This is a genomic window from Syntrophorhabdales bacterium, assembly GCA_035541455.1.
Classification (GTDB): Bacteria; Desulfobacterota; Syntrophorhabdia; order Syntrophorhabdales; family WCHB1-27; genus JADGQN01.
Genome location: DATKNH010000129.1, coordinates 1 through 45,160, shown reverse-complemented (window position 1 = coordinate 45,160; position 45,160 = coordinate 1). Strand labels below are relative to the sequence as shown.

Below are 45,160 nucleotides of genomic sequence, written 5' to 3'. Positions count from 1 at the left end.
CGATACCGTAAGCGAGCTGCCCGAAGTACGAGTACGTCTTGACCTTGGGGTCAAAATCCCCGCTGATCGTGCTCGAGCTCCACCGGTCCTGGGAATAGAAATAACCGACCGATGCCGCCCACTTGCCCTGCTCCGCGTCCACAGGCCCGCCGAGGGGCTGGGCAGCGAAGGCCAATGTGGCGCAGAAGACAATACATAAAGCCAGACTCAACATAAGAGTTTTCTTCACAGCTACACCTCCTGTACAACATTTTTGTTTCGTACCAGTAACGAGACTTTGTCAGCGGTTCGTCCGTTTATGGAGCTTTGGTTCAGTAAGTCCCCCGTCCCGAGCTGGTACCCGTGCCTTTATAATGTTAAGCACATACAATGAAAGCGTCAAGAAGAAATTCTCTCTTCCGGAAACGCCACGGCTTTTGTTAAAGTGTCCCACTCTTCGCGGCGCAGGCAAAGAATGCATGCACTTGAAGGTAAGTTGGTCTACGCCGTACCTAGCTTCTTCTTTATGTCCTCCTTCAGCGCCTTCTTATCCGCCTTATTGAGATTCGTCAGCGGAATGCTGTCGATTATCTCCATGCGTTCCGGCATCTGGAGCACTGACGCGCCCACGCTCTTGAGATGCGTCTTCAACTCCTCAAACTCGATTTTTGCACCCGGCTTAAGTTGAACGTATGCGCATATTCTCTCACCCAGAGCCTTATCCGGCATGCCGATCACTGCGACATCGGCCACGGCAGCATGAGTCCGTATCAGCCGCTCAATGCCGCCTGCACTGATGGTCTCTCCGCCCCGCAGTATGGTGTCTTTGATCCTGCCCGTGATCCTTATGATGCCGGTTTCGTCTATCCTGGCCAAATCGCCGGTCTTGAAGAAACCGTCCTTGGTAAAATTCTTCTTATTCTCTTCGGCTGATTTCAGGTAACCGGTAAAAATTGTGGGGCCCTTGTAGACGATCTCTCCTTCTTTATTGGCGGGCAGCTCATTCTCGTACTGATCAATAACTTTCGCTTTGGTGTAGGGGCAATCCGGCCTGCCCACTGTGGTACAGATTGTGTCAATGTCATCACCAAGGCGTGTCATGGAGCTCATTCCCTCGGATGAACCAAAGGCATTCACGAATTTACAGTTGAGCTTTTCGTATACTGCCTTGACAAGTTCAGGAGTACTGGGCGCGCCTCCACAGTAAATCTTTTTGAGTGAACTCAGGTCGTACTGTTTCAAATTCTCCAGATTCACTATTCTCTGGGCAATTGCCGGCACTGTTGGAAAAGCAGTGACTTTCTCCCTCTGAATCACCGTGCAGATGTCAGCAGGATCGGTGGAATCGGCTAATACGTACTTCCCGTAGTTAAAAAAACTTCCCCCCAGCCCGACGTGCATCCCCTGGCTGTGGCTCACCGGCGCAACAGTCAGCAGCGTATCATTGCTGGTGACCTCCCATCTCTTCGCGTGATATTCAACATAGGTGATGTAGTCGTTGTGTGTCCGGGGCACCGCTTTAGGAAGCCCGGTCGTACCACCGGTGGGCAGGATCATGGAGACTTCCATAGGATCAGGCCGCCTCTCATCAAGGGCCTGCAGGTTTGATGGCGTCAATTGCGCCGATTCAATGAGGCTTTCAAGTGTCACAAACCGGCTTTTGTCTGCGGATCTTGCGGTTATCACGTGGCGCAGGCTCTTTGTTGCATCCGTTACCCCTTTAATGAGCGAGAGGAAGTCAATATTCTTGTAATTGTCAGGTACGATCCATGCAGTCGGGTTCGTGAGGCTGGCAAGGTAGTTGACCTCCGAAAGCCCGTGACGCGAAATGAGCAACACAGTGATAGCACCGATCTTCTGCAAAGCAAAAAATGAAATAACAAATTCGGTCCAGTTAGGGAGCTGCATCAGCACGAAGTCCTGAGACTTGATGCCCAACTGCATAAAGCCTATTGCAGCCCTGTCCGTTTTTTCCCGCAGCTCTTTGTAGGTAAAGCGAGTCGTGTCATCAACCAGCGCTTCTTTCCACGGGTAGATATCAGTTGCCTTGTCGAACATATCCCCCCAGGTGAGGCCTTGCCACCACCTCAGTCGATTGTATTTCTCGGCATCTTCTGCTTTATACGGTTCAAATCCTTCAACAGCCATGGTGTCCTCCTTATTCAATGTGCTTTTTTAGTGGAACGTGCGGGGCTCAGTAATGACGCAGTATGCATTCCACTCGTGTTATTTGCAGGGCATAATCCCTAAAGAAATTATTCTACGGGGTCTAGCCCTGTCAAGTTTTTTCTGTGACCGTACTATCTCCGCTACCAAATCTGTCGACAAGCAGTCTACCGGTGCTACAATTAAGGTAACTGATCATCGTAATGCTGGAATGCTCATCAACCGGCATAAGGAGTCACACATGATGAACATGGTCAAAAGGACAGTTTGCGCGTTCTTTCTTGTTCTGTTGGTGCTTTCCTCAACCGGTGCTGCAGACGAGACAAAGACGGGTATCGTTCTCCTGCACGGAAAGGACGGTATCCCGAGCCTGCTTTCGGGACTGGCAGATGCTCTTAAGAAAAACGGTTTCATTGTCACGGTGCCGGAGATGCCCTACTCCAGGTACCGCGGCTTCGATAAAGCATACGAGGACACGGTTTCCGAAATCGACAGAGCCATCGCAGAAATCAGGAGCAAAGGGGCCAAGCGTATCTTTATCGCAGGACATAGTCTGGGCGCTAACGTGGCGCTCTACTATGGCACAAAAGTGCAAGTCGATGGGATAGTGGCAGTCGCACCCGGCCACGCGCCGGAAGCGAAGAGATACGCATCAAGTGTGGGTGGGAGCGTGGAAACCGCGCGTAAGATGGTGAGCGAAGGCAATGGTGATAAGATCGGGATCTTTGATGATTACAACCAGGGGAAGAGGGAGACCAGAAAAGTCACTGCAAAAATTTATCTCAGCTACACTGACCCGCAGGGGCCCGCCGTAATGCCTACCAATGCGGCAGCCCTTAAGCCGGGGACCGCCCTTCTGTGGGTGGTCGGCACGCAGGACCCTATGTACCAGTCGGGCCCATCGTATGCCTTTGAAAAAGCGCCCCCCAACCAGAACAACAAATACGTCGTTGTCGACAGCAACCATATGAATACCCCTAATGTCGCAGCAGAGGAAATCGTCGCATGGCTTAAAGCCTTTAAAGGTTCAACCGAATAAAAAACTCTTGCATCAGGACCTTGAAAGACTTATGTTCAACTGGTAATGGGCAAACGGGGATTAGGCAAACACAGAATATTGGTCGTGGATGACGACGAGATGGTCGCCGAAATGGTCAGGCACATGCTGCGCCGTATCGGCTGTCTTTCGGTTGTTTGTACTCACCCTGTGAAGGCACTCAATCTTTTTTCCCGGGCTCCGGAAAGATTCGACGCGGTGATTGTGGATCAGATGATGCCCGATTTGCTTGGAACTCAGCTTGCAGCTCAAATGCTCCGCGTGAAAGATGATATAGCCGTTATTCTGATGACCGGGCAGGGGCACCTGATCACACTTGAAGAGGTCCGCGCAAGTGGAGTAAGGGCCACGCTCATCAAACCGGTTCTGAGGGACCGGCTTCAAGTTACTCTGAACCAAGTGCTGCGCTAAAAATTCACGCCAGAGATGTGAGCGCTTGCTCCAGGACCCCTTTAGCCGCGTCAACCTTGTAGCCATTCTTGCTCATAGGCTGTGCACCGTCCACACAGACGGCGCACGCGGCGGAAACGGCGCCTTTCAATTCCTTGCCTTTCAGGGCGGCTTCAGCTTTTGCACTTCTGAGCGGGAATGGTGCAACGCCTCCGAAGGCTATGCGGGCATCAGATAGTATCGTGCCTTTCGACGCGAGCGACACGGCAACGCTGACGATTGCAAAATCAAAGGCCTGCCTTTCCTTTAGCTTAAGAAAAACTCCTTTTCTTCCCTGCGACGATGCAGGGATTTCAACAGCGACCAGCATCTCTTGAGGAGCAAGCACATTCTCTCGGACTATCACTTTTTCCGGGGACACGTAGAATTTTTCCAACGGAACAGTACGTGAGCCCTTCGGACCGGCTATTTCGGCTTTCGCATCCAGCGCGATCAATGCAGGGGCCATATCCGAGGGGTAAACCATGGCGCAGATATCGCCTCCAATGATAGCGTGGTACTGGTTCTCTCCGTCGTGGGCATAGCAGTTTCCGCCCCCCTTGCGCAGGCATTCTGTGAAAAGCTTCCCGCGGAAGTACCAGCAGCGGGGACGCTGGCAGAGGTTACCTCCCAGAGTTCCAACATTCCTGATTTGCGGCACGGCCACCTGTTTTGCTGCCTGCACGAGAAGCGGGTACTTTGCCGCGACTACCTCGGACGAAATGATACTGGTGATCGTAACAGCAGCACCAATCCTCAAGCTCGTCTTCTGCTCTCTGATAATGGCCAGGTCTTTGATCCCTTTGATGTCGACCACGTGCTGAGGCAGCTTCATCTTCGGGCCTTCTATACGGTCTTTCATTAGGCCAAGGAGATCGCTTCCCCCCGCCAGAATAGCGGCCTTGTCCTGATATTTTGCAAGGAGATCCACAGCCTGTTGGACCGTGGTGGCCTTATAATAGTCGAATGGTTTCATCGTTCTCTCCTCCTCTAGCTCTTCGCTTTTTTAAGGCTCGCAAGCACCACACCCTTAGTAAGAGGGATCTCTGAAAAACGCACACCTATCGCGTTGTAGATCGCGTTCGTTATGGCAGGTGCCGGCACACTGTAAGGCGGTTCACCAACTCCCCTGGCCCCGAAGGGGCCAAAGGGGTCGACCGATTCAACGATCACGGGGGTTATCTCCGGGAAATCCTTGATGGTAAGTACCTTGTAATCAAGGTAGCTGGGGTTGATGCAGATTCCTGTGGCCCTGTCAGTAATCTGTTCCTCGGCCAGCGCAAAGCCCATGCCCTGGATTGCACCTCCCTCGATCTGGTTTTCTGTGGCCATCGCGTTAATCGCTCTCCCCAGATCATGCACTGCCACGAGTTTCAGCACTTTCACCGCGCCCGTCCTTGTGTCGACCTCCACCTCGGCAAAGTGCGCTGCAAACGAGTGAAAAATCATGTTCGTGGGAGCTATACCGACGCCTCTTCCCATTATTGGTCCAGGTGCCTTGGCTGCAATCTGATCCAGCGGGACACCTTTTTCGGAACCGCGCGCATAAACCGTGCCTTCGCTTATAACCAGATTCTTCTTGTCCGTCTTAAGCTCGGCCGCTGCAATATCGAGCAGCTGATTTTTCGCATCGGCCGCAGCCAGCCTTGTGCCGGTTCCGCCTGTGATCGTCTGGCGGCTCCCGGTAGTGCCGAACGTGTCTGTGGTCACATCAGTATCTGTCGCAGTGACGAAGACATTTTTCAGCGGCACGCCTAACTCCTCTGCCGCAATCATGGCCATTGTTCCCTTTTGTCCGCCGCCTATGTCTGATGTACCCGTAAATACGTTGATGGTCCCGTCGCTGTTGACGCGGACCATACCGGAACTCGGCCAGCCGGGGGCGATTGCCCCGTGGCGGCAGGCATGGATAGCCATGCCGATACCACTCTTTACAGGGCCTGCGCTCGACACGGGTTTCTTCCAACGCTCATTCCACTTGAATGTCTCGGCGCCCCGCTTGATGCACTCTTCCATGCCATTACTGCTGAAAGGAATTTTTCTGAACTGGTCACCGTCCTCCAGGCGCGCGTAGTTTTTCAACCTTAACTCAACCGGGTCCATTCCCAGTTTCTCTGCAATGATATCCATGTGGATCTCTTGAGGGAACGTGCCCTGCGGATGGCCCACGCACCGCATAAAGCCGCCTTCAGGCTTGTTGGTCGTCACAGAATAGCTCTCGCCCTTCATATTGGGGCACCGGTAGGTGGACATGATAACTTCCATCGTGCCTCCTGCCCCCTGAAAGTGAGCATACGCTCCCATGTCGGCAATGGCTTTCGCCTGCAAGGCAGTAAGAGTGCCGTCCCTCTTCACACCATATTTCAAGGAGAGAATCACCGGATAACGGTGGTGGCCTGCCGTAAAATTTTCCTCCCTGTCGAATTCTATTCTTGCAGGACGGCCTGTCTTCCGGGCAACCAGTGCCGCGAGCACGTTGTAACGCTCCGGCCCTGATCTGTCGCCGAAGCCGCCTCCCATAAAATCGCAGACCACACGGACTTTGCTCATAGGCATATTCAGGGCCTTTGCTACACCCCGCTGTACATCAAAAGAGTACTGCGTAGAATCCCAGAGTGTAAGCTTGCCGGCTTCCCATACTGCGACGCAGACGCGCGGTTCCCTGGTTGCATGCTGCAACATGTTGGTCCGGTAGGTGGCTTCGTAAACGAGATCAGCCTCGGTAAAACCCTTTTCGACATCCCCCCTGCTCACTACCGCAGGTTTTCCTCCTATCAAGTTCCCATCAGGGTAAAGTTTGGGCGCGTTCGGCTTCAGCGCCTCTTCAGGGTCGAGTACAAAGGGAAGCTTCTGGTATTCCACCTTGATGAGATCAAGCGCCTCGGTGGCCGTCTCCTCATCCTTTGCGGCCACTACCGCTATATCGTCACCCACGAATCGCGCCACATCTGTGAGGAGTGGCATTCCGATGTGCCACACGTACTCCGGCATCTCCTTGTGTGTGAGCACCAATGCCACACCCGGCAAGGCAGATGCCTTGGAGGTATCTATGCTCACGATGCGTGCATGAGGATATGGACTTCGGAGTACTTTACAATAAAGCATGCGAGGTAGGTAAAAATCTGAAGCATATTTTGCCCGGGCGGTTACCCGCTCGAATGCGTCTATCTTCGGTTGGCGTGTTCCGATGATCTTGAATTGCGAGCTCATGTGCCCCCCTCATGCCTTCTGTGAAACCGACATTACGGCCTTCACTATCTTGGGATAAGCGGCGCATCTGCAAATCGTCCCTGAAAGTGCTTCTTTCACTTCTGCCTCACTTGGCCGCGGGTTCTTGTCGAGCAGCGCCTTGGTGGAAATGATCATACCAGGAGTACAGAAGCCGCACTGAAGCGCATCCTCCTGTATGAATACGCTCTGAATGGGATGGAGCTTTTCGCCGTCAGATAATCCCTCTATCGTGGTAATCTTTCGTTTGTCAGCTTCAACCGCAAGGAGCGCGCAGGCATACACAGCCATGCCGTCCATGATGACAGTGCACGCCCCGCAACTACCACGGTTGCAGGAATTCTTCGTCCCTGTTAAACCAAGCTCCCTTCTCAGAACATCCAGCAGGGTCCAGTGCGTCTTGACAGCAACACGATAGCTCCGACCATTGATCTCCGTGGTGATCAGGGCATCACGGGTCCCCTTTGGAGGAGCCGCTGCTTCCGCCTCGCTGTGAGCGCCTCCTGTTGTGATCACGGCGGCAGCCACGGTACTCGCTCCCAGGCCTTTCAGGAAGTCACGACGTGTGACCTTCAGTTTGCCCGATTCTTTCTCCTCTTCACTGACAGGCTCGTGTTCCTTCTTGCCCATTTTTTCCCCCTTCACTGTGCTTGGGTTATCTCATGCTTGTCTATTATCTTTCTTGATTGAAACTCACCCCGAAAGCGCACGTTACTCTTTCTGCCATCCATGAATGGTGCAATGCGCGCAAGACCTTTGTCAAGAACAATTTACAAGCGACGCCACAGAGACTTGTCGCGCCGGGTTTTTTCGCTGCGCTTGCTTAACCGGAGGATGTATAGGATATTAGATAGCAAAAATAGCGGCCGGGGAGATCAGGCTATGGCGTTCAGCAGCGAGGAGAGGGAACGTAGAGACAAGATAATGAAGAAGATCATGGAGGCCAACGGGCTCAAGGCCTTGATCCTCTTCGGCGAAGTCAATGTGGGTAATGCATTGTACGGTGATCTCAGGTACTACGTCGACAATAAGAACGTGGCAAACAGGCAGGTGGCAGTGCTCTTTCCGGCAGCGCAACCGGTACTCTTTGTTGGCAGCCCCATTCAACAGCAGGCAGCGTCGCGCAGGTCTTCCATAAGGGATTGCCGCTCAAGCAATGATATGCTGGCTGAACTGACAGCGCTCCTGAAAGAACGCAATGCTGTGGCCGGCAAAGTTGGTGTTCACTTCGACGTGCTTCCTGTAACATGGCACAACCATCTGAAGCATGAACTCCCCGGAGTGGAATGGGTAGAAACTCACGAGGAGATCGAAGAGGCACGGTTTCACCATAGCGGTGAGGAAGCAGACCTTTTCAGAAAATGTGCACCCCTCGCTGACGGAGGATATGAAGCAGCACTCCGAACGATTCGTCCAGGGGCTACCGAATACCAGGTGGCCGCAGCCATCGAGGAGTATGCACGCGCACGGGGTGCGGAGCAGCACTTCACGCTCATAGGTTCAGGCCGCTTTGCTCCGGGTGACGCTAACGCTCTTTCGCTTCCCTATTCGCCTTCGCACCGCCGCATAGAGGCAGGTGACAGCGTGGTAATGGAGATTACACCGTGCCTCGAAGGTTACTGGACGCAATTGGTCCGCACGGTGAACGTCGGAACATCCAACCCCGAACTGGAAAAGCTCTATCGTGTTGCGCGCGACGCCATCAGGAAGGGCCTTGACGTCTTCAGACCCGGCAAGAGTGTGCGGGATCTCGCACTTGCTATTATCGGCTACGTTGAGAGTTGCGGCTTTATTCCCAGGCCCCCGTACGGTCATACGTGCGGTGTCGACCTGAACGAAGCGCGTGTTTCCCCACAGAACAGCCAGGTGTTGACAGCAGGGACAGCCGTTATCATCCATCCCACTGTTTTTACGCCGGATGGCAAGAACAGCTTCTTCTGGGGAGAGACATATCTTGTGACCGACGATGGTTATGAACGGATCAACCATGCAAGCGATGAACTGTTGACGGTGTAATTACAAATCGACAATGCGGGAGGTTATGGCATGAAGATAAAACATTTCTTCTGCAAGACGTTGCTGGCTCTTTCACTCGTAGCAGCTATTGTGGCGCTGGCGTCTCTGCACTCTTTTGCAGCAGGGTATCCGGATCACACTATTCAGCTCATCATCCCCAATGTTGCAGGGGCCGGAATGGACATCACGGGAAGGCTCCTCGCAGAAGAAATGGGGCAGATCCTGGGCCAGAAAATTATCGCGAATAACAAACCAGGCGCAGGAACGGTTCTGGGAGTCGAGGCAGGCGTCAGGGCGAAGAAGGACGGCTACACTCTGATCTATGCCAGCGCCGGTGCCCTCGTGTATGCACCTCTGGCAAACCCGGAGGTCGTCCGGTTTGATCCTGGGAAAGACCTGGAGCCGCTCGGTTTCTATTGCTTCTTGCCTACCGTTGTCGGGGTTAAAGCAGACGCTCCCTGGAAAACATTCACGCAGTTCATCGATTACGCAAAAAAGAATCCCGGCAAACTACGCGTAACGTCCATCGGCGTCGGCTCTCAGCCGCACTTCGTGATCGAGCTTATTCAGTCTCTTACCGGAGCCCAGTTCACGCACGTGCCTTTCGAGGGAGGGGAATCGGTGGTTACTGCTGTTCTGGGAGGACACGTGGAAGCAGCGGTCGATACGTATACTAAGCTGAAACCGCACGCGGAAGCAGGAAGATTAAGGATCCTGGTGATGGACCCGAAGAGAGCTTCTTCGCCTGAAATACCGACCATGAAGGAACTGGGCTACAAGCAGCCCCTGCCGGCAACCTGGTTCGGCATGTATGCGCCTGCGGGAATTCCGGACGAAGCAAAAAAGGTTCTCATTCCTGCTGTCGAAAAAGCAGTAAAGGCGACAAAGCCGAAGATCGAGGCAATGGGGATCACCTGTGAATACAAAACGCCTGCCGAACAGAGAAAGCTGAGAGACGACGATTACAGGGATATGGCTGAGTTGGCGTCAAAGATGGGCCTGCGCAAACCATAACATGGGGCTCACGTCGCCCCCTCTACGGGCCAAGCCCGTCGAGCCTCCCCCTCTCGCGAGCTCTCGCTCGCTACCCCTTCGGGGATACAGCATGGGGCTCGCGTCGCCCCTTTCATCGCAGCCGCAGGACATCGCACACGCCTTGCGCATTATATACTTGCTTAGCGCGGCAGCAAGACTACCGTAGCTTGGATAGAACAAACTGGTATACTCTGCCACGATTTGTGTTAAGCTAGGGTGGACAGACTGGAGCAAAAATCGTGGCGAGACGTAGTCCAACAGAGCCGCCATTCCTCCTGGTCAGCAAAGCTCTGGACCGGGAAAATAATATTCACAGTTTCAAATTTACAACAAAATATTTCCTCGAAACTTCCTCAACTGAAAGTGACTTTTTTAAACCTACTACAGGGGGCCCGTAATGCGATTACCTTATTTCGATTTCCTGGAGCCTGATACCCTGCAGGAAATGTTCGCGATGATGCAGCGGTACGGAAAGAAGGTACGGCTCCTGGCGGGAGGAACCGATATCATGCCGTTGATGAAGCTCGGCCTCATCACGCCCTCGTACCTCTTGGGACTCAAGAACCTGCCGCAGCTGAGGGGTATCAAGAGACAAGGGCAACATGTACGTATCGGAGCAATGACTACTCTGGCTGAAATCGCGACGTCAGGCTTCATCGAAAAGCATCTTCCTGCGGTTCACCAGGCAGCGCTCGCCGTGGCCGCGCCACCCATCCGTAACGTAGCAACGATCGGCGGAAATCTCTTTCAGGATTCCCGCTGCATCTTCTACAATCAATCGGGTACATGGCGTCTGGAACGTCAGGCGTGCCTTAAGGCGGGAGGCAAGGCGTGTCTGGCAGTGCCTGGAAGCAGAAAGTGCTTCAGCGTCTATCAAGGAGACCTGGCACCTGCGCTTATCGCGCATGATGCGAAGATCAGAATCGAGAAGAAACGGGGCAAACCGGAGGAGGTGGCTGTCCAGGAGCTGTTCACCGGACAGGGGCGTAATCCGGTGCAACGGGAAGCGGAGGAAATCGCAACAGAAGTAATCGTACCCATCCCGGGGAAGAAAGTGAGTTCCACCTATCAAAAACTGAGACTTCGCTCTGCAATGGATTATCCTTTGGTCGGCGCTGCTGCTTTCGTTTCTGCTGCCGGTAAGATTATCGAATCTGCCCGGATTGTCCTCTCCGCAGCAGGGCCCGCGCCCGTGGTCGTGCCTATCAACGGGATTGTCGTCGGTAGAAGGTCCTCGGAGGTTGACCTCGATAGCGTCGATCAATTGATTCCCAGGAATCTCCCGATTGTGAACAACGCCTTCATGCCTGCGTGGTATCGCAGGAAGATGCTTGCCGTTTTTGCGAAGAGGTCGATGAAAGCGGCCCTCGAGCGCCTGTAAAGGAGAACTCATGGAAAAAAAATCGAAGCGTCTCATCTCACTGATCGTAAATGGCCTCGAGTACGAGATCGCCACCTATCCGAACAGGACGCTCCTCGAAGTGCTGCGGGAGGACCTTTCCTTGAAGGGCGCCAAAGAGGCATGCGATGACGGCGTCTGCGGTACATGCACAGTCCTTATCGATGGGAAACCGGTTCGTTCCTGCCTACTCCTCGCGGTTGAAGCCCAGGGCAAGGCGATAACAACGATTGAAGGATTATCGAGCGGGGAAAAACTTCATCCCATTCAGCAGGCATTCCTCGATCACGGCGCGGTCCAATGCGGTTACTGTACTCCCGGCATGGTCTTAACCGCAAAGGCATTGCTCGACGAAAAACCGAAGCCGACGGGAGAGGAGATTCAAATCGCGCTCTCCGGCAATTTGTGCCGCTGCACGGGATACAACAAGATCGTGAAGGCGATTGCTTCGGTGAGCGTGCAGAAACCAGGGGGTCATTAACATGGAAGAGCTTTCTTATGTCGGGAAATCGATAACGCGCAAGGACGGGCCGACAAAGGTGACGGGACGCGCCGAATATACGGTCGATGTGTCGCTCCCCGGGATGCTGTATGGAAAGGTATTGAGAAGTCCGCATCCACACGCGCGCATCCTTTCAATAGATACGACGCGCGCAGAAAGACTCCGCGGCGTAAAAGCCATCGTTACGGCTAAAGATTCGCTCAAGATCAGGCACGGTTTTGTGGAAACCCCTCGATACCCCGCGGATCAGTACCCGATAGCAGTCGACAAGGTCTGCCACGTTGGCGAAGAGGTCGCAGGAGTAGCGGCCATTGACGAGCCTACAGCCGAGGAAGCGCTTTCCCTGATAAAGGTTGAATACGAAGTGTTGCCGGCAGTCTTCACGCCGGAAGAGGCGATGAAGCTCAACGCGCCGGAGATTCACCCGTCTCATCCAAAGGTGCAGGAGCCCTACAAGAACATAGGCGGGCTGACACGCACAGGGTGGGGTGATGTCGACCAGGCGTTTGAAGAGGCCTATCTCGTCAGGGAAGACCGGTTTGTCACCCATCTGCGCACTCACGCCTACATGGAGCCGCAGGCAATCGTTGCGAGCTACGACTATTCAGGAAAACTCGACGTTTGGGTTTCGAGCATGGGCACGTTCCTCAAGCGGGCCAAGCTGGCCAATACTCTTGGTCTTCCGTTTGGGAATGTCCGTGTCCACAAAACGTATGTGGGCGGAGCGTTCGGTGGCAAGATCGATCTCTTCAGTCACGAATACATAGCCTCGCTCCTGTCGATGAAATGTCATAGCCCGGTAAGAATCGTTTACAGCAGGGAAGAAGTTTTCAAAGGCGCCCGTCACGGTCAGCCCCTGATTGTGGAGTTGAAGACGGGGGTGGCGAGAGATGGAACGATCCTCGGACAGCAGGTGCGGACGATCAATGATAGTGGCGCGTACAGAGGTAGCGGTGTGGTTGTGATCTTCCTTGCCTGGGGCTTTCTGATGACTCCCTACAGAATACCGAACCTCAAGTACGAGGGGTACTCTGTCTATACGAACAATCTTGTCCGTTGCCCGCAGAGGGGCCATGGTGCTCCTGCTGTGCGGTTTGCCGTCGAATCGCAATTCGACATGATCGCCGAGCAACTGAACCTGGACCCTGCAGAGATGAGGCTCAGGAACGCACGGCGACCCGGAGAGATACTTCCCAACGAAGATAGTGTGAAGAACTTCGGCCTGGTGCGCTGCCTGGAAGAGGTGGCCCGCCGGACTAATTTCGTGGAGAAACACAAGAAGGCAGTTGAAGAACGATCGAACGGGTCAAAGATAAAGCGTGGCATTGGCATCGGTACCTGTGCATACTTCGGGGGCTCCCTGGTCTATCCGAATAGCTCGTCGGTCATAGTAAAGTTGACTGATGACGGGAGCGTGTTGTTGATCACGGGAGCAGTGGATATGGGACAGGGAGCGGAAACAGTACTGAGCCAGATCGTGGCTGAAGAAATGTCAGTCCCTGTGGAGGATATCCAGGTCTACGCTGCCGATACAGAGACAACCTGCGTCGACATCGGTTCGTGGATCAGCGGCCTGACGTGGGTTACCGGAAACGCAGCCAAAAAGGCAGCAGAGAGCGCGATGAGAAAACTCCTGCAAGCTGCCGCGGAAGAGCTCGATACCGATCCCGGCGAGCTGGTGGCCAGGAATAAGGAAATTTTTGCAAGGCGGGCGCCCGACAAGAAGATCTCTTACCGGCAGGCGATTGCAGCAAGCATCGCAAAGAAGAGGGGAGACTCGATCATCGGGGAGGGCCACTTCAGAACCATGAAGGATGAGCCGGCCCATCCCAGCCTGGCGACAACGAAGGGAAGATGGTCGGAGAACTACTCATCCTATGCGCAGGTAGCGGAGGTCGAAATAGACACGGAGACAGGCGCGATGAAAATACTCAAGGTGACCACCGCACATGACTGTGGCTTTCCGTTCAACCCTGTGCTCGTTGAAGGACAGATCGATGGGCAGGTCTCGATGGGTCAAGGTCACGCACTCTACGAGGAAGTGGTGTCAGACAAGGGAGCGGTGATCAACCCTTCCTTCCTGGAGTACCGCATTCCCTGCTCCCTTGACATGGTCGAGACCGACTACGTTGATGTGATCACGGAAGAGTACAAGAAGGGCAGTCACTACGACACAAAGGAAGTGGGAGAAGGTTACGTGGCTGGCACCATCGCGGCATGCGCAAACGCCCTGTACAACGCAACAGGGGTCCGGTTGAACCAGACGCCATTCTATCCTCACAGAATTATCGAGAAACTGGAACAGATAAAGAACAAAGAAAGCGGGTAGAAGCCTGAGGCCAATTCATGCAGATAAAAGGGGAGAAACTATGGGGGACTTACTTGAAGATTTTCTGACGATTACAACCAAGATCCTCAACGCTATCGGCGGCACGGCTCTGACATTCATGATGCTGTTGACGGTTGCCGATGTAATCATGCGCGCTTTTGGTCACCCTCTCGTCGGCACCTACGAGATCGTGGGCTTGTCACTGGCTCTCGTGATCGGCATCACTATTCCCAAGGTCTCGTTCGACCGGTGCCACGTCAACATGGAAATTGTATTGGAAAGAGTGGCGAAGGGGAATAGAGATATACTTAACACATTCACTCGGCTGATCTGCTTCCTTCTCTTCATTGGCATAGGATACAACCTCTTCGTCGTCGCGAACGAGTTCCGAAGGTCGGGCGAGGTCTCTCCGACCATACAACTGCCTGCCTATCCTCTAGCCTATGCTGTCGGGTTCTGCTGTTTCATTGAATGCCTCGTTTTTGTCCTGCAGATAATCAAAATATGGAGGGGTGAATATGAATGAGACGTTCGCAGGCATCACACTCCTCTTCCTGCTGCTCCTGCTTTTTGCAACCGGCATTGAACTGGCGTTTGCGATGGCTGTTATCGGGTTCATCGGTTTCGCATATCTCAAGGGTTTTTGGATCGCGCTCAATCTGATCGGCAGGGACGTCTTTGATGTTATAACCAATTATGGGTACACGGTCTTCCCGCTCTTCATTCTCATGGGGCAGGTCGGCTACCATGCCGGCGTAGCCAAAAGGCTCTACGATTCCGCTCACAAGTTCGTGGGCCACATTCCCGGAGGGCTGGCAATAGCGACAGTTCTGGGAGGGAGTGGCTTTAAGGCGATCTGCGGCTCGGCGACGGCAACGACTGCAACGTTTGCCAGCGTGGCGATGCCGGAAATGGAGCGTTACGGATACGATCAAAGACTATCGACAGGAACGGTTGCCACGGTGGGCACTCTTGGCTGTCTCATACCTCCCAGCGTTGTGCTTATCCTTTATGGCATCATCACAGAACAATCCATTGGAAAACTCTTTCTTGCAGGCATAGTGCCCGCAGCCATTATCGCCCTCCTGTTCATCGGAGTCATTTACGGATGGGTAAAGATCAATCCGAAAGTCGCTCCGGTGTCTGACCGCTTTTCCTGGAAGGCAAGAATCCGGACATTGCCGGACGCTGCCTGGGTGCTGGTGATCTTTGTCATCATGATCGGGGGGATCATGACAGGGTTTTTCACGCCGACAGAAGCGGGATCGGTCGGTGCTTTTTCTGTCCTTCTCCTTTCGCTTTTCAGGAAGGATATGACTTTCAAGAAGTATGCAACCTCTCTCACCGAATCAATCCGCACTGCAGGCATGTTTCTTATGCTCATCTCCGGTTCGGTGATCCTCGGTCATTTTATCGCTGTCACCAATATGCCTCAGAAGATAGCCGTGTATCTCTCTGCACTGAACGTTAACCGCTATGTTATCCTGTTCCTCATCTGCCTCGTTTACGAGTTGGGTGGTTCCTTCATAGAGGACCTTGCCTTCATGATCCTGGCCACTCCGATGTTTTACCCGACCGTGCTTAAGCTCGGCTTTGACCCTATCTGGTTCGGGATTCTCGTCTGTGTGGTCATAATGGTCGGTATGATCATTCCGCCGGTTGCCATATGTATCTTTGTTGTTAAGAACATTACCAAAGTGCCGATGGGAACCATTTACAAGGGTGCGGCTCCATTTCTGATATCCCTGTTCGTGGTCTGGGGCCTTCTTTTTATTTTTCCCGAACTGGCCCTGTGGCTTCCCTCGGTGTTTTTCAAATGAGAAACGTCTCTATGGAAATACACAATAACAAATCAGGGGAGGTAATCATGGGAACTGTAGGCAGGAAGGCATTGGTCTTCGCGGTCGCAATTACACTGGTCTTTTCGTCGTACGTCGGCGCCCAGCAGATTAAGCTTTCGTTTGCGAACTACATGCCGATTCTACACATCAATGTGCCGCTTATGCAGAAATTCTGCGACGACGTTAACAAGAAGACAGGAGGAAAGGTGGAAGTAACTCAATACCCTGCCGGGACGCTCTTAACCGCACCCAAGATGGCAGCAGGTGTCGCGTCTGGTATTGCTGATATCGGCCTTGCTCACTGTTCCTATTCGAGGGGGCGTTTCCCGGTCATGGAGCTCACTGAACTGCCCATTGGTTGTCCGAGCAGCTTTGTCTGGACGCACGTCAACAATGACTTCTACAACAAGTTCAAACCGAAAGAGTGGGAGGCATACCACCCCTTAATGTTCAGCGCCAGCCCGCCGTCGACTATCCAGACTTTGAGCAAACCTGTGAAAACGCTGGAAGACCTTAAGGGCATGAAAATCAGGGGCACGGGCAGGAGCGGGGAGGCTGTCAAGGCGCTGGGAGCCACCGTTGTGCCGATAGAAATGGTCGACATGTACGAATCACTGAGAAGAGGGGTCATAGACGGCAACATGGGACCTTTCGAGCAGCTGAAAAGCTTCAGGACCGGCGAGGTCCTGAAGTATCATACGTCCGCGTACCAGGCAGGGCCCGGCTACACATTCTACGTGATCTTCAACAGGGACAAATGGAACGGGCTTCCGGAGGATGTGAAGAAAGTTTTCACCGATCTGTCCGCTGAATATATCGACATGTGGGCGATCGAATGGAATAAGACTGATATCGACGGAAGAGAATTTTTCCTGTCAAAGGGCGGACAGATCGTGCCGATCAGCGACGCCGAAATGGCACGATGGTCTAAGGCTGTAGAGCCGCTCTTCAGCGAGTATAAGCAGGAGATGGTGTCGAAGAGAGGCTTTAAGGCTTCCGAAGTCGATTCATGGATGGGCTACATAAAGGAACGCATCACGTATTGGATAGGTCAGGAAAAGGCGAGGAAAATACCGACAGCCTACAAATACTAGCGAACAGGTGTCTTCAAGAACATTCTGCGGTGACAAGAGGGAACATCACGCTCGGGCAATGTGAGCTGGAGCCGGACGGATCAACATGCGGGGAGGTCTTATGGTAAAGATGTGGAGGCCGGATCTGGAGACGCTGGAGAGGGAAGATTTTAAAAAAAGACAATTGAAACTTTTCAGAAAGCGGATGAAATATGTTATCGAGAAGAGCCCCTTCTACAGAAGAAAATTTAAAGAGGCAGGCGTGGCACCGCAAGACATTAAGAGTATCAACGATATCCAAAAGGTCCCCTTCACGACCAAGGCCGAACTGCTGAAATCACAAGAAGAGCATCCCATCTTCGGTGACTTCCCCTGCTTGCCGCCTGAAGCGGCCTGCCGCGTTTTCCAGACATCAGGTACGACCGGCACACCGCTGAAGGTCCCGGTAAGCAAGAAGGACTGGTTCAAGAACTATTTTGAACAATTCAGCTACTATATTTATGCGTACGGCGTTGACAGCAAGGACGTCGCCTTTTTCCCGTTTGTCTACGGTCTTTTTGTGGCTTGGTGGGGCATGCAGGCGGCCATGGAACAGCATGGCATCACCATTGTTCCCGGTGGGGGTCAGTCGTCAGAAGTGAGGCTGAAGAGTATCGTAGATTGGGGCGCGACCGTTGTCTGTGGCACGCCTACATATATTATTTACCTGGGGGAGCTTGCCCAGAAGATGGGCATCGATCTGCCCAATTCCGAGGTGAGGATCGTGGTGACAGCCGGTGAGCCCGGCGCGCAAGTCCCGGCAACAAAGAGCCTCGTCGAGAGACTCTGGGGAGCGAAGAATTATGATGACATAGGGAGTACCGAGATCACAAATTTCGGATTCGAGTGTGTCGCGCAACAGGGGACACACTTGAACGAAGCGATGTTTCTGCCTGAGTCGCTCGATAAGGACACGGGGAAGCCCGTCGGGCAGGGTGAAGTGGGCGAGTTGGTCCTCTCCAATCTTTGTTGTGAGACGGCGCCTCTGTTGCGGTACAAGACAGGAGACCTGGTGAAGTTTAATTACGACAGATGTGAGTGCGGGAGAACGTTTCTCAGAATGATTGGCGGTGTTATCGGAAGGGCCGATGATATGTTTCACTTCGGCGGAGTCAATATCTTTCCATCCGCGATCGAGAATTTCGTGAGGCAGGTGCCTGAATTCTCGAACGAGTACCAGCTGGTCGTCCCACGCCAGGGATCAGGCAAAAAACTGAAGATCAGGGTCGAGCCGGCTGCGGCTGATATGTCCGGCGACCGACTTCAAAGAGCTGTGAAGATGTTGCTTGACAGCATCGCCTATAATGTCAAAATAACGCCTGATGTGGAAGTGACTGAGATAGGCAGCCTTCCACGGTTCGAGGGAAAGGCGAGACGCATTGTGAAAGCAGACTGACATTTCTTCGGCCGCCGGCAGAATCTTATTTTCGAATTGCCGGTATCTGCTTATAATGAAAGAAACTACCCGGTGAGATACAGGGGATAAGGAGGTGTCCTATGAGGAACAAGCTTATCTTCGTGAGTGATCTGCACCTGAATGATGAGTTCAGCTTCTCTCCCAGCGGCAATGGTTATATGCATGCATACACATGGATGAATAGAAATATTCCCACTGCCGCATCGTTTCTTACCTGGCTGAAGAGTCGGGAGGATGTTGCGGAACTTGTCATCCTCGGGGACCTGCTGGACGGCTGGGTCTGTCCCATGCAGCACCCACCGACAAGAGATTTCATGGATATACTTGCTGCGCACGATAACGCCCTGGTGATCGATGCACTGAGGGGTCTTTGCCAGGAAACGAGCGCGATCGAAGTCTCCTATGTACGGGGAAACCATGACATGCTGTTGAGCGATATCTTCACTCCTCAAAACGGTTTCGAGCACCTCGACTTCATCGCCCTGGCATCGGGTATGGACCTCTACCAGAAAGAGAATGTCCTCTTTGCCGAGCACGGAAGCCGCTTCTGCCTGTTCAATGCTCCCGACACATGGAGCCACCCGGGCAGCCACCTGCCAGAGGGGTTCTTCATGGCGCGAGTGGCGGCCGATTATGCCGCGCAGGTAGGCACATTTCCTGATTTGGTCGCCACCCTTCAAAATGTCGTCAGAGAGGGCATAGGGGGAACGCTGCCGAAAGACTTTTTTGATGAGATACGCAGAAAGACTCCAGGCACGGGCAACACATTTCTCATGAACGGGCTGGACGGGTTCTCGCCAGACCCCACCTACCTGGACATACTGAGAGACTACGCGGGCATTTACGAAGAGTGGAATAAACGTCAGGACACGATCCCTCGCGAGGTCGCACCGCTCGGGGATCTTGGCACACTGCTATTTGCGGCTTCCTGGATCTTCGTCACCGGGAAGCCCTATGCACCAAGGATCCTCATTTTCGGACATACTCATACCTACGGCTTTCACCCGTTCCGTCCTGTCCTCGGTGCGTCAGTTCTGGGGTGCAGAGAATATAAGCATATCTATGCGAACACGGGTACGTGGGTCGATGGGAAGACCTGCACCTATGTCGAGGTGGAGCCGGATGCAGCAGGGGAAATATACTTCGTGAGGGGGTTCAGTTTTGAAAACGCCGGGCATCAAACGCTGCTTGACGAAGGCTGCGTAAGGGCATAACGGGAAACGGGTTCTCCGGCATATGCGAGCCCGAGCAGTCGCTGCCGCCCCCAAGGAGGGCGGCCTTATCACCGTGGCGCTCCAGCAGGGAAACCGCCTGTGATACCGTGTTCACCTTGTAATACGTAAAGCTCTTCCTCAGTTTCTCCCTTTGTCCTTATCCCTTGCGCTTCTCTATCCCATCGAGGACCGATCGGATATTGACCGGAATCTCGGTGAAACGCACGCCGATGGCATTGTGGATCGCATTGGCAATGGCCGGCGCAGGCACGCCGTATGGCGGTTCCCCGCAACCCTTCGCGCCGAACGGTCCCACAGGATCATCAGGCTCCACGATTATCGGCTCCACAAAGGGCACGTCCAGGATAGACGGAACCTTGAAATCGACCATATTGGAGTTGACGCAGATGCCCGTAGGAGCGTCCATATACTGTCTTTCGAGCATACCGTAACCTATACCCATAACAGCCCCGCCCTGGATCTGGTTCTCGACCCCGATGCGGCTTATCGCACGGCCCACATCATGCGCCGCAACGAGACGCAGTACCTTCACCTTACCCGTGCGCATGTCCACTTCCACTTCGACGAAGTGAACGCCGAAGGTATGCGTAGCAATGCCCTGCGGTGCTTTGGGAGAACCCCGTCCGACGATGGTTGCGCCGCTTTTTGAAACGATCTCCTTGTAGGGAACGGATCTGTTCTCGCTCCTGATAAAGAGGGCGCCATCCCGAATCTCCAGATCGTCTCTCTTCTTTTTCAGCACATCGGCTGCCGCATCGAGCAACTGATTTTTGACATCCCGCGCAGCGGCCACAACGGCGAGGCCCACAGATGGTGTTCCGCGACTGCCCCCTGCGGTTCCTGTGTCGGTGGTCGAGTCAGTGTCGCCGGTCGTTACCTGCACTGCGTCATAAGGCACACCCAACTCTTCGGCGGCAATTATTCCCATGGCCGTCTTCTGCCCGCCTCCTGTATCGTTGAGCCCGTTCATCAGCTCTATGGTGCCATCCTGATCCATTTTGATAACAGCGGACATGGGCCCGAAGATCGACCCGTGTCTGCATGACTGAAAGGCAACGCCGACGCCCTTTCTCACAGGACCAGAGCCTGAGCCCGGTGTTTTCCATTTGGTTTTCCAGCCGAACTGTTCGGACGCCAGCCTGGCGCACTCATCCATACCGCAGCTTGTAAAGGGAATCTTCCTGTCCTGATCGCCATCCTCTTTTCGCGCGTAATTCTTAAGCCGAAACTCAAAGGGGTCCATGCCCAGTTTTTCTGCGAGCCGGTCCATGTGGACTTCCTGCGGGAACATGCCGGTCGGATGGCCGACACATCGCATCTGGCCGGCTTCAGGTTTGTTCGTAAATACATTGTAGCCTTCCAGCATGACATTGGGACATCTGTAAACGCCCTTCGGAACTTCGAGAGAATTATAGGCGAAGTCCATGTGGTAATAGGCGCCAAGATCAGCGTAGAGCCGCACATGCATCGCAGTCAACGTGCCGTCTTTCTTCGCGCCGTACTTCATATACCATGTCGTCGGATACCGATGGTGTGTGGCGAGAAAGTTCTCTTCCCGCGTGAACTCCAGTTTGACCGGCCGCCCTGTCTTCTTCGCCAGAAGTGCACAGATGACATGCTGCCTCTCCACCCTGCCCTTGTCGCCGAAATCGCCTCCTATAAACGGGGTCAGAACCCTGATCTGATTGACCTTGATGTTGAGAGCCTCTGCAAGATCGTTCCGAAGGCCGAAGGGCCCTTTGCCACCGTCCCAGAGAGTCAGCTTCTTTCCGTTCCAGGCTGCTACAGTCACCCTCGGCTCCAAGGTAACGTGCTGAATCATGTGGGTCTGATATTTCCCCTCGAAGATAACGTCCGCCTGTTTAAATCCCTCCTCGAGATTGCCGCGCACGAGGGTGTCAATCTTTTCGCGTATCACATTCCCGTCAGGATAGATGCGTGGCGCTCCCGATTTTGCCGCCTCTTCGGCATCGAGCACGAATGGAAGAACCTCGAAGTCAATCTTAATCAATTCCAGCGCATTCTCCGCGGTCTCCTCATCCACGGCTGCCACGGCGAGGATCTCATCACCCACATAACGGGGCGTGCTCGCGAGGACAGGCATCCGAACGAAAGGAGGATTGGGCCTGCTATGAATTGCGAAGTCCGGCACTTCCTGCGGCGTCAGAATCGCCTTGACACCGGCCAGCGCCTGGGCTTTCGCCGCATCGATCCTCACAATCCTTGCGTGGGGATGGGGGCTACGCGTGACTTTTACGTACAGCATTCCCGGCAGATAGACATCAGATGCATACTTCGCCTCCCCTGTCAGCCGTTCAAAGGAATCCACGCGCTCCACTCGTTTTCCGACGACTTTGAATTCGCCTGCCATCACGCGCCTGCCGAAATTTTTTTGGCCGCACTCAAAACCGATTCGATGATTTTCGGATAAGCGCCGCATCGGCAGAGATTGCCGGCCATGGCCATGCGTACCTCATCTGCTGTGGGGTTCGCGTTTTTATCGAGCAGCGCCTTAGCGGCCATCATCTGCCCCGAGGTACAGAAACCGCACTGGTACCCTCCCTGCTCGGAGAAAGCCTTCTGGATGGGATGGAGCTTCTCTCCTTCCCTCAAGCCTTCGACGGTAGCGATCTTCTTGCCATCCATGCCGATCGCGAGGAGAGAGCATGCATAAACTGCTTTTCCATCCACGATTACCGTGCAGGCGCCGCAATTCCCGTGGTCGCAGGCCTTCTTGGTTCCGGTGAGATCGAGCTCCCGTCGCAATACATCGAGCAGGGTCCAATTTGACTTCACTTTCACGCGATAGGCTCTGTCGTTGACATTGAGGGTGATGAGCGCTTCCTTGACTCCCGAAGGCAATGCAGCTTCGGCTTCGGGAAGAGATTGTCCCGGAAACGTGGTAATGGTCGCCGCTACCGCAGTCGTCGCCATTCCTTTTAGGAAGTCGCGACGGGAGACTCTCATGGAGCTTTTTTTCTGCTTTGCTTCTTCTGCCGATGCTTTTCGTTCTTCATCCATACGTCATCTCCTGCACATGGTCTCGAAGCTTACAGTTTATCTAACCTGACAAAAACCATCAAGAACTATCTCAAGACGCAAATGGGCAGACTCTGTACGCCTGCATAGCAAATGTTGGGAAGCGCCACCAGGCGCAGCGCCCAAGGTCAGGCTGGCACGAGTTCGAGTGGAAACACGAGGAGAGGCCTTACGCTTCTAAAGGCTTAAAGCGGGCCGGAACCGGGAATACGTCCCCCGCTCTCGTAGACGAAGGCTACTTGTTTGCAGGAATAGATTCCTCCTTCAGACTTGGAGGGTTTGCCTTCGTCACGGAAGAGGCTTTCATTTCCCCGTTTTTTTCGATGTACCATACGGTAACAGGATCGCCCAGTTTGACCTCGTGCACAGACTTATAAGGTTTCCACGCGGTCATAGACACGTCGAAGGTCATTTCGCCGTTCCTGCCGTTGACGACAATGCCCTTTGCGGTCGCGTCAACCAGAACGATGGTACCTACATATTGCATCGACTTTGGTGTTTGGGCCTTCTTCGCGGGCGTGGAACGTGTTGGCGTCGTCACAGCCTGGGCAAACACGCCCATCGCAAAGACCAGGCTCATCACCAGCACAACAACGACAAGCAGTACCTTCTTCATAGTGGTGTCACCGCCTTTTTATTTTTGACCCGAGATTCCCCATAGCCTTTTAATATAAGTCCGGCTATCAATTTACGCTACAGGCTTCGCCATCCACGGCATGTCGTGGCCCGGTTCTGAGATCGCGTGGGTAATAAGGTGAATGAGATGGAACATTGACGCTGATGAGGCGGGCAAAGGCTTTCGGCCTCATCAGCCTGTTTGCTCACAACGTCCCGGGATGTTATTCCACGTAAGGTGGTTCACCCTGGATAGAATGCACCAGGTCGAGCGCCTTGGTAACCTGTTCCCTGGTACCCCTGAACACGATCCAGACGCCGCCTTCTGCACCACCGATACCGCCAGCGCTGCACTGGAACGCCGTTGCTCCGGTGAGGACGTTAATGGCCTCGAGCTCCGTGACGATCTCGCCAGTCAGGAGCCACATGGACGGGAGCATATTGAGGGATTCCACCGGCTCTCGCATCTTCAAGACGTGTAGCGCCTCTTAGAGAGTCAGCGAGATTAGCTCCTTTGAGTATTCACGCTCTCTTTGTTTACGCCGAGTTTTTCTTCGAGCGCCTTTATTCCCTGCAGCATGATGTCGGCCTCGTCGTTCGTGGTTGCCTCGAAGGGAACGCCGCTCTTTTTGACCAGGTTGCTCATTCTCTCTGCGAGATAGCTCATGGTGGAAGATATGTAGACCGGAAAGTACCAGAAGTAGCCCAACGCCAGCACCAGGCAGATAGCGCCTATCATGGCCATGCCCTGCATAAAGCGGGTGGCGTCACGGGTTGCCTGCTGGCTTTTGCGCACGACCGCCTCCATGTTCACGTCGTAGATGCCCCTGATGGATTCTCTCACCCGTTCAGTGGCCGGCAGAAAATCGCGGATATAAGCGGAAGGCTCGGCAGGGCCTTCTCTGAGCTGGACGGACAGTTTGAGAAAGGACGCATACTCCTGGGTAAGCGCTTCGACATACTCTTTCTCGTGCACTTCGGTTATGTTGTTGCGTTCCAGCTTGAGGTTCTCCTCGAACAACTTCTTCCCTGACTCGAAGAGTCGTGCGTAGTGCTCGGACGTGCGCGAGGTGTACATAGCAACGGTAACCGACGTTTTGATGTCTTCGAGACCGGCGACCATATTCCGGGCATAGACGAGCGAGTCGTAGTTGTCCTTCAGGATTCTTTCGGATTCCTGGCCCAGGGTGCCTACATAGTAGGAACAAAAAGCGGCGAGCGCGAAGATAATGAAGAACAGAAAGCCTAAGCCCGACGTGAGTTTTGTCTTTAGTTTCATACTTTCCTCCTGAACGAGCTTACGGATCGCCTCGGGACATCACGTGGCCGCCGATCAGGCGCCTAAGTTCCATCTCATTATAACAAACGACATTTAAGAGGTACAGTAGCTGGTGTGCGGCACCCGTTCTAATCATTGCCATGTGCAATGGCGGAAGTGGAATACGGTACTATTGGCCAGGGAAATACACGATTCGCCAGCAAGCGAGAGAGACCGTGCAAGCGGCTTGGGCAGTTCTCTTGACCTTACCGCTTCGGAAGGTTTTTGACAAGCTCCGCGATGAGTGCATCGCCGTCATGCGGCTCTTTGAGGCCCACGACACCCACCACGTATTGACCGGACTGCGCCAGCACCACGCCCTTGTAAAGCGGATCCATCGCGTGCAGGATGTTGCCCCCCTTATCCCTCGCCAGTGCAGGCGTGACCTTTGATTCCTTCAGGTACTTTTCGTAGTCGGTGAAGACCTGCGCGGCTGCCTTTTCAGACCCTGCCAGCATCAGCACTGACTTTGCCCGCGCCTTTTCGATCGTCACCTCTCCGGTAAAGCCTTTTCCGAAAAAGCCGTGACCCAGCAGCCCTGAGGCATAATACTTTTCAGTCAGAGGTACAGCTTCCGGCACCTTGAGGAATTGGAGCTCGCGAGGTTTTTCCTTGCTGTCAGCTATATTGCGCGAGACTGCCTCAGCGCAGGAGCGAAAGATGAAGCCTCCCTCTGTGACCGAACCTGAAGCCTCGATCTGGACAAAATAACGGTCCTGGTAGAACATGAGTTGCGATTCGTCTGCAAAACCTTCAGCACCGATTCTTACCTGTTCCAACGCGGGGGTACGATAATTAGAGTAGATACCGAAAGCCTCGAGGAGCGATCCCATCTCAAAAATATTGGTCACTATCCCGGTATCAGCGCTTCCCGGCTTCAAGTACATCACCGTTGCAGCCTTACGGAAGCCGTAGGGCATGTACAGTTCGGCCTCGCCGTCGATGTACTTGTAGAGGTTGTCCGGCGTGTACGTTGTCACCTTGCCGTCCATGGCCCAGCCCTGCACACATTCCTCGGGAAGAATATCGTCAATTGTTTTTTCAGCTGCAAACAGAGACGAAAAAGTGAATAACAGCACAGCCGTAACAACCGGTGCGCAGCGCAATAACCTTATCATCCGAATCAGATGTGTCATGCGTATCATGCAAACATACTCTGAGCCTGGCGCATTTTTTTTGCGATATTCAGGCCGTTGACACACAGAGCCACGCAGTCCTCGCACGAGGAACAGAGAGACGACCTCGGAGCTTCGTCGAATGTCGCTTTTGCCAGCGCAAACTCCTTATACCCCTCGGCATACATGAGTGCACGGTTAATCACGCTGATGGCCACCCCGTTGGGACATGTGCCTTCGCACTCCCCGCACAACCTGCAATAGTACGGTGCGATCGCCTGCGCATACTGACGGATCACGCGCACATCTCTATCTGTGAGCTTTGCCTGCATTGCAGGGAACATCTGTTTTACCTGGTCTACGGTCCTCATCCCCGGGATGGCGCACGTCACGTTCGTGTCCTGCAGAACCCATTTCAGATTGGCTGCGGCCTGCTCCGGAGTCATGGCCTTGACCTCCTCCCTTGTCTTGTAGCCGCCCATCTGAATCTTCATGGCGATCGCACCGATTCCTGCCGTTTTAGCCCTGGCCATAGCTTGCTTCACCGAAGGATCAGAGTTGAAGTTGTATTGCACAAGCACCGTGTCGAAGAACTTGTCAGGATCGTCTACTACCGCATTGATGACCTCTGCCATGTTGGTATGGGTGCTCACACCGAAGAAGCGGACCTTGCCCTGTTCCCTGGCCTTGGTGTAGGCCGCGCGCGCCTCGGGATTCAACACCTGCTTCGCATTCTCAAGGCCGTGAAGTTGGATCACGTCGATGTGGTCGGTCTTGAGCTGGGCAAGACTCGTCTCGATATCCTTCATGATCTCGTCCCTGGTGGTCGATTCCCTGCGTGTCTTCGTGGCCACGTACACTTTGTCACGTATGCCGTCAAGCGCCTTTGAGACAATATCTTCGCTTCTTCCGTTCAGGTAGCGGCGTGCCGTATCCACGTAATTGATTCCCATGTCAAAGCCTGCCCGTATGACTTCATACTCGGGCGTGAGCATCGCGCCGAAACTGAGCGTAGTGACCTTGAGCCCGGTCCGGCCCAACGTGCGATAGACAGGCGCCGGCGCCGCTTCGGCTGCGCTGAGGAGGTTTCCCATGCCTGTTAAACCGATGGTGGCAGCTCCTGCCATCCCGATCCTCAGGAAATCGCGTCTGTTGATTGCTGCATCATCCCTTTTTGTCATAGCTCTCCTCCGGCAGCTCTCGTTGTCTTCCCGGCTGTGTCAGCAATAATATACCTCCCTACCGCCATAATCAAGAGCTTGTGATGACGCGTGCCTCTGCGGGACACGGCGGACGCCGCCGTACCGTTCTTTGATTAGCTTTCATTCACTTGACAACAGAAAGGTTCGGCTTTATACTGTCGCCTTATGCAGTACTCGACAACCATTTTCGGCTACTTTTATTTTTGGTACAGGATCCTGCACCCCGGGTGTCCTTTACCCTAGATGGTAATCAAGGGCCGTGGGTGCAGAACCCGCGGCCCTTTCAGTTTGTGAGGCCGTGGGAAACATCCACGGCCTTTTTTATTAGGCGCGATATGCGGCTTAACCTACCGGAGGAGAGATCATGAAGAATTTGAGACTGGCCTCATTGAACGGCGAAGGCAGGACAGTAGTCCGCGTGGAAGGCATACCCATAGGAGAGGGATTTACGGTAATTGCCGGACCGTGCAGCGTGGAAACCGAACGGCAAACAATAGAAACCGCCCACGCGGTCAAGAAAGCAGGAGGCCACCTCTTGCGCGGAGGTGCCTTTAAGCCGCGCAGTTCGCCCTACGCATTCCAGGGTCTTGGCTTAAAGGCTCTCAAGATCCTCAGAAAGGCGAAGGGAGAAACCGGGCTTCCCATTGTGACCGAGGTCATTGATGCGCGAGACGTTTTCTGGGTAAGTGAATACGCTGACATGCTCCAGATAGGCGCGAGGAACATGCAGAACTTTTCCCTTCTCAAGGAAGTGGGAAGATCGCACAAACCCGTGCTTTTAAAGAGGGGCATGAACTCAACCCTGGAAGAACTGCTCAACTGCGCGGAGTACATCCTGAGCGAGGGGAATCCTCACGTCGTTCTCTGCGAGAGAGGCATTCGCACGTTTGAAAGTTACACGAGGAACACTCTCGACTTGACTGCCGTACCCGCACTGAAGGAGTTGACGCATCTCCCGGTTATCGTTGATCCCTCCCATGCAACCGGAAGAGTCTCTCTCATTCCTCCGCTGAGTCTCGCGTCGGTGGCGGCAGGAGCAGACGGCATCATTGTCGAGGTACATAATAATCCCGAGGAGGCTCTCTGCGACAAGGAGCAGGCTTTAACGCCTCGGGAGTTTTCGGATATGATGCGACGGGTCAGCGCCCTTCATCGTTTCATGGATTCGATGGGTACCATCGATTCAACGGAGGTCATGGCGGCAGGGCAATGAGGTCACTACAGATTGCAGGCACCTCAGGTCAATCAACCGTCATGGTCGGGGAACCCTTGGAACACCTCACCTCTTATTGCGGCAGAGCAAAAAAGGTTATCGTGACGGACACTACAGTACGTGCTCTTTACGGGAACCTGTTCCCGCCGTGCGAGGTAATAGAAACAGGTATTGGCGAGCGTTCCAAAACGCTGGCGACTGTAGAGAAGATGTACGAGACTTTCCTTCGAGCCGAGATTGATCGTTCCTCTCTCGTTCTGGCAATTGGCGGCGGGCTCGTCTGCGATGTGGCGGGATACGCCGCATCAACGTATCTGCGAGGGCTCCGGTTCGGCTTCGTGCCCACGACCCTTCTGGCCCAGGTAGATGCCAGCGTCGGAGGGAAAAACGGGGTTAATTTCAAGAACTACAAGAACCTCGTCGGCACCTTCACTCAGCCCTCGTTCGTGCTCTGCGACTTCTCTCTGCTCAAAACTCTTTCCGGTCCTGAACTGAGGAACGGCTTTGCCGAAGCGATTAAGACCGCCGCGATCGGCGATGCAAATCTCTTTTCATTTTTCGAAGCAGCGTGGATGGAGGCTCTATCGCTCGATCACGGAGTAATCGAACGCATCGTCTACGATTCCCTTTCAGTCAAAACCAGAATCGTATCGCTCGACGAGAAGGAGAAAGGGGAACGAAGGAAACTCAATTTCGGCCACACCATCGGACACGCGCTCGAAAGCCTCGGCCGCCTGCGGCACGGAGAAGGCGTGAGCATAGGTATGGTGGCTGCAGCCACGCTCTCTGCTCGCCGTGGCCTCATCCCGGAAAGCGACGTGGAGAGACTCAGGACGCTTCTTGAGAGGTTCGGGCTTCCTGTGACAGCGCATGTGGATGCAACCGCGGTGCGAGAAGCCCTGAGGAAAGACAAGAAGAGGGAGAACGAAGAGATTCACTTTGTCCTGCTTGACGGGATAGGCCGCGCGAGAGTCGCGCCCGTAAAAGTCAGTGAACTCGATGGGATGCTCCATGATTTGTGTTAGTCTCGCAGAAGACTCGGTGGCTTCATGCATGTCGGCCCTGAAAAGACTCGATTGCGCCGAGATACGCATCGACGTGATACGTCCCACGCTCGACGAGGTACGCTCACTCTTTTCACAACCGAAAACGCTGATCGCGACATGCAGGGCGAGGGCACACCCGGACAAGGATCGCAAGAAGCTCCTTATAGCCGCTATCGAAGCAGGGGCGGCCTTCGTCGACGTAGAGATTGAATCGGAAAGAAACTACAGGGAAGAGATTATCGCCAAAGCCAAGGCATACAATTGTCGCGTGATCGTATCCTTTCACGACCACGCGGGCACACCCGGAAGACACGTGCTTGACAGGATTGTCGATTCCTGCTTTGAGGCCGGCGCCGACATTGCGAAGATTGCGTGCACTGTCCGGTTACCTGAAGAGAGCGCACGGCTCCTCGGTCTTTTGGATGATAGCAGAAAAATAGTGGTTATCGGCATAGGAGACGAGGGAAGAATAACCAGGATTGCCACACCCTTTCTCGGAAGCCCTCTTACGTTCGCATCGCTTGCGAAGGGCAAGGAAACAGCAGAAGGCCAGATAGACAATGAGACGCTGGCCACGTTGGTGGCACAACTAAGAAAAGTGATATTGAGTAGTTGACGAGACAGAAACATGGGTAACATTTACGCAGTAGCTGGCAACCCTATATTGGCCAGCAGAAGTCCGCGGATGTTCAATGCGGCGTTCAGGGAACTCTCCCTGGACGCGGTGTACACCCGCCTTGCCGTGACCACAGCGGAAGAAGTGATTACGACCGCCCGCGAGGCAGGCATCGATGGTCTCAACATTACCTCGCCGTTCAAGGCTGACGTCATACCTTTCCTCGACGAAGTGGAAGAGGTTGCGGCAAAGATACGTTCGGTTAACACTGTAGTACAACAAGCTGGTAAGTTTTTCGGGTACACAACAGACCCTGCAGGTGTCCTGGGGGCGCTCAAGGAAACCTCCTTTGAGCCTGCAGGAAAGAAAACGGTCGTGCTCGGCGCCGGGGGTGCGGGCAGAGCGGCTGCTCTCGCCCTTCTTTCAGCAGGCGCTGAGGTTGTGCTGGTGAATCGTTCTCTTGAGAAAGCTGAAGAAGCTGCCGGCGTCCTGCGATGCAGCGTTCTTCCCTTTGAACGCGCGGAAGAGGCGCTCAAAGGTTCCCACCTGCTCATCTCGACTATCTCGTCCGAGCAGCGCGTCATCGAGCCTGGCCTGCTTTCAAGAGAGCTCACCGTGCTCGATGCCAACTACTCCCGTCCAACCGCACTCCTCCAGGATGCACAGCGTGCCGGCTGTAATGTGGTTGATGGTCGCCTCTGGCTCCTGCATCAGGCTCTCCCCGCGTTCGGGTATTTCACGGGTGAAACGGCCCCTCTTGAAACGATGCGCAAGGCGTTAATGAAAAAGACATGGCCCGTGCACCGGAATATAGCACTGATAGGCCTGAGCGGGTCAGGAAAATCGACTGTTGCGACAGAGTTGGCGGCGCTCACTGGTATGAGCGTGATCGATATCGATAGCATGGTGGAGGAAAAAGCAGCCCGGTCGATCGCGGAGCTTTTCGAGAAGGAGGGAGAGGAGACTTTCAGGAACATGGAGCGCACCGAGGTGCAGAAGCTCTGGAATATTTCACACGCGGTGGTCGCATGCGGAGGAGGCGCAATATTGACGAAGCGAAATATACAAACGATAAGAAGCACCTCGGTGCCTGTCTGGCTGTGGGCAAGCCCAAAGACATTGTTGACCAGAATCGCTGACACCGGTAGCAGACCACTTCTGCATGGTGAGGACCCGCTGGCTCGCATCGAGAAACAGCTCGGAGAACGCCGATTTTTTTACGCGTCTACGGCCGATCTCCTGATCAGTACAGAAGGAGAAAGACCTGATGAGATTGCCGGGAGGATATGGAGTGAAATTCATAAAACCCTCAGCAGTTAAGGGGCGCGTGGCCGCGCCTCCCTCAAAAAGTATGATGGGAAGGGCTCTCGCAGCAGCCCTGCTCGCAAACGGAACCTCGCGCATCTACAACCCCTCCTTCTGCGACGACGCGATGTCCGCCCTCGGTATCATTAAAGCTCTCGGCGCCAGAATAGAAGCAAGAGAAGGAGTTCTGGCAATCCATGGTACCGGCAAACAGGCTCTTATCGCGAAAGGGACTGTGCTCGATTGCGGCGAATCAGGGCTCTGTATGCGTATGTTCACTCCCATTGCCGCTCTGCAGGACAAAGAGATTACGCTCCTGGCTTCAGGATCACTTGGCAAAAGACCGATGGACATGGTGGAAGAGCTTTTGCCCCTGGGCGCCTCGTGTACAACCGATCACGGTCATGCACCCATCAAAGTCAGAGGGCCGATGAAGGGAGGACACGTCAGCATCAACGGTGCCGTAAGTTCGCAGCTCTTGACAGGCCTCCTTATGGCCCTGCCCTTCTGCGAACAAGATTCTCTCATGAAGGTCACCCATCTGAAGAGCTCACCCTATGTGCAGATGACCATAGGTCTTCTCGAAAAGTTCGGCATACGCATTGAGCATGATGCACGCTTCGAGGAATTCTTTGTGAAGGGGAATCAGGTTTTCCTGTCATCCGATTACATTGTGGAGGGCGACTGGTCTGGTGCCTCTTTTCTCCTGGTAGCAGGGGCCCTAACAGGCAGCGTAACTGTGACAGGCCTCGATCTCAGGTCTTTTCAGGCAGACCGCGCCATCCTTCAGATCCTGACAGGAGCGGGTGCATCTGTGCAACCGGAAAAGGATCGCATCACAGTCAGAAAAGGATTCCTCAATGCTTTCGAATGTGATGCCACGGATTGCCCTGACCTTTTTCCTCCGCTCGTTGCGCTTGCAAGCGGATGCGAAGGGAAAAGTGTTATCCACGGACTTCACCGGCTGAAGCACAAGGAAAGTGACAGAGCAGCAGCGCTGGCATCAGAGTTTCAAAAACTCGGCATCTCTATCAGAATGATGGGCAATGCACTGGAGGTGCAGGGAGGAAATGTGAGGGAGGCTATGGTGGACGCGCATAACGACCACAGGATTGCCATGTCGTGCGCAGTGGCAGCGCTGCGCGCAGATGGGCGTGTGGGTGTAAACGGCGAGGAGTCCGTAGCAAAGTCTTACCCGGATTTCTTCTCTGACCTGGAGAGCATCAGGGAGGCACCATGAATACCTTCGGCAGGCTGTTCAGCGTGAGTATCCTGGGCGAATCCCATGGAAAGTGCGTCGGAGTTCTCATTGACGGCTGTTCGGCAGGACTCGACCTGGAGGCTGGAGACTTCACGATCGACCTCGAACGGAGAAGGAGCGGAAGACCGGGCACAACCGCGCGGCGAGAGGATGACATCCCCTCGATTATGACCGGATTCTTCAATGGCAAAACGACGGGCGCGCCTCTTCTTATCCTCATTGAAAACAAGGACGTTGACTCTGATGCTTACGAGCAGATAAGAACAAGGCCGAGACCCGGCCATGCTGACCTTGTTGCCTTTCAAAAATTCGGCGGGTTCAACGACTATCGAGGTGGAGGAACTTTCTCGGGTAGGCTGACAGCAGCGCTTGTCGCGGCCGGCGTAGTCGCAAAAAAACTCCTGAGTCCACTCAGCATACAGGCACAGCTCGTCGAAGTAGGAGGCTCGACAAAGATAGAGTCTGCGATCGAAGATGCTATCCGGGCCGGAGACTCTATCGGAGGCATCGTCCAGTGCAAAATCGAAGGCGTGCCTGCGGGCCTGGGAGAGCCTTTTTTCGACTCGGTCGAATCTCTTCTCAGCCACCTCATCTTTTCGATACCGGGCATCAAGGGCATAGAGTTCGGAACGGGTTTTGCGTGCAGCACCATGACGGGAAGTCATTACAACGATGCGATACTTACCGCAGCCGGCAAAACGAGAACAAACAACGCGGGAGGTGTCAGCGGAGGGATCAGTAACGGAAACGAAATTCTGCTCCGCGTTGCTGTCAAACCCACGTCCAGCATTTCCAAGGCTCAGCAGACGATAGACGTGGAGACAGGGTTACAGCAGGAATTGACCATCAGCGGGCGCCACGATGCCTGCATCGCACTCAGGGTGCCCGTTATCGTGGAAGCAGCCTGTGCCATCGTCATTGCCGACTTGATGATGATCGAACAAAAAATACCACGAGTACTGCGGAGGTAATCTCATGGATCTCAGCGAGATACGGAAAGCTATAGATGCCACGGACTATGAAATCGTAAAACTCCTCAACCGCAGAATGGAGTATGCGTTGAGATTGAGAAGGCTCAAGAAAGGCGTGGTCGATTCTGACCGCGAACGGGAGGTAATCGAACATGTCCGGAGATACTCTCACAATGTCACCGATCCTGAATTTACAGAGAGGCTCTACACGACCATCATTGCAGAGAGCAGGCGCATCCAGGAAAAGGAACTATCCATCATCGGGTTTCAGGGGGAACACGGAGCCTATAGCGAGGTCGCGGCCCACGCCTATGCTCCAGCCCTCGCGTCGATACCATGTGGTTCATTCCATGATGTATTCAGGTTCGTGGAAACCGGGCAGCTTGATTTCGGCATAGTGCCGGTGGAGAATTCTCTCGAAGGGGCCATTACCGAGGTAAACGACCTGCTGATCGATTCCGATCTTAAAATAGTCGGGGAGGCCACCATACCGGTGCACCATTGTCTCCTCGCGTTGCCCGAGCAGGATTACCGCGAAATCAGGGCTGTCTATTCGCATCCCCAGGCCCTGGGACAGTGTCGGGCTTTTATTTCGAGACACAAACTGGAGGCACGCCCGTTTTACGACACAGCAGGTGCTGCCGCCATGCTGCGAGAGCAGAAACCCGCCGCAACCGGGGTAATCGCGAGCGGACTTTGCGCTGAGCTCTACAACCTGGAGATTTTGAAGGAAAACGTTGAGGATCACACTTCGAACAGGACGAGGTTTATAGTGCTCGCGCGGGAAACTCTTCCCGAAGAAGGAAACAAGTGCTCTGTTCTCTTTTCAGTAATGCACCGGCCGGGTGAACTTTTCGCCGTTCTCAAGACGCTCTCCGACAGAGGGATCAACATGACACGGATAGAGTCCAGACCTCTTCGTGATGATCCGGGCGGTTACGCCTTTTTTCTTGACTTCGAAGGTTCAGACAGAGACCCCAGGGTCGTGGAAACTCTTGATGAAATCAGGAACCGGTCCAAAACGTTCAAACTGCTCGGCTGTTACCCGCGAAGCCGTAAGGAGTGAGCAGTGCGCAGCAAGACCAGTTCGCGTCCAAAAAGAATTGTTATTCTGGGTGCAGGCCGCATGGGTTCGTGGCTTGCACGGGAACTCTCCCGCAACAACGAGGTTGCGGTTTACGACAGCGACGAGGGAAAACAAACCGGCCTGAAAAGTGTGGTGCACTTGAGTCACCCCGGAACCATCAAAGGGTTTCGGCCTGAAATTCTTATTAATGCCGTGAGCCTTCGACAGACGCTATCCGCATTTGAGAAGACTGTGCCCTATCTCAAGAGAGATTGTATTCTCTGTGACGTCGCCTCTGTCAAAGGAGAGATCGCGGAGTATTACGAGAGAATCCCCTTCAGATTCGCTTCAATCCATCCGATGTTCGGCCCCACGTTTACAGACATGAAAACCCTCAGCGAAGAGAATGGCATCATCATCACCGATTCGTGCAGTGAGGGGCGGGATTTCTTTCAGAACTTCTTCCGGCATCTCAAGGTGCATATCTTTGAGTACTCCTTTAAGGAGCACGACAGGATGATGGCTTATTCGCTTGCCATGCCATTTGCCGCCTCAATGATCTTCGCCGCCTGCGTCAACACTGCAACAGTTCCGGGAACGACCTTTAAACGTCACCTGAGTATCGCCCGCAATCTTCTATCGGAGGACGATCAACTGCTGTCGGAGATACTCTTCAATCCCCATTGCCTTTCCCAACTTGACCGGATAACGTCCCGCCTCGAATTTCTGAAACATATTATAAAAGGGCAGGATTATGAAGAGATTGTTCGCTTCTTCAAAGGATTGCGGGAGAACGTAGGTGAGCAGAGTGAGAACAGTTCATATCCTTGACAACTACCAGTCGTTTCACTAAACTCGTTTGCAAATCATCGCATCGTATCGAATACTGAAGGAAAGCTTAAGACAGCTCACCCTGGAAGTGTTTGGAGGTCATCGTGGAAACAGAACACTTAAAATGTGATGTCCTGTGCGTAGGAGGCGGCATCGGCGGGTTGATGGCAGCCATCCGGGCCAGCGAACTTGGAGCAAAAGTGATTGTTGCCGAGAAAGGCAACGTGCTGCACAGCGGCAAGGGGGGTGGTGGCTGCGATCACTACCTCTGCTACATACCGGAAGTGCACGGCTCCTCCATCGACACCTACATCGAGGAAATGCTGCAGACCCAGCAACTGCACAACTTCCAGACCCTCGGGATGAAAAGGATTCGAGCTCACATTGCAAGAACCTTCGATATAGTCAAACTGTGGGACAGCTGGGGTATCCCGACCAAACAAGATGGGAAGTACCATTTTGCGGGCCATGCGTTTCCTGGTGGGCTGCGCTGTCTCCTGAAGTATGAAGGACGGAGGCAAAAGCCAGTATTAACCGAGCAGGCCAAAAAACGGAAGGTTCAGATCGTCAACCGGGTCATGGTTTTTGATTTGCTGGGAAAGGGTGGCGTGGGGGGTGCGGTCGGCATCGATGCGCGAACAGGCAAAATCTTCACGTTCGAAACAGGTGCCGTTATCATCGGCACAGGAGCCGTCGCTAGGCTCTTTCCCGCGATTACGCCTGCATGGCTCAATAATAACGCGACAAGACCGAGTCTCACCGGAGACGGCCGCCTCATGGCCTATCGGGCAGGAGCGGAACTGCAGGACGTAGAAATGAGAATGCTTCACGTGGGCCCTAAATATTTTGCGCGGTTCGGCCAGGCAACGTGGGTGGGAGTTTTCAGAGACCCGCACGGGAAACCGATCGGGCCTTTCGTAACGCGGCCCGAGGGCCTCTACGGCGATATCACCCCTGAGGTAAACAAGGCGCTCTTTCATGATTACTGGACATCAGGGCGCGGCCCCGTCTACATGGACGGCAGAGGCATTTCAGACGACGATTACCGGGACATGGTGCACTGGTTCGCTCACGAGGGCCTCACGCCCGTCTCTGAGCACATGAAAGAAGAGGGAATAGATCAGAGAAAACATCCGGTCGAATTCATGACGTACGACCATGGCTGTCAGGGACGGATCGTTACCAACGAAAACGGAGAGACGTCACTGAAAGGCCTTTATGCCATAGGTGAGGAACTGGCGCCGGGAGTGTCCAACGCATCCGTGTTTGGATGGATCTGCGGGGAAAACGCAGTGAACTATATAAAGAGCGGCCATCGGCCGGATGTGAGCGGCATGAGAGAGCAGGCTCAACAGAAAGCGGCTCTCGTAGGAAGTATACTGGCAAGAAAGGATGGTGCGGACTGGAGAGAAGTGAATATCGCCCTTCAGCAGATCATGCAGGATTACGCCGGCTGGCTCCGATCTGAAGCTTTACTCGAAGCCGGCTCTGCACATCTGGCTCGCTTGAAGAAGAAGACGTATCAGATCATACGTGCCGGCAACCAGCACGAAGTCATGCGATGCCTCGAAGTCTTGAATCTCATCGAACTGGGTGAACTGGTGTTCACAGGCGCCCTGGAAAGGCGTGAGACGAGAGGGAACCACGTGCGTCTCGACTACCCGCTGACAAACCCCAGGATGAACAAGCAGGTCCAGATCCAGAAAAGAATAGATGGAAAACCGGTCACCGAATGGAGAGCCGAAGCCAGATAGGAGGTCAAGCAAGTATGCCGCCCGTCATAGATGAGAAAAAGTGTATCCGTTGTGGAAAGTGCGTCGACACATGCCCCGAGGACGTTTACTTCGGATCGAAAAAGAAGCATGTCCCACAGGTGACTTACCCGCAGGAATGTGCCTATTGTAACGGGTGCGTGGAAGAATGTCCTGTAGAAGGCACCATACGTCTCAGGATTCCATTACCTATGATGCTTCTCTACAAGCAGGCGGAGTGAGTAGGGAACGCAAAGCTTACCTTGGTATTATTCTCAGCCTTCCCAGGATTTCCTTCCTGCAGGCATGAGGAAAAGAAGGGGAATCGAAGTCAGGAACAGCAAGCCGACAGCAACAAAGATGACGGTGAAGCCGCGGACGTTATCAGAACTCACGTGAAGTATAATCGTAAGCAGAGAAACACCGACCGCGGCACCGACATTCCTGAACATATTTCTCAGCGCAACGATCGTCGCCACCTTCTCGGGCATCAATTCTATACAGGCATTGTTGGCAGCAGGAAATACAACTCCTGCGCCCATCCCGTTCAGCAACAACAGGAACGCGAGCGTCTCTATGGTTCCCAATCCGAAAAATGGCGCCTCCCTCAGGAATAGCCCGGGCGCGAGAAGAATCGTCGTCAGGGACATCAGACCAAAGCCAAGTACCATTGGCCACCGGTAGCCCCACTTCTTCAAAAGAAAGCTCGTGACAGCCGCTGCCACGGCCATGGCAAAAGAGCGAGGGGTCAGGATCATACCGCTCATGAGAGTAGAAAGCTTATGAACCGAAACCGCGTAAAGCGGTACGAATGAAAAAGCACCAATGGTGCTGATGCCTATAATCAGATTTGAAACGTTGGCCGCCACAAAGGGCGTCGACTGGAGCAAAGCAATGTCAAGGATGGGCGCCGAAGCCTTCCTCTCCTGGCGGATGAAATGAATCGACAAAAAAATGCCGATGAGGATCAGGAATACGGAAAGTAGTAACGTCAGCATGGAGAAGTTTTCAGCGAGGAGATTCAGCCCGAACATAAGAAAGAGCAGCGAACCGCTCATAAGGGCGGCACCGATAAGATCGACACGAGAGCGGACAAGAACCCTCGACTCCTTGAGCAGCAGCATGCAGGCGCCCATCAGGGCCATTCCAATCGGCACGTTGATATAAAAGATGTAACGCCAGGAGTATCGGCTCACGATCCAACCCCCCAGGTTCGGCCCTATAACAGCTCCGATGCTGAAGATACTGGAAAAAAGCCCGATTGCAGCCTCACGATTCTCGGGGAAGTTGTCGCTGACAATCCCTGAAGCGGTAGGAAGAAAGCAGGCGCCCCCGACGCCCTGCACGAATCTGAACGCGATCAACGCGTGGATACTGGGTGCAAGACCGCAGGCAAAGGAACTGCCGGTGAAAAGAGCCAGCGAGATGAGGAAGACCTTTTTACGGCCGAAACTGTCAACCAGGTTTCCCGCCAACGGCATGGTTATCGTAACCGCAATGAAAAAGATTGAGAGCGTCCACGCCGACCAAAGGACATTGGTATGCAGATCCCTCGTGAAATCAGGAAACGCGACTGCTACTACCGTGCCGTCGATCGCGTACATGAACAAGCTGAAGCCTGCGGTGAAAAAAATAAGATAACGACGCATGCAGTTGCAATGTAGTAAATTGGAGTGTGCGGGTCAATAGCAAATTTGAAGATTCCACCCTTCCCACGCCCCGACGCCCAGGCGGCGCGGCTTCACTCGAGGAGATCAAAGCTCCTTTTTTGTTGCGCACGCCGCTCACATTATGCATAATACCAGGCAGAGAAGATAGCAAGGGGAGGACGAGTATGCGAAAGACGGCAGTCATTGTTTATACCATTGCGATGCTGGTTTTTTTGTCCGGAAGCCTGGTCGAAGTCCGCTGGGCTTTGGCGGATTACCCCGACCGGACTATTACTCTGGTCGTGCCCTATCCTCCGGGAGGCGTGACCGACCTGGGTGCGCGTGCGTTCGCGGAGGCAATGGAGAAACAGCTCAAGAAGTCTGTAGTGGTGGTCAACAGGGCAGGCGGTTCAACGACGATGGGTGGAAACGTCGTGGCCACCGCCAAACCCGACGGATACACTCTGGGCTACTTTCCACCTGCGGCGAGCATCCCGGAGGTATATACCTATTTCTATGAGGCGCCTTACGCGAGCAAGGATTTAAGACCTGTCTGCCGGGTTGCGACGGCCGTGGGCGCCATAGTGGTCAAAGGTGATTCACCCATTAACGGTCTTAAAGATCTCGTCCAGTATGTGCGCAAGAATCCCGGGACAAAGTGGGGCATCAACACCAAGACATCGCCCAGCTACATTATTACGAGAGCTATTGCGAAAAATGAGAACCTCAACATCATCGATGTCGCCTTCGACGGCGACGTCAAGATTGTGCCTGCCATTCTCGGCGGCCATATTCCCGTCGGATCCCCTACCTACCCTTCAGTCAAATCTCTTGTGGACGCGAAACAACTCAAACTGGTAGTCCTCCTTGTAGAGAAACGAGCCGATTTCATGCCGGCGAACGTGCCTATCATCGTTGAGTTCGGTTACAAGATTCCCCCGGGTATGGCAAACTCGGTATTCGCACCAAAAGGCACGCCGGACGACATCGTGAAAAAGATAAATGACGCGGCCGCAAAGGTTTCACAGGATTCCGCGTTTCGCGCGAAGCTGATGGAATTGGGCATTCTGCCTTCCTTTGAAGAAACAAAATCCTTCGAAGTCTCGACCGAGAGGGAAAAGAAGGAACTGCAGGTCTTCTTCAAGGAAGAAGGGCTGGTTAAGTAAGAAAGCCAACCGCATCGTTTCAGGTATAGGCATTACCAATCCGTTGGGTGACCCCAACCTTTCACGCGAGGATGAGAAGGCGCTACGCGGGAACGTAGTGCTTGCCGCTCTGAAGGCTCTGGCGTCAACACCCAACGAAACCAATACTTCTCAGTAAGGAGATGTGCCATGCAGGACCTGACAACCGAAAGTTTTGAACCGGAAGTAATCAAGTCAGACCTCCCCGTGCTTGTAGATTTCTGGGGGCCGCAGTGAGTATCCTGCCTTAAGGCTATGCCTCAGGTGGAGGCACTCGGCACCACGTATACGGGCAAGGTTAAGATGACGAAGGTGGAAGCTCCGAAAAACAGGCGCCTCTGCCTCCAACTGAAGGTGATGTCCCTGCCGACCTATCTCTTGTTCAAAGACGGCAAGGAGGTGGAACGGCTCTCAGGCAATGTGTCCGTGGAATCCATTGAGGAGTCAATCAAGAAACTGCTATAGCGCAGTCTTCTAAGGCAGGGAGGTATCCAATCATGGCTGTTGTTGTCAAAGAGTGTTCTTATATTCTTGTCCACGTTCCCAGTTTCGTTCGATACGGCTCAAAGCCGATCCGCGACATAGCATTAAACGGCGGCACGGGAGGTGCGCTGGAAAAGGATATCTACGCCCATGTGCGAAGCTTCGAGGAGGCTATTGCCTATCCTCCGAATCAGGTGTATATCGGTAACCTGCACCCGGACCGGCTTAACGACATTCCTCAGCCCTGGTACCAACATCCGGTCAAAGATGCCCGCAGGATAGGTCCGTTCGGCGAGATACAGCCCGAAGAAGAGTTCTACGGCTGGCTCAAGTGCGCCGACGATTTTGATCTGGTCTGGTTTACACCGGAGTTTGCGGAAAAAACCAAACAGGTGATGTCCCGCCAGTCCTTCCTCACGGAGAACACCGCGAAGAAAATCGGTGACGGCGTGCCGTATGAGAAGATCATAGAGCGTATCGAGAAGGATGAGGCCCTGCCTCTTTACTCCGGCGGAGCCATTGTTGGTCTCGTCAGGCGGGACCATGACGCCGACGATACCCTCAAGGCCCATGTGCTCATGGAAAACCTGCTCGGCAAAGCTTCGGGAGCGCTTGCCATGTTCCATCTCTTCAAGCGGGCCGGCATCGAGCCTTCGCAGGTGGACTTTATCCTGAGTTGTTCGGAGGACGCGGTCGGGGATCGGTACAACCGGGGCGGCGGGAGCCTCTCGAAAGCCATCGGCGAGATGTGCCGCTGCGTTAATGCGAGCGGGCACGACGTGAAGGCGTTCTGCGCTGCACCGATCCACGCCCTTGTGGACGCGGCAAGCCAGGTCGAGGCAGGGGTATTTGACCGGGTTGTTGTCATCGGCGGCGGCTGCCTGGCGAAGATCGGCATGAAGTACCACGGTCACCTCAAGCATAACATGCCCGTACTGGAAGACGTGCTCGGCGGTCTTGCCATACTCATCACAAAGGATGACGGCGTGAATCCCGTCATTCGGCTGGATGCTGTGGGCAAGCACAACATAGGCGCTGCATCGAGCCAGCAGGACATCATGACCTCCCTCATTGTAAAGCCTCTCGAGAAAGTAGGCATGAAGATGATGGAGATCGACCGGTATGCCACCGAGATGCATAACCCGGAGGTCACCCTGCCCGCGGGCAGCGGCAACACGCCTCTCACCAACTACAAGATCATGGGCGCGCTTGCCGCGATCCGAAAGGAGATCGACAAGTCGGGGATCGATGCCTTTGTCAAAGAACGGGGTATGCCCGGCTTCTCCCCCACACAGGGGCATATCCCTGCAGCAGTGCCGTTCTTGGGACATGCCCTCGAGGAAATGCGGCAGGGACGTATGAAACACGCCATGTTCGTGGCAAAGGGAAGTCTCTTTCTAGGCAGGATGTCACAGCTTTCGGACGGGCTCTCGTTCCTTCTGCAGGCAAACCCGGCGCGACGCTAGTTCTACGAAGGGTTTGAGACAAGGGATGGGGCACGGAGCGTAGAAGGATATTTGCCTTGAGCTTGCAATGCGCAACGTGTAATGTATAGCGTGCAAGGGTATCACAAAGGAGGTCATCATGCTTAGAGGTAAGCGAGTTATCATCGTCGGCGAGCGGGACGGCGTACCCGGTCCTGCGATTGCAAAATGTGTGGAGGCCGCAGGCGGCACAATCGCCTTCATGACAACGGAATGCTTTGTCTGAACCGCCGCAGGCACGCTTGACTTGGAAAGTCAGGCTCAGATCAAGAAGATCGTCGAACAGCAGGGCAAAGACGATGTGGTCGTGCTTCTCGGCGCGAGTGACATCGAGGGTGCAGAAATCGCAGCCGAAACCCTCACCGTGGGAGATCCCAGCTATGCGGGGCCCCTGGCCGGAGTCTCCCTGGGGTTGCCGATTTACCATATCTTGGAACCTGAAGTAAAAGCGGTAATTCCTGAGGATGTGTACGAGGAGTCGGCCGGGATTGTGAGTATGATCGTCGATACTGACGAAGTTGCACGAAAATTCAAGGCTATACGCGAGAACACCCAGCCCGCGTAGGGACGCCGGGACGTGCTTCCCTACCCCGTGCGTCAAGTGCGCATTGCCCGCGTGCCTGGGCTGATAGGCGGCCATGAGGTGAGGAAAAGCAACAAAGGGGGATAAATGATGGTATATACGTCCGTGCGTAGAATTGGCGTGATCGTCTTATTCCTGTTTTTCCTCACGAGCCCGGTCGCCGGGATCACGGCTTGGGCCGCGGAGTATCCCGATCGGGCGATTACGCTCATAGCACCATACGCTCCTGGCGGCGTGACAGACCTTGGCGCCCGCGCACTGGCAGAAGCCATGGAAAAATATCTTAAAAAATCAGTCCTTGTCGTCAACAGGCCTGGCGGGTCGACAACCATAGGCGGCAATGTTGTAGCCACCGCAAAACCGGACGGCTATACGCTGGGCGCTTTTGCCAGTTCGGCAGCCTTCCCGGAAATCTACACATACTTCTATGAAGCTCCCTACTCAAGCAAAGACCTTAGGCCTGTAGCCAGAATTGGTGCGCCGGTTCTTACAATCACCGTCAAGGGCGATTCTCCGATAAACAGTATCAAGGACCTTGTCGAGTATGCACGCAAGAATCCCGGGGCCAAGATGGCTATTCATGGCAAGAGCACAACCGGATACCTGGCCATGAAAACCATCGCGAAGCAGGACAACGTGACCTTTGTGGACGTTCCGTTTGACGGCGACACGAAGATCGTACCAGCCATTCTCGGAGGTCATGTACCGGCGGGCACGCCTGCGTATCCGGGCATCGCAGCACTCCTGGAGGCAAAGCAGGTAAAAGTCCTTACGCTGCTGATCGAAAAGAGGGCTGAATTTGCTCCGAACATTCCGACTCTGGTTGAGCTGGGCTACAAGCTGCCGTCCGGCTCTTTTTTCGGCATCTTTGCTCCAAAGGGTACACCGGATGCTGCGGTCAACAAGATAAGCGATGCGATGGCAAAGGTATCCCAGGAAAAGGATTACCGTGACAAGATGAACAAAATGGGCACACAGGTGTTGTTCGAGGACACCAAGGCTTTCGAGAGGACAGTCAATCTCTACAAGGAGAACCTGCAGGCCTTCTTTAAGGAGGAGGGTCTGGTTAAGTGAGGAGTCACGCCAACGCTGGCCAATTATGTGAGACAAAACAAAAACGGGAGGGATTGACATGAGAAAGCGTCAGTCGATACACATTTCGGGGGTCGTCCTTCTGGTCGCGACACTCATGCTGATGCAGGCTACAGGGGTTCAGACTGCGGCTGCAGAATATCCTGACCGAGCCATAAACATGGTCATCCCCTATCCGCCCGGCGGTGTGACCGATCTCGGCGCCCGCGCACTGGCAGAGGCCATGGAAAAGCAATTGAAGAAACCTGTCGTAGCCGTCAACAAGCCCGGCGGATCAACAACCATGGGCGGCAACGCAGTAGCCGCGGCAAAGCCGGACGGGTACACGATCGGCTTTTTCCCCTCCTCTGCGAGCATTCCAGAAGTCTACACCTATTTCTACGAGGCACCATATTCGAGCAAAGACCTGAAGCCCGTTTCCAAGGTGGGTATACCAGTGCTTACCATCTCGGTAAAGGGAGACTCACCCATTAACAGCGTGAAGGATCTTGTCGAGTATGCGCGAAAAAACCCGGGCGCCAAGATCGGCATTCACGGCAAAAGCACACAGGGATACCTCGCAATGAAAAGCATCGCAAAGGCAGAAAACATAAACCTGATCGATGTGCCCTTCGACGGCGACACGAAGATCGTACCCGCCATTCTTGGAGGTCACGTGCCAGCCGGCACGCCTGCCTACCCTGCTGTGATATCCCTGATCGATGCAAAGCAGATAAAGGTGCTTACCCTTCTCCTCGAGAAAAGGGCTGATTTTGCGCCGAATATACCAACTATAGTTGAGTTGGGCTACAAATTTGCGCTCGGCTCCTATTTGGGGGTCTTCGCCCCAAAAGGCACGCCGGATGCTGTTATCCAGAAGCTGAATGATGCGATCCGCAAGATAGCCCAGGACCCGCAATTCCGTGCAAAGATCAACGGCATGGGTACCCAGGTAAGTTTTGAAGAAACGAAAGCTTTCGAAAAATCGATCAACCAGTACAAAGATGCCCTGCAGGTCTTTTTTAAAGAAGAAGGGTTAGTGAAATAACAAAGGCGTGAGCAGAGAGCTTTGAGCAGCCAAAGAATCCCGTCTTTTGTCGACTGCTTACTGCTGGCTGATCACTGATCTCCAGGCGGGAGAGTCGTGTTACGAATACTTGAGGGGCCGATATGGCTCTTGATTGGAGTGACCGTCAGCGTCTGGTCCTATCGAACCGGCCTCGGTACGTTTAAGGAACCGGGAGTCGGATTCGTGGCCTTTGCGGCCGGGCTTTTCGTCATGGCGATCGGCGCACTGGTAACCGTATTCAAAAGGCCTGCGTCAGAGAAGACCGGGGCAGGATCAGAAAGAGTTCGTCCGCGATTTCTGGAGAGCGCGCCATTCAAACTTTCCTACACTCTGGCTCTTCTCGTCTTCTATGCTCTTTTTCTGGATCTTCTCGGATATATCCTCACAACGTTTGTCGTGCTCTTCGGCCTCTTTTTCAATCCGAATAACAAGCGCCTTACAGGTGCGCTATTAGCTTCTTTTCTCAGTGTTGCCGTCACCTATCTCGTTTTCGAGGTGTGGCTTAAGAGCCAGTTGCCGAGAGGGATTTTCCCGTGGTGGTAA

Annotated in this window: 42 protein-coding genes; 29 read left to right on the top strand and 13 right to left on the bottom strand. The window is 54.0% G+C overall.

Annotation, left to right across the window (positions count from 1 at the left end; translation table 11 throughout):
• Both VMT71_14065 and VMT71_14060 read right to left on the bottom strand, forming a co-directional pair.
• Positions 1 to 229: hypothetical protein (locus tag VMT71_14065; protein ID HVN25094.1), on the bottom strand; the 229-nt coding region annotated here is incomplete at its 3' end.
• A 251-nt stretch (positions 230 to 480) separates the two neighbouring features.
• Positions 481 to 2,127 carry an AMP-binding protein gene (locus tag VMT71_14060; protein HVN25093.1) on the bottom strand — a complete coding sequence of 549 codons (1,647 nt, stop codon included), beginning with the start codon at positions 2,125 to 2,127 and terminating at the stop codon, positions 481 to 483.
• 259 nt (positions 2,128 to 2,386) lie between these two features.
• Here VMT71_14060 and VMT71_14055 point away from each other — a divergent pair, with 259 nt between their 5' ends.
• On the top strand, positions 2,387 to 3,184 hold the full coding sequence (locus VMT71_14055) for an alpha/beta hydrolase (GenBank protein ID HVN25092.1): 798 nt from the start codon (positions 2,387 to 2,389) through the stop codon (positions 3,182 to 3,184).
• 84 nt (positions 3,185 to 3,268) lie between these two features.
• Complete coding sequence (locus VMT71_14050; protein HVN25091.1) at positions 3,269 to 3,613, top strand: response regulator; 345 nt, start codon at positions 3,269 to 3,271, stop codon at positions 3,611 to 3,613.
• A gap of 4 nt (positions 3,614 to 3,617) precedes the next feature.
• Here the strand turns inward: VMT71_14050 and VMT71_14045 are convergent, their stop codons facing one another.
• Genes VMT71_14045 through VMT71_14035 form a run of 3 tightly spaced genes read right to left on the bottom strand, consistent with a single transcriptional unit; the run spans position 3,618 to position 7,489 of the window.
• The gene (locus tag VMT71_14045) at positions 3,618 to 4,607 is read right to left on the bottom strand and encodes a xanthine dehydrogenase family protein subunit M (protein ID HVN25090.1); all 990 of its coding nucleotides are present in this window, start codon (positions 4,605 to 4,607) and stop codon (positions 3,618 to 3,620) included.
• Between the two features lie 14 nt (positions 4,608 to 4,621).
• Positions 4,622 to 6,841: a molybdopterin cofactor-binding domain-containing protein gene (locus tag VMT71_14040; protein HVN25089.1), complete on the bottom strand. Its 2,220-nt coding sequence runs from the start codon at positions 6,839 to 6,841 to the stop codon at positions 4,622 to 4,624.
• 9 nt (positions 6,842 to 6,850) lie between these two features.
• A complete protein-coding gene (locus VMT71_14035) occupies positions 6,851 to 7,489 on the bottom strand; it encodes a (2Fe-2S)-binding protein (GenBank protein ID HVN25088.1) in 639 nt (212 codons plus the stop codon).
• A 252-nt stretch (positions 7,490 to 7,741) separates the two neighbouring features.
• Here VMT71_14035 and VMT71_14030 point away from each other — a divergent pair, with 252 nt between their 5' ends.
• The 10 genes from VMT71_14030 (at position 7,742) to VMT71_13985 (ending at position 19,724) form a co-directional block, all read left to right on the top strand.
• Positions 7,742 to 8,875, top strand: coding sequence for a Xaa-Pro peptidase family protein (locus tag VMT71_14030; GenBank protein ID HVN25087.1), 1,134 nt, complete (start codon positions 7,742 to 7,744; stop codon positions 8,873 to 8,875).
• A 30-nt stretch (positions 8,876 to 8,905) separates the two neighbouring features.
• Entirely contained in the window at positions 8,906 to 9,889 is a 984-nt protein-coding gene (locus VMT71_14025; GenBank protein HVN25086.1) for a tripartite tricarboxylate transporter substrate binding protein, read from the top strand.
• Positions 9,890 to 10,307: 418 nt separating this feature from the next.
• Entirely contained in the window at positions 10,308 to 11,291 is a 984-nt protein-coding gene (locus VMT71_14020) for an FAD binding domain-containing protein (GenBank protein ID HVN25085.1), read from the top strand.
• Between the two features lie 10 nt (positions 11,292 to 11,301).
• Positions 11,302 to 11,790: a (2Fe-2S)-binding protein gene (locus VMT71_14015; GenBank protein ID HVN25084.1), complete on the top strand. Its 489-nt coding sequence runs from the start codon at positions 11,302 to 11,304 to the stop codon at positions 11,788 to 11,790.
• Between the two features lies 1 nt (position 11,791).
• A complete protein-coding gene (locus VMT71_14010; protein HVN25083.1) occupies positions 11,792 to 14,140 on the top strand; it encodes a xanthine dehydrogenase family protein molybdopterin-binding subunit in 2,349 nt (782 codons plus the stop codon).
• Between the two features lie 40 nt (positions 14,141 to 14,180).
• Positions 14,181 to 14,666 (top strand): TRAP transporter small permease, encoded by a 486-nt coding sequence (locus tag VMT71_14005; protein HVN25082.1) that lies wholly within the window; start codon positions 14,181 to 14,183, stop codon positions 14,664 to 14,666.
• Positions 14,659 to 15,960, top strand: coding sequence for a TRAP transporter large permease (locus VMT71_14000; GenBank protein HVN25081.1), 1,302 nt, complete (start codon positions 14,659 to 14,661; stop codon positions 15,958 to 15,960). Before VMT71_14005 ends, VMT71_14000 begins: the two co-directional genes overlap by 8 nt.
• A 47-nt stretch (positions 15,961 to 16,007) precedes the next feature.
• Positions 16,008 to 17,075, top strand: a complete 1,068-nt coding sequence (locus tag VMT71_13995; protein ID HVN25080.1) for a TRAP transporter substrate-binding protein — start codon at positions 16,008 to 16,010, stop codon at positions 17,073 to 17,075.
• Between the two features lie 100 nt (positions 17,076 to 17,175).
• Complete coding sequence (locus tag VMT71_13990) at positions 17,176 to 18,489, top strand: AMP-binding protein (protein HVN25079.1); 1,314 nt, start codon at positions 17,176 to 17,178, stop codon at positions 18,487 to 18,489.
• Positions 18,490 to 18,590: 101 nt separating this feature from the next.
• Positions 18,591 to 19,724, top strand: a complete 1,134-nt coding sequence (locus VMT71_13985) for a metallophosphoesterase (GenBank protein HVN25078.1) — start codon at positions 18,591 to 18,593, stop codon at positions 19,722 to 19,724.
• A 157-nt stretch (positions 19,725 to 19,881) separates the two neighbouring features.
• Here VMT71_13985 and VMT71_13980 read toward each other — a convergent pair whose 3' ends face one another.
• The 7 genes from VMT71_13980 to VMT71_13950 all read right to left on the bottom strand — a co-directional run bounded on the left by VMT71_13980 (position 19,882) and on the right by VMT71_13950 (position 27,013).
• Positions 19,882 to 22,116, bottom strand: coding sequence for a xanthine dehydrogenase family protein molybdopterin-binding subunit (locus tag VMT71_13980; protein ID HVN25077.1), 2,235 nt, complete (start codon positions 22,114 to 22,116; stop codon positions 19,882 to 19,884).
• On the bottom strand, positions 22,116 to 22,766 hold the full coding sequence (locus VMT71_13975) for a (2Fe-2S)-binding protein (GenBank protein ID HVN25076.1): 651 nt from the start codon (positions 22,764 to 22,766) through the stop codon (positions 22,116 to 22,118). The genes VMT71_13980 and VMT71_13975 overlap by 1 nt, the downstream gene beginning before the upstream one ends.
• A 253-nt stretch (positions 22,767 to 23,019) precedes the next feature.
• Positions 23,020 to 23,400, bottom strand: a complete 381-nt coding sequence (locus VMT71_13970) for a hypothetical protein (GenBank protein ID HVN25075.1) — start codon at positions 23,398 to 23,400, stop codon at positions 23,020 to 23,022.
• Between the two features lie 223 nt (positions 23,401 to 23,623).
• Entirely contained in the window at positions 23,624 to 23,872 is a 249-nt protein-coding gene (locus tag VMT71_13965; protein HVN25074.1) for a hypothetical protein, read from the bottom strand.
• Between the two features lie 32 nt (positions 23,873 to 23,904).
• Positions 23,905 to 24,678, bottom strand: coding sequence for a hypothetical protein (locus VMT71_13960; protein HVN25073.1), 774 nt, complete (start codon positions 24,676 to 24,678; stop codon positions 23,905 to 23,907).
• Positions 24,679 to 24,923: 245 nt separating this feature from the next.
• Positions 24,924 to 25,853, bottom strand: coding sequence for a DUF6599 family protein (locus VMT71_13955; GenBank protein ID HVN25072.1), 930 nt, complete (start codon positions 25,851 to 25,853; stop codon positions 24,924 to 24,926).
• Positions 25,854 to 25,858: 5 nt separating this feature from the next.
• Positions 25,859 to 27,013, bottom strand: a complete 1,155-nt coding sequence (locus VMT71_13950) for an aldo/keto reductase (GenBank protein HVN25071.1) — start codon at positions 27,011 to 27,013, stop codon at positions 25,859 to 25,861.
• A gap of 385 nt (positions 27,014 to 27,398) precedes the next feature.
• Here VMT71_13950 and aroF point away from each other — a divergent pair, with 385 nt between their 5' ends.
• The 10 genes from aroF (at position 27,399) to VMT71_13900 (ending at position 37,336) form a co-directional block, all read left to right on the top strand.
• The gene (gene aroF, locus VMT71_13945; protein HVN25070.1) at positions 27,399 to 28,247 is read left to right on the top strand and encodes a 3-deoxy-7-phosphoheptulonate synthase; all 849 of its coding nucleotides are present in this window, start codon (positions 27,399 to 27,401) and stop codon (positions 28,245 to 28,247) included.
• Positions 28,244 to 29,272, top strand: coding sequence for a 3-dehydroquinate synthase (aroB, locus tag VMT71_13940; GenBank protein ID HVN25069.1), 1,029 nt, complete (start codon positions 28,244 to 28,246; stop codon positions 29,270 to 29,272). The genes aroF and aroB overlap by 4 nt, the downstream gene beginning before the upstream one ends.
• Positions 29,259 to 29,909, top strand: a complete 651-nt coding sequence (locus VMT71_13935) for a type I 3-dehydroquinate dehydratase (protein ID HVN25068.1) — start codon at positions 29,259 to 29,261, stop codon at positions 29,907 to 29,909. Before aroB ends, VMT71_13935 begins: the two co-directional genes overlap by 14 nt.
• A gap of 12 nt (positions 29,910 to 29,921) precedes the next feature.
• A complete protein-coding gene (locus VMT71_13930; GenBank protein HVN25067.1) occupies positions 29,922 to 31,229 on the top strand; it encodes a shikimate kinase in 1,308 nt (435 codons plus the stop codon).
• Complete coding sequence (gene aroA, locus VMT71_13925; GenBank protein HVN25066.1) at positions 31,201 to 32,454, top strand: 3-phosphoshikimate 1-carboxyvinyltransferase; 1,254 nt, start codon at positions 31,201 to 31,203, stop codon at positions 32,452 to 32,454. Before VMT71_13930 ends, aroA begins: the two co-directional genes overlap by 29 nt.
• Positions 32,451 to 33,446: a chorismate synthase gene (locus VMT71_13920; GenBank protein ID HVN25065.1), complete on the top strand. Its 996-nt coding sequence runs from the start codon at positions 32,451 to 32,453 to the stop codon at positions 33,444 to 33,446. The genes aroA and VMT71_13920 overlap by 4 nt, the downstream gene beginning before the upstream one ends.
• A gap of 4 nt (positions 33,447 to 33,450) precedes the next feature.
• A complete protein-coding gene (gene pheA, locus VMT71_13915) occupies positions 33,451 to 34,512 on the top strand; it encodes a prephenate dehydratase (protein ID HVN25064.1) in 1,062 nt (353 codons plus the stop codon).
• Between the two features lie 3 nt (positions 34,513 to 34,515).
• On the top strand, positions 34,516 to 35,343 hold the full coding sequence (locus VMT71_13910) for a prephenate dehydrogenase (protein ID HVN25063.1): 828 nt from the start codon (positions 34,516 to 34,518) through the stop codon (positions 35,341 to 35,343).
• A 104-nt stretch (positions 35,344 to 35,447) separates the two neighbouring features.
• Complete coding sequence (locus VMT71_13905) at positions 35,448 to 37,097, top strand: FAD-binding protein (GenBank protein ID HVN25062.1); 1,650 nt, start codon at positions 35,448 to 35,450, stop codon at positions 37,095 to 37,097.
• Positions 37,098 to 37,111: 14 nt separating this feature from the next.
• Positions 37,112 to 37,336: a ferredoxin family protein gene (locus VMT71_13900; protein HVN25061.1), complete on the top strand. Its 225-nt coding sequence runs from the start codon at positions 37,112 to 37,114 to the stop codon at positions 37,334 to 37,336.
• A 33-nt stretch (positions 37,337 to 37,369) separates the two neighbouring features.
• On the opposite strand, the gene VMT71_13895 is transcribed toward VMT71_13900, so the two are convergent.
• A complete protein-coding gene (locus VMT71_13895) occupies positions 37,370 to 38,698 on the bottom strand; it encodes a DHA2 family efflux MFS transporter permease subunit (protein ID HVN25060.1) in 1,329 nt (442 codons plus the stop codon).
• Between the two features lie 230 nt (positions 38,699 to 38,928).
• Between VMT71_13895 and VMT71_13890 the strand changes: the two genes are divergently transcribed.
• From VMT71_13890 to VMT71_13860, 7 genes are all read left to right on the top strand, one after another.
• On the top strand, positions 38,929 to 39,909 hold the full coding sequence (locus VMT71_13890; GenBank protein ID HVN25059.1) for a tripartite tricarboxylate transporter substrate binding protein: 981 nt from the start codon (positions 38,929 to 38,931) through the stop codon (positions 39,907 to 39,909).
• 273 nt (positions 39,910 to 40,182) lie between these two features.
• Positions 40,183 to 40,392 carry a thioredoxin family protein gene (locus VMT71_13885; GenBank protein HVN25058.1) on the top strand — a complete coding sequence of 70 codons (210 nt, stop codon included), beginning with the start codon at positions 40,183 to 40,185 and terminating at the stop codon, positions 40,390 to 40,392.
• A 32-nt stretch (positions 40,393 to 40,424) separates the two neighbouring features.
• On the top strand, positions 40,425 to 41,876 hold the full coding sequence (gene grdC, locus VMT71_13880; GenBank protein ID HVN25057.1) for a glycine/sarcosine/betaine reductase complex component C subunit beta: 1,452 nt from the start codon (positions 40,425 to 40,427) through the stop codon (positions 41,874 to 41,876).
• A gap of 118 nt (positions 41,877 to 41,994) precedes the next feature.
• On the top strand, positions 41,995 to 42,459 hold the full coding sequence (gene grdA / locus VMT71_13875) for a glycine/sarcosine/betaine reductase complex selenoprotein A (protein HVN25056.1): 465 nt from the start codon (positions 41,995 to 41,997) through the stop codon (positions 42,457 to 42,459).
• Between the two features lie 105 nt (positions 42,460 to 42,564).
• Complete coding sequence (locus VMT71_13870; GenBank protein ID HVN25055.1) at positions 42,565 to 43,551, top strand: tripartite tricarboxylate transporter substrate binding protein; 987 nt, start codon at positions 42,565 to 42,567, stop codon at positions 43,549 to 43,551.
• A 58-nt stretch (positions 43,552 to 43,609) separates the two neighbouring features.
• A complete protein-coding gene (locus VMT71_13865; GenBank protein HVN25054.1) occupies positions 43,610 to 44,596 on the top strand; it encodes a tripartite tricarboxylate transporter substrate binding protein in 987 nt (328 codons plus the stop codon).
• A 96-nt stretch (positions 44,597 to 44,692) separates the two neighbouring features.
• A complete protein-coding gene (locus tag VMT71_13860; GenBank protein HVN25053.1) occupies positions 44,693 to 45,160 on the top strand; it encodes a tripartite tricarboxylate transporter TctB family protein in 468 nt (155 codons plus the stop codon).

What these genes read in the sequence shown, in the direction of transcription:
- VMT71_14060 (HVN25093.1), bottom strand. Translation starts at nt 2,127, where the DNA reads ATGGCTGTTGAAGGATTTGAACCGTATAAAGCAGAAGATGCCGAGAAA.
- VMT71_14055 (HVN25092.1), top strand. Translation starts at nt 2,387, where the DNA reads ATGATGAACATGGTCAAAAGGACAGTTTGCGCGTTCTTTCTTGTTCTG.
- VMT71_14045 (HVN25090.1), bottom strand. Translation starts at nt 4,607, where the DNA reads ATGAAACCATTCGACTATTATAAGGCCACCACGGTCCAACAGGCTGTG.
- VMT71_14040 (HVN25089.1), bottom strand. Translation starts at nt 6,841, where the DNA reads ATGAGCTCGCAATTCAAGATCATCGGAACACGCCAACCGAAGATAGAC.
- VMT71_14035 (HVN25088.1), bottom strand. Translation starts at nt 7,489, where the DNA reads ATGGGCAAGAAGGAACACGAGCCTGTCAGTGAAGAGGAGAAAGAATCG.
- VMT71_14030 (HVN25087.1), top strand. Translation starts at nt 7,742, where the DNA reads ATGGCGTTCAGCAGCGAGGAGAGGGAACGTAGAGACAAGATAATGAAG.
- VMT71_14025 (HVN25086.1), top strand. Translation starts at nt 8,906, where the DNA reads ATGAAGATAAAACATTTCTTCTGCAAGACGTTGCTGGCTCTTTCACTC.
- VMT71_14020 (HVN25085.1), top strand. Translation starts at nt 10,308, where the DNA reads ATGCGATTACCTTATTTCGATTTCCTGGAGCCTGATACCCTGCAGGAA.
- VMT71_14015 (HVN25084.1), top strand. Translation starts at nt 11,302, where the DNA reads ATGGAAAAAAAATCGAAGCGTCTCATCTCACTGATCGTAAATGGCCTC.
- VMT71_14010 (HVN25083.1), top strand. Translation starts at nt 11,792, where the DNA reads ATGGAAGAGCTTTCTTATGTCGGGAAATCGATAACGCGCAAGGACGGG.
- VMT71_14005 (HVN25082.1), top strand. Translation starts at nt 14,181, where the DNA reads ATGGGGGACTTACTTGAAGATTTTCTGACGATTACAACCAAGATCCTC.
- VMT71_14000 (HVN25081.1), top strand. Translation starts at nt 14,659, where the DNA reads ATGAATGAGACGTTCGCAGGCATCACACTCCTCTTCCTGCTGCTCCTG.
- VMT71_13995 (HVN25080.1), top strand. Translation starts at nt 16,008, where the DNA reads ATGGGAACTGTAGGCAGGAAGGCATTGGTCTTCGCGGTCGCAATTACA.
- VMT71_13990 (HVN25079.1), top strand. Translation starts at nt 17,176, where the DNA reads ATGGTAAAGATGTGGAGGCCGGATCTGGAGACGCTGGAGAGGGAAGAT.
- VMT71_13985 (HVN25078.1), top strand. Translation starts at nt 18,591, where the DNA reads ATGAGGAACAAGCTTATCTTCGTGAGTGATCTGCACCTGAATGATGAG.
- VMT71_13980 (HVN25077.1), bottom strand. Translation starts at nt 22,116, where the DNA reads ATGGCAGGCGAATTCAAAGTCGTCGGAAAACGAGTGGAGCGCGTGGAT.
- VMT71_13975 (HVN25076.1), bottom strand. Translation starts at nt 22,766, where the DNA reads ATGGATGAAGAACGAAAAGCATCGGCAGAAGAAGCAAAGCAGAAAAAA.
- VMT71_13970 (HVN25075.1), bottom strand. Translation starts at nt 23,400, where the DNA reads ATGAAGAAGGTACTGCTTGTCGTTGTTGTGCTGGTGATGAGCCTGGTC.
- VMT71_13960 (HVN25073.1), bottom strand. Translation starts at nt 24,678, where the DNA reads ATGAAACTAAAGACAAAACTCACGTCGGGCTTAGGCTTTCTGTTCTTC.
- VMT71_13955 (HVN25072.1), bottom strand. Translation starts at nt 25,853, where the DNA reads ATGACACATCTGATTCGGATGATAAGGTTATTGCGCTGCGCACCGGTT.
- VMT71_13950 (HVN25071.1), bottom strand. Translation starts at nt 27,013, where the DNA reads ATGACAAAAAGGGATGATGCAGCAATCAACAGACGCGATTTCCTGAGG.
- aroF (HVN25070.1), top strand. Translation starts at nt 27,399, where the DNA reads ATGAAGAATTTGAGACTGGCCTCATTGAACGGCGAAGGCAGGACAGTA.
- aroB (HVN25069.1), top strand. Translation starts at nt 28,244, where the DNA reads ATGAGGTCACTACAGATTGCAGGCACCTCAGGTCAATCAACCGTCATG.
- VMT71_13935 (HVN25068.1), top strand. Translation starts at nt 29,259, where the DNA reads ATGATTTGTGTTAGTCTCGCAGAAGACTCGGTGGCTTCATGCATGTCG.
- VMT71_13930 (HVN25067.1), top strand. Translation starts at nt 29,922, where the DNA reads ATGGGTAACATTTACGCAGTAGCTGGCAACCCTATATTGGCCAGCAGA.
- VMT71_13920 (HVN25065.1), top strand. Translation starts at nt 32,451, where the DNA reads ATGAATACCTTCGGCAGGCTGTTCAGCGTGAGTATCCTGGGCGAATCC.
- pheA (HVN25064.1), top strand. Translation starts at nt 33,451, where the DNA reads ATGGATCTCAGCGAGATACGGAAAGCTATAGATGCCACGGACTATGAA.
- VMT71_13900 (HVN25061.1), top strand. Translation starts at nt 37,112, where the DNA reads ATGCCGCCCGTCATAGATGAGAAAAAGTGTATCCGTTGTGGAAAGTGC.
- VMT71_13895 (HVN25060.1), bottom strand. Translation starts at nt 38,698, where the DNA reads ATGTACGCGATCGACGGCACGGTAGTAGCAGTCGCGTTTCCTGATTTC.
- VMT71_13890 (HVN25059.1), top strand. Translation starts at nt 38,929, where the DNA reads ATGCGAAAGACGGCAGTCATTGTTTATACCATTGCGATGCTGGTTTTT.
- VMT71_13885 (HVN25058.1), top strand. Translation starts at nt 40,183, where the DNA reads ATGCCTCAGGTGGAGGCACTCGGCACCACGTATACGGGCAAGGTTAAG.
- grdC (HVN25057.1), top strand. Translation starts at nt 40,425, where the DNA reads ATGGCTGTTGTTGTCAAAGAGTGTTCTTATATTCTTGTCCACGTTCCC.
- VMT71_13870 (HVN25055.1), top strand. Translation starts at nt 42,565, where the DNA reads ATGATGGTATATACGTCCGTGCGTAGAATTGGCGTGATCGTCTTATTC.
- VMT71_13865 (HVN25054.1), top strand. Translation starts at nt 43,610, where the DNA reads ATGAGAAAGCGTCAGTCGATACACATTTCGGGGGTCGTCCTTCTGGTC.